41 protein-coding genes and 2 riboswitches (1 of these 43 running past the window's edge) are annotated in these 57,671 nt (G+C 61.8%); of the genes, 23 read left to right on the top strand and 18 right to left on the bottom strand.

Annotated features, from left to right (window positions below):
* The first annotated feature begins 87 nt into the window (after positions 1-87).
* The 6 genes from EI969_RS05015 (at position 88) to EI969_RS05040 (ending at position 9,105) form a co-directional block, all read left to right on the top strand.
* Positions 88-1,503 (top strand): sigma-54-dependent Fis family transcriptional regulator, encoded by a 1,416-nt coding sequence (locus tag EI969_RS05015; RefSeq protein WP_160386200.1) that lies wholly within the window; start codon positions 88-90, stop codon positions 1,501-1,503.
* A gap of 274 nt (positions 1,504-1,777) precedes the next feature.
* Complete coding sequence (locus EI969_RS05020; RefSeq protein WP_160386201.1) at positions 1,778-3,169, top strand: GntP family permease; 1,392 nt, start codon at positions 1,778-1,780, stop codon at positions 3,167-3,169.
* A gap of 7 nt (positions 3,170-3,176) precedes the next feature.
* A complete protein-coding gene (locus tag EI969_RS05025; RefSeq protein WP_095941906.1) occupies positions 3,177-3,950 on the top strand; it encodes a 3-hydroxybutyrate dehydrogenase in 774 nt (257 codons plus the stop codon).
* A 117-nt stretch (positions 3,951-4,067) separates the two neighbouring features.
* Positions 4,068-6,023, top strand: a complete 1,956-nt coding sequence (locus EI969_RS05030) for an acetoacetate--CoA ligase (protein WP_160386202.1) — start codon at positions 4,068-4,070, stop codon at positions 6,021-6,023.
* A 214-nt stretch (positions 6,024-6,237) separates the two neighbouring features.
* Positions 6,238-8,775 (top strand): PAS domain-containing sensor histidine kinase, encoded by a 2,538-nt coding sequence (locus EI969_RS05035; protein ID WP_160386203.1) that lies wholly within the window; start codon positions 6,238-6,240, stop codon positions 8,773-8,775.
* A gap of 54 nt (positions 8,776-8,829) precedes the next feature.
* Positions 8,830-9,105, top strand: coding sequence for a peptidylprolyl isomerase (locus tag EI969_RS05040; protein WP_007898282.1), 276 nt, complete (start codon positions 8,830-8,832; stop codon positions 9,103-9,105).
* 143 nt (positions 9,106-9,248) lie between these two features.
* Here EI969_RS05040 and EI969_RS05045 read toward each other — a convergent pair whose 3' ends face one another.
* From EI969_RS05045 to EI969_RS05080, 8 genes are all read right to left on the bottom strand, one after another.
* A complete protein-coding gene (locus EI969_RS05045; protein ID WP_160386204.1) occupies positions 9,249-10,181 on the bottom strand; it encodes a sugar kinase in 933 nt (310 codons plus the stop codon).
* 136 nt (positions 10,182-10,317) lie between these two features.
* Entirely contained in the window at positions 10,318-11,535 is a 1,218-nt protein-coding gene (locus tag EI969_RS05050) for an amino acid deaminase (protein ID WP_160386205.1), read from the bottom strand.
* 39 nt (positions 11,536-11,574) lie between these two features.
* A complete protein-coding gene (locus EI969_RS05055; protein ID WP_160386206.1) occupies positions 11,575-12,339 on the bottom strand; it encodes an IclR family transcriptional regulator in 765 nt (254 codons plus the stop codon).
* 168 nt (positions 12,340-12,507) lie between these two features.
* Positions 12,508-12,897 (bottom strand): RidA family protein, encoded by a 390-nt coding sequence (locus EI969_RS05060; protein ID WP_034147161.1) that lies wholly within the window; start codon positions 12,895-12,897, stop codon positions 12,508-12,510.
* A 30-nt stretch (positions 12,898-12,927) separates the two neighbouring features.
* Positions 12,928-13,722, bottom strand: a complete 795-nt coding sequence (locus tag EI969_RS05065; RefSeq protein ID WP_160386207.1) for an amino acid ABC transporter ATP-binding protein — start codon at positions 13,720-13,722, stop codon at positions 12,928-12,930.
* On the bottom strand, positions 13,719-14,381 hold the full coding sequence (locus EI969_RS05070; RefSeq protein ID WP_150716876.1) for an amino acid ABC transporter permease: 663 nt from the start codon (positions 14,379-14,381) through the stop codon (positions 13,719-13,721). The genes EI969_RS05065 and EI969_RS05070 overlap by 4 nt, the downstream gene beginning before the upstream one ends.
* 9 nt (positions 14,382-14,390) lie before the next feature.
* Entirely contained in the window at positions 14,391-15,053 is a 663-nt protein-coding gene (locus EI969_RS05075) for an amino acid ABC transporter permease (RefSeq protein ID WP_109636084.1), read from the bottom strand.
* A gap of 47 nt (positions 15,054-15,100) precedes the next feature.
* Positions 15,101-15,949 carry a transporter substrate-binding domain-containing protein gene (locus EI969_RS05080; protein WP_160386208.1) on the bottom strand — a complete coding sequence of 283 codons (849 nt, stop codon included), beginning with the start codon at positions 15,947-15,949 and terminating at the stop codon, positions 15,101-15,103.
* A 370-nt stretch (positions 15,950-16,319) separates the two neighbouring features.
* On the opposite strand from EI969_RS05080, the gene wecB reads away from it, so the two are divergent.
* The 5 genes from wecB to EI969_RS05105 are packed head-to-tail and all read left to right on the top strand — an operon-like array spanning position 16,320 to position 24,750.
* Positions 16,320-17,474, top strand: coding sequence for a non-hydrolyzing UDP-N-acetylglucosamine 2-epimerase (gene wecB, locus EI969_RS05085; protein ID WP_160386209.1), 1,155 nt, complete (start codon positions 16,320-16,322; stop codon positions 17,472-17,474).
* The gene (gene nrfB, locus EI969_RS05090; RefSeq protein ID WP_160386210.1) at positions 17,471-19,645 is read left to right on the top strand and encodes a cyclic di-3',5'-guanylate-activated glycosyltransferase NrfB; all 2,175 of its coding nucleotides are present in this window, start codon (positions 17,471-17,473) and stop codon (positions 19,643-19,645) included. Before wecB ends, nrfB begins: the two co-directional genes overlap by 4 nt.
* Entirely contained in the window at positions 19,642-22,806 is a 3,165-nt protein-coding gene (locus EI969_RS05095; protein ID WP_160386211.1) for a phage receptor, read from the top strand. The genes nrfB and EI969_RS05095 overlap by 4 nt, the downstream gene beginning before the upstream one ends.
* Positions 22,806-23,684: a DUF4434 family protein gene (locus EI969_RS05100; protein ID WP_160386212.1), complete on the top strand. Its 879-nt coding sequence runs from the start codon at positions 22,806-22,808 to the stop codon at positions 23,682-23,684. The genes EI969_RS05095 and EI969_RS05100 overlap by 1 nt, the downstream gene beginning before the upstream one ends.
* On the top strand, positions 23,668-24,750 hold the full coding sequence (locus tag EI969_RS05105; protein WP_160386213.1) for a GGDEF domain-containing protein: 1,083 nt from the start codon (positions 23,668-23,670) through the stop codon (positions 24,748-24,750). The genes EI969_RS05100 and EI969_RS05105 overlap by 17 nt, the downstream gene beginning before the upstream one ends.
* Positions 24,751-24,822: 72 nt before the next feature.
* Here EI969_RS05105 and EI969_RS05110 read toward each other — a convergent pair whose 3' ends face one another.
* On the bottom strand, positions 24,823-25,227 hold the full coding sequence (locus tag EI969_RS05110) for a MerR family transcriptional regulator (protein WP_160386214.1): 405 nt from the start codon (positions 25,225-25,227) through the stop codon (positions 24,823-24,825).
* A 76-nt stretch (positions 25,228-25,303) separates the two neighbouring features.
* Between EI969_RS05110 and EI969_RS05115 the strand changes: the two genes are divergently transcribed.
* Complete coding sequence (locus EI969_RS05115; RefSeq protein ID WP_160386215.1) at positions 25,304-26,527, top strand: NADH:flavin oxidoreductase/NADH oxidase family protein; 1,224 nt, start codon at positions 25,304-25,306, stop codon at positions 26,525-26,527.
* A gap of 145 nt (positions 26,528-26,672) precedes the next feature.
* On the opposite strand, the gene EI969_RS05120 is transcribed toward EI969_RS05115, so the two are convergent.
* The 4 genes from EI969_RS05120 to cobW form a co-directional block, all read right to left on the bottom strand.
* A complete protein-coding gene (locus EI969_RS05120) occupies positions 26,673-27,218 on the bottom strand; it encodes a VWA domain-containing protein (protein WP_178120558.1) in 546 nt (181 codons plus the stop codon).
* A 119-nt stretch (positions 27,219-27,337) separates the two neighbouring features.
* Positions 27,338-28,345 carry an ATP-binding protein gene (locus tag EI969_RS05125; protein ID WP_160386216.1) on the bottom strand — a complete coding sequence of 336 codons (1,008 nt, stop codon included), beginning with the start codon at positions 28,343-28,345 and terminating at the stop codon, positions 27,338-27,340.
* Between the two features lie 151 nt (positions 28,346-28,496).
* Positions 28,497-32,339 (bottom strand): cobaltochelatase subunit CobN, encoded by a 3,843-nt coding sequence (gene cobN / locus EI969_RS05130; RefSeq protein ID WP_160386217.1) that lies wholly within the window; start codon positions 32,337-32,339, stop codon positions 28,497-28,499.
* Between the two features lie 3 nt (positions 32,340-32,342).
* Positions 32,343-33,413 (bottom strand): cobalamin biosynthesis protein CobW, encoded by a 1,071-nt coding sequence (gene cobW, locus EI969_RS05135; protein ID WP_160386218.1) that lies wholly within the window; start codon positions 33,411-33,413, stop codon positions 32,343-32,345.
* A gap of 102 nt (positions 33,414-33,515) precedes the next feature.
* Positions 33,516-33,729, bottom strand: a riboswitch (cobalamin riboswitch).
* Positions 33,730-33,906: 177 nt separating this feature from the next.
* Positions 33,907-34,133: riboswitch (cobalamin riboswitch) on the top strand.
* Between the two features lie 120 nt (positions 34,134-34,253).
* Here cobW and EI969_RS05140 point away from each other — a divergent pair.
* From EI969_RS05140 to cobM, 4 genes are all read left to right on the top strand, one after another.
* Entirely contained in the window at positions 34,254-34,445 is a 192-nt protein-coding gene (locus tag EI969_RS05140) for a CbtB-domain containing protein (protein WP_160386219.1), read from the top strand.
* An 11-nt stretch (positions 34,446-34,456) separates the two neighbouring features.
* Positions 34,457-35,164, top strand: coding sequence for a CbtA family protein (locus EI969_RS05145; RefSeq protein ID WP_160386220.1), 708 nt, complete (start codon positions 34,457-34,459; stop codon positions 35,162-35,164).
* A complete protein-coding gene (locus tag EI969_RS05150) occupies positions 35,161-35,574 on the top strand; it encodes a cobalamin biosynthesis protein (protein WP_160386221.1) in 414 nt (137 codons plus the stop codon). Before EI969_RS05145 ends, EI969_RS05150 begins: the two co-directional genes overlap by 4 nt.
* A gap of 85 nt (positions 35,575-35,659) precedes the next feature.
* Positions 35,660-36,406 (top strand): precorrin-4 C(11)-methyltransferase, encoded by a 747-nt coding sequence (cobM, locus tag EI969_RS05155; RefSeq protein WP_160386222.1) that lies wholly within the window; start codon positions 35,660-35,662, stop codon positions 36,404-36,406.
* A 142-nt stretch (positions 36,407-36,548) separates the two neighbouring features.
* On the opposite strand, the gene nfuA is transcribed toward cobM, so the two are convergent.
* Both nfuA and EI969_RS05165 read right to left on the bottom strand, forming a co-directional pair.
* Entirely contained in the window at positions 36,549-37,133 is a 585-nt protein-coding gene (nfuA, locus tag EI969_RS05160; protein ID WP_007912592.1) for a Fe-S biogenesis protein NfuA, read from the bottom strand.
* 128 nt (positions 37,134-37,261) lie between these two features.
* A complete protein-coding gene (locus EI969_RS05165) occupies positions 37,262-39,559 on the bottom strand; it encodes a fatty acid cis/trans isomerase (RefSeq protein ID WP_160386223.1) in 2,298 nt (765 codons plus the stop codon).
* Positions 39,560-39,715: 156 nt separating this feature from the next.
* Here EI969_RS05165 and metH point away from each other — a divergent pair, with 156 nt between their 5' ends.
* Positions 39,716-43,426 (top strand): methionine synthase, encoded by a 3,711-nt coding sequence (gene metH / locus EI969_RS05170; protein WP_160386224.1) that lies wholly within the window; start codon positions 39,716-39,718, stop codon positions 43,424-43,426.
* 116 nt (positions 43,427-43,542) lie between these two features.
* On the opposite strand, the gene EI969_RS05175 is transcribed toward metH, so the two are convergent.
* Positions 43,543-50,136: an NEL-type E3 ubiquitin ligase domain-containing protein gene (locus EI969_RS05175; protein WP_160386225.1), complete on the bottom strand. Its 6,594-nt coding sequence runs from the start codon at positions 50,134-50,136 to the stop codon at positions 43,543-43,545.
* 167 nt (positions 50,137-50,303) lie between these two features.
* On the opposite strand from EI969_RS05175, the gene EI969_RS05180 reads away from it, so the two are divergent.
* The gene (locus EI969_RS05180) at positions 50,304-50,522 is read left to right on the top strand and encodes a DUF2970 domain-containing protein (protein WP_160386226.1); all 219 of its coding nucleotides are present in this window, start codon (positions 50,304-50,306) and stop codon (positions 50,520-50,522) included.
* Positions 50,523-50,528: 6 nt separating this feature from the next.
* Here EI969_RS05180 and EI969_RS05185 read toward each other — a convergent pair whose 3' ends face one another.
* Complete coding sequence (locus EI969_RS05185; RefSeq protein ID WP_160386227.1) at positions 50,529-51,614, bottom strand: ABC transporter substrate-binding protein; 1,086 nt, start codon at positions 51,612-51,614, stop codon at positions 50,529-50,531.
* 524 nt (positions 51,615-52,138) lie between these two features.
* On the opposite strand from EI969_RS05185, the gene EI969_RS05190 reads away from it, so the two are divergent.
* Together EI969_RS05190 and EI969_RS05195 are read left to right on the top strand one after the other, a co-directional pair.
* Positions 52,139-53,797 carry a nitrite/sulfite reductase gene (locus tag EI969_RS05190; protein WP_160386229.1) on the top strand — a complete coding sequence of 553 codons (1,659 nt, stop codon included), beginning with the start codon at positions 52,139-52,141 and terminating at the stop codon, positions 53,795-53,797.
* A complete protein-coding gene (locus tag EI969_RS05195; protein ID WP_150719222.1) occupies positions 53,781-54,275 on the top strand; it encodes a DUF934 domain-containing protein in 495 nt (164 codons plus the stop codon). Before EI969_RS05190 ends, EI969_RS05195 begins: the two co-directional genes overlap by 17 nt.
* 85 nt (positions 54,276-54,360) lie before the next feature.
* Here the strand turns inward: EI969_RS05195 and sohB are convergent, their stop codons facing one another.
* Positions 54,361-55,383, bottom strand: coding sequence for a protease SohB (gene sohB / locus EI969_RS05200; RefSeq protein ID WP_160386230.1), 1,023 nt, complete (start codon positions 55,381-55,383; stop codon positions 54,361-54,363).
* A 201-nt stretch (positions 55,384-55,584) separates the two neighbouring features.
* On the opposite strand from sohB, the gene EI969_RS05205 reads away from it, so the two are divergent.
* The 3 genes from EI969_RS05205 to EI969_RS05215 form a co-directional block, all read left to right on the top strand.
* The gene (locus tag EI969_RS05205; protein ID WP_160386232.1) at positions 55,585-56,295 is read left to right on the top strand and encodes a histidine phosphatase family protein; all 711 of its coding nucleotides are present in this window, start codon (positions 55,585-55,587) and stop codon (positions 56,293-56,295) included.
* A gap of 60 nt (positions 56,296-56,355) precedes the next feature.
* A complete protein-coding gene (locus tag EI969_RS05210; protein ID WP_007976511.1) occupies positions 56,356-56,670 on the top strand; it encodes an SCP2 sterol-binding domain-containing protein in 315 nt (104 codons plus the stop codon).
* Positions 56,671-56,941: 271 nt separating this feature from the next.
* Positions 56,942-57,671, top strand: the 5' portion of a protein-coding gene (locus EI969_RS05215) for a LysR family transcriptional regulator (protein WP_160386234.1). It continues 134 nt past the right edge of the window; 730 of the gene's 864 nt are visible here — the first part of the coding sequence; its start codon is at positions 56,942-56,944; its stop codon lies beyond the right edge, outside the window.

The following is a 57,671-nucleotide window of genomic DNA, read 5'->3' on the forward strand; positions in this document are numbered from 1 at the left end:
CTCCCACAGGGGATTGCATTTCCCTGTGGGAGCGGGCTTGCCCGCGATGGGGCCGGAACAGTCAAAAAGAAATCAGGATCAATACAGATGAACACCACCGAAAACCTCAAGGACTACCAGCGCGTTCGCTTGCTGGCGATCCGTTCGTTGTTCGAGATCATCGAGCAATCGAGCGAGGGCACGGTGATTGTCGACCGCGATGCCAACATCGTCTGGATGAATGAGCGCTATGCCCGGCGCTTCGGCCTGCAATCGGCGCAGGATGCGATCGGCAGACCCTGCGAAAGCGTGATCCCCGGCAGCCTGTTGCGTGAAGTGGTGCGCACCGGCCGGCCGATCCTGCTGGATATGCAGGACACCTCCAAAGAGCCGCTGGTGGTCATGCGCCTGCCGATTCACGATGATTCCGGCGTGGTGATCGGCGCCATCGGTTTCGCCCTGTTCGACGAATTGCGCAGCCTGTCGCCGATGCTCAAGCGCTACATGAGCATGCAGGAAGAACTGGCCTCCACCCGCTCGCTGCTGCGCGCGCGGCAAACCAAATACAACTTCGCCCATTTCATCGGCACCAGCGCCGCCAGCCTCGAAGTCAAACGCCGTGCCCGGCGCAGTGCGAGCACCGAATCGCCGGTGCTGCTGCTCGGCGAAACCGGCACCGGAAAGGAGTTGCTGGCCCAGGCCATCCACAATGCCTCACCCCGTGCACACAAGGCGTTTGTCAGCATCAACAGCGCGGCGATTCCCGAATCACTGCTGGAAGCCGAATTCTTCGGCACCGCCCCCGGCGCGTTTACCGGCGCCGACCGCAAGGGCCGCGCCGGCAAATTGCAGATCGCCCAGGGCGGCACGTTGTTCCTCGACGAAATCGGCGACATGCCGCTGCCCCTGCAAAGCAAACTGCTGCGGGTGTTGCAGGAAAAGGAATTCGAGCCGGTGGGCTCCAACGAGGTGATCCAGAGCGATGTGCGGGTGATCGCCGCGACCTCGACCGACCTTGAAGCGGCGATCAAGCGCGGCGAATTTCGCGCCGACCTGTACTACCGGCTCAACGTGCTGCCAATCCAGGTGCCGCCCTTGCGCGACCGCCTCGATGACGTGCCGGCGCTCAGTGAAGCGATTCTCGAGGAACTTCGCAGCCAGCATGAACTGCACCACGAAGCTCTGGAACTGCTGGGGCAACACGCCTGGCCGGGGAACATTCGCGAACTGCGTAATGTGCTGGAGCGGGCCGCGCTGCTCAGTGACGACCTGCGCCTGAGCGCGGCGGACATCCGCGCGGCGATTGGTACGTTCACCCAGGTGGAACGCGTGGTGCCCTTGCCCCTGGAACCCTTTGCCCACGAGACCTTCAGTGCGGCACGGGAGCGTTTTGACCGGCAACTGATCGAGTCCACCCTCGCGCAATGCGGGGGCAAGGTGATTGAAGCAGCGGCGCGGCTGGGGCTTGGACGGTCGACGTTGTACAAGAAGATGGTGGCGCTGGGGATCGTAGAGTCTCTATAACGAGACGCAATTCTCATTTATTGGACGCGCTGTGCGCGAATCGCTGGCAAGCCAGCTCCTACAGGTTTACGCAACCCCCTGTAGGAGCTGGCTGGCCAGCGATGAGGCCAACACTGCCAATAAAAGTCTCAAAAAAGAGACAAAACGATCAAGAAAATTCAAATAATATAAATATACCCTTATATTTCAATAACTTAATCATCTGGCACAAAACTCGCTATACGCATCTCCTACCAAGCTTCACCCAACAAAAATAACAACCAGGAGACACACCATGAGTGTGATCATTGCCTTGGCAGCCCTCGCGCTGCTGATGCTGGCTGCCTACCGTGGCTACAGCGTTATCCTTTTTGCCCCGATTGCCGCGCTCGGCGCCGTTCTGCTCACCGACCCTTCCGCCGTCGCCCCGGCTTTCACCGGCGTGTTCATGGAAAAAATGGTCGGCTTCATCAAGCTGTATTTCCCGGTATTCCTGCTCGGCGCGGTGTTCGGCAAGTTGATCGAACTGTCCGGTTTCTCCCGCTCCATCGTCGCTGCGGCGATTGGTCTGCTCGGCACCCGCCAGGCGATGCTGGTGATCGTGCTGGTCTGCGCCCTGCTGACCTACGGCGGCGTGTCGCTGTTCGTGGTGGTGTTCGCGGTCTATCCGTTTGCCGCTGAGATGTTCCGCCAGAGCAACATCCCCAAGCGCCTGATCCCGGCGACCATTGCCCTCGGCGCTTTCTCGTTCACCATGGACGCCCTGCCCGGCACGCCGCAAATCCAGAACATCATCCCCAGCACCTTCTTCAACACCACCGCGTGGGCGGCGCCGTGGCTCGGGGTGATCGGCACGATCTTCGTGTTCTGCGCCGGCATGCTGTTTCTCCAGCGCCAGCGCAACAAGGCACAGCGCGCCGGTGAAGGTTATGGCTCGGACCTGCGCAACGAACCGGAAACCGCCGCCGACCTCAAGCTGCCCAACCCCTGGCTGGCACTGTCGCCACTGCTGGCGGTGGGCATCATGAACCTGCTGTTCACCCACTGGATTCCGCAGGTGTACGGCAAGACCCACAGCCTCGCGCTGCCGGGCATGGCCACGCCGGTGACCACCGAAATCGCCAAGCTCACGGCGATCTGGGCGGTGCAGGCAGCCTTGCTGGTCGGCATCCTCATGGTGCTGGTGTTCGGCTTCCAGGCGATTCGCAGCAAACTCGCCGAAGGCAGCAAAAGCGCGGTCAGCGGTGCGTTGCTGGCGGCGATGAACACCGCCTCGGAATACGGTTTCGGCGCGGTGATCGCGTCCTTGCCGGGTTTCCTGGTGCTGGCCGACTGGCTCAAGAACATCCCCAATCCACTGGTCAACGAAGCGATTACCGTGACCCTGCTGGCCGGCATCACCGGTTCCGCTTCGGGCGGCATGAGCATCGCGCTGGCGGCGATGTCCGAGCAGTTCATCAGCGCCGCCCATGCGGCGAACATTCCGCTGGAAGTGCTGCACCGGGTCGCCGCGATGGCCAGCGGCGGCATGGACACCCTGCCGCACAACGGCGCGGTGATTACCCTGCTGGCGGTGACCGGGCTGACCCATCGCGAGGCTTACAAAGACATTTTCTGTATTACGCTGATCAAGACCCTGGCGGTTTTCGTGGTGATCGGCACTTTCTACGCCACTGGCATTGTGTGAGGTATTCATGACGACTCTTTCGGGCAAGACCGCACTGGTCACCGGCTCCACCAGCGGTATCGGCCTGGGTATCGCCCTCAGCCTGGCCAAGGCGGGAGCCAACCTGATCCTCAATGGCTTTGGCGATGCGTCCAAGGTCATCGCCGAAGTGGAGCAGTTCGGCGGCAAGGTCGGCCATCACCCGGCCGATGTCAGCGATCCGGCGCAGATTGCCGACATGATCGCCTATGCCGAACGCGAATTCGGCGGCGTCGACATCCTGGTCAACAACGCGGGCATTCAGCACGTCGCCGCGGTCGATGAGTTTCCGGTGGAACGCTGGGATTCGATCATCGCGATCAACCTGTCGTCGGTGTTCCACAGCACCCGCTTGAGCCTGCCGGGCATGCGCGCCAAGGGTTGGGGCCGGGTCATCAACATTGCTTCGGTGCATGGCCTGGTCGGCTCGGTGGGCAAGTCCGCCTATGTCGCCGCCAAGCATGGGGTGATCGGCTTGACCAAAGTGGTCGCGCTGGAAACCGCGACCACCCAGGTCACCTGCAACGCGATCTGCCCAGGCTGGGTATTGACGCCGCTGGTGCAGAAGCAGATTGATGATCGTGCCGCCAGTGGCGTTGATCCGCAGCAGGCGCAGCATGATTTGCTCGCTGAAAAACAGCCATCGCTGGAGTTCGTGACCCCGCCGCAACTGGGTGAACTGGTGTTGTTCCTGTGCAGTGAAGCCGGCAGCCAGGTGCGGGGTGCGGCGTGGAATGTTGATGGTGGGTGGTTGGCGCAGTGATCGCCTGCCAGACCGCGTTATCTTCATCGCGAGCAAGCTCGCTCCCACAGGTTCTGTGGTGCCTGTGGGAGCGGGCTTGCCCGCGATTGGATCTGAAGAGATAAGAAGAGGCAAACCATGTCCGACATCCTCTGGCAACCCGACGCCAAACGCATTGGCAAGACGCGCATGGAGGCCTTCCGGCGCTTCGTCAATCAGCGACACCACCTCAAGATCGACGACTACCCTGCCCTGCACCAATGGTCCGTCGAGCAGCGCCCCGACTTCTGGCAGGCCATCGTCGATTTCTTCGACATCCGCTTCCATGAACAACCCGACGCCGTGCTGCTCGAAGGCCCCCGGATGCCCAGCGCCCAATGGTTCCCCGGCGCTACGCTGAACTTTGCCGAACACCTGCTGCAACGCCGCGATGATGCAATCGCCGTGGTCGCCGTGGGCGAAAACGGTCAGCGTGAACATTTGACCTGGGCCGAACTCGCAGAGCATGTCGCCGGCTTTCAAAACGGTTTGATCGCCGCCGATGTCAGAGTCGGTGACCGGGTCGCCGCGTGCATGCCCAACACCTGGCAAACCCTGGTGGCCATGCTCGCCACCACCAGCCTGGGCGCTGTCTGGTCCTGCTCTTCACCGGACTTCGGCACTCAAGGGGTGGTTGACCGTTTCGGCCAGATCGAACCGAAAGTGCTGCTGACCTGCGCTGGCTATCGTTATGCTGGCAAAGAGATCGACCAGACCGCCAAGGTCAACGAGATCCTGCAGCGGCTGCCGTCGTTGCAACAGTTGATCGTGGTGCCTTATGCACGACCCCAGGCGCACATCACAGACTTCCACACCCCGGCCAACGTGACACTGTGGGACGATTTCTATGTACCCGGCGGAGAACCGGACTTCGTCCCGGTGCCGTTCGCCCATCCGCTGTACATCCTCTACTCCAGCGGCACCACCGGCGTGCCCAAATGCATCATCCACAGCACCGGCGGCGTACTCCTGCAACACGTCAAGGAGCACGGCCTGCACTGCGACCTCGGCCCCGGCGAATGCCTGTTCTACTACACCACCTGCGGCTGGATGATGTGGAACTGGCTGGTGTCGGCATTGGCGGTCGGCAGCGCGGTGGTGCTATACGACGGCTCGCCGTTCCACCCCGACCCGCAACGCTTGATCGACCTGATCGACGACGAAGGCATCAGCGTCTTCGGCACCAGCCCGAAATACCTCGCGACCCTGGAAAGCAGCGGCATCAAGCCGCGTGACAGCCATGACCTGGGCAGCCTCAAGACCTTGCTGTGCACCGGCTCGGCACTGTCGCCGCAGAGTTACGACTTCGTCTATCGCGACGTCAAGGCGGACGTGTGCCTGGCCTCGATGTCCGGCGGCACCGACGTCGTCTCGTGCTTCGTCAATGGCAACCCGATGTCGCAAGTCAGGCGCGGTGAAATCATGGGCAAGAGCCTGGGCATGGCCGTCGAAGTGTGGAACGACGCCGGCCAGCCGGTGATCGGCGAAAAAGGCGAACTGGTCTGCACCCGTCACTTCCCGGCAATCCCCGTTGGCCTGTGGAACGACGCCGATGGCGAAAAGCTGCGCCAATCCTATTTCAGCCTGTTCCCCGGCGTCTGGGCCCAGGGTGATTACGCCGAACAACTGCCCCATGGCGGGATGATGATCCACGGCCGCTCGGATGCCGTACTCAATCCCGGCGGCGTGCGCATCGGCACGGCGGAAATCTATCGCCAGGTGGAAAAAATCCCGCAGGTGCTCGACAGCGTGGCCATCGGTCAGCAATGGCAGGATGACGTGCGAGTGGTGCTGTTCGTGCGGCTGCGCGACGGGCTCGAACTGGACGAAGCGCTGCAACAGCAAATCCGCCAGACGATTCGCGCCAACACCACGCCGCGCCATGTGCCGGCGAAGATTGTCGCAGTCACCGACATTCCCCGGACCATCAGCGGCAAGGTCGTCGAGCTGGCGGTGCGCAACGTGGTGCATGGGCAGCCGGTGAAGAACACCGATGCGCTGGCCAATCCCGAGGCGCTGGAGCAGTTTCGTGACCGGCCTGAACTCCTGGATTGAAATAAGGTTACCTGTAGGAGCGAACTTGCTCGCGATAAACCCGAGAGCGCCGCGGGGCACCTGCCAGCCCGCGTTATCGTTGACGACCATCGCGAGCGAGTTCGCTCCTACAGGGGTTGTGTCGCTGAACCGCTCAAGTCTCTGAATCTACCTGCACCTGTCACCTGTGCAAGAATAGAGGCCAGCCAAATCGACTCAGGCCCAGGACTCCCGGATGAACGCTACACCCACCGCCAGCGATGCCCAGGCCTTGATCGCCCGAATCGACTGGGCAAGCAGCCCGCTGGGCGCTGCCAGCACCTGGCCACAGAGCCTGCGAACCGCCGTGGACATCGTCATTCACTCGCCGATGCCGATGCTGCTGCTCTGGGGCCAGCAACTGACGCAAATCTACAACGACGGCTTCGCCCTGCTCGCCGGCAGCAAGCATCCCCACGCCTTCGGACAGCCGACACACCTGATCTGGCCAGAGCTGAAAGACTTTACCGACCCGATCTACCGCGCTGTCCTGCAAGGTCAGGTGCGAACCTACAGCGAGCAGCGTTTCACCCTGCAACGCGAGGGCCGCGAGTCCGACTTCTGGCTCGACCTGACCTACAGCCCGATCCGCGACGAAGCTGCCGAGGTGGCCGGGATATTGGTCACCGCCATCGAAACCAACGAGCGTCGGCGCATCGCCCTCGAACTCGAACAGCGCTCGGCAGCCAGCCTCAAGGCCCAGCGTGAAACCGAGGAGCGCCTGCAACTGGCGCTCTCCGCCACGGATGCGGTCGGGACCTGGGACTGGGACATCAGCGAAGACCGCTTCATCGCCGATGCACATTTTGCCCAGCTCCACGGCGTCGACCCGGCCATGGCCAACCAGTTGCCGATCAGCGAATACCTGCACGGCGTTCACCCGCAAGACCGTGCCCTGATCGCCCGCAGCATCAAGCACTGCATCACCCACGGCAGCGAATACGCCGAGGAATACCGTCTGCTGCAAACCGACGGCCAGATGCGCTGGGTGTTTGCCCGTGGCCGCTGCTACAAGGACCATCATGGCCGTCCGATCCGTTTCCTCGGCGCCGCCCTGGACCTGACCGAGCGCAAACACACTGAACAGGCCCTGCGCCAGAGCCAGACCGAGCTGCAACTGATCATCAACGCCATGCCGATCCTGATCAGCTACGTCGACCGCGAGGAACGCTTTCGCCTGAACAATGCGGCGTACCTCGACTGGTACGGGCTGACGCCGCAAGAGCTGTACGGGCGGACCATTCTTGAAGTGCTCGGCGAAGAAGCCTACGCGCTGCGGGCCCCGCACATCACCGAGGCGCTGTCCGGCCGGCCCTGCTGTTTCAGCATCAGCACGCCACACCGCGACGGCAGCATCCGCCAGGCCCTGATGAATTACCTGCCGCGCCACGGCCCGGACGGCGCGGTGAACGGCTTCTATATCTTCGTGATCGACGAAACCGAACGCAAAAAGACCGAAGAAGCCCTGCGCAACCTCAACGAAACCCTGGAGGAACGGGTCGCCGCCCGCACCCGCCAACTGGCCGATGCCAACGAGCGCCTGCAAAACGAGATGTTCGAGCGTGAACGGGCCGAAGACGCCTTGCGTCATGCCCAGAAAATGGAAGCGGTCGGCCAGCTCACCGGCGGCATCGCCCATGACTTCAACAACATGCTCACCGGCATCATTGGCAGCCTCGACCTGATGCAGCGTTACATCGCCGAAGGCCGCGCCAGCGAGATCGGCCGATTCACCGAAGCAGCCGTATCCTCGGCCAACCGTGCCGCGGCCCTCACCCATCGCTTGCTGGCGTTCTCCCGGCGGCAGTCGCTCAACCGCACGCCGCTGAACGCCAACGAGTTGATTCACTCGCTCGAAGACTTGTTGAGTCGTACCAAGGGCGACCATATCGAACTCAAACTGCACCTGGCCCAGGACATCTGGCGGGTCAACACCGATGTCAGCCAACTGGAAAACGCCCTGCTCAACCTGGTGATCAACGCCCGCGACGCCATGCCCGAGGGCGGCGAGTTGCAGATCGAAACGGCCAACGTGTACCTCGACGGCAGCGACATCACGACCCTGGAACCGGTCAATGCCGGCGACTACGTGATGATTGCCGTCAGCGACAACGGCACGGGCATGACGCCTTCGGTGCTGGCCAAGGCCTTCGATCCGTTCTTCACCACCAAGCCCATCGGCCAGGGCACCGGTTTGGGTTTGTCGATGATTTACGGCTTCGCCCAGCAATCGGGTGGCCACGTCAGCCTGTTCAGCCTGCCCGGACGCGGCACCAGCGTGCGCCTGTACCTGCCGCGCCTGCATTCGACCGAGCCGGACAAGGTCCTGTCACCCGTCGTCGGCGAGGCACCGGCGGCCATTGCCGGCGAAACGGTGATGCTGGTCGAGGACGATGCCGCGGTGCGCATGCTGATCCTCGACCTGCTCAAGGAGCTCGGCTACCGTGCCCACGAAGCCGAGGACGCCAAGGGCGCACTGCCGGTGCTGGAGTCCGACCTACGGGTGGACCTGCTGGTGACCGACGTGGGGTTGCCGGGCATGAACGGCCGACAACTGGCAGAAATCGCCCGTCAGCACCGTCCCGGACTGAAGGTGCTGTTCATGACCGGATACGCGGAAATCGCCGCCGAGCGCCAGGGTTTCCTCGAAGAAGGCATGGACATGGTCAGCAAACCGTTTTCCATCGACCTGCTGGCCAACAAGATTCGCACGATGATCGGTCAACCGAACTGAGTTGAGGCATAATCGCGCGCCCCGTTGTCAGCCTCGTTGCAAGGTAACTGTCCCATGAAAGCTCAAGCCCGCCATATCCTGGTGAAAACCTCGGAAGAAGCCGAGCAGCTCAAACAACGCATCGCCAAGGGCGAAGCGTTCGATGTGCTGGCCAAGAAGTATTCGACCTGCCCCTCGGGCAAGCGCGGCGGCGATCTCGGTGAAGTGCGCCCGGGGCAGATGGTCGGCGTGATCGATGCGGTGATCTTCAAGAAGCCGCTGCGGGTGGTGCATGGGCCGATCAAGAGCAAGTTCGGCTATCACCTGGTGCAGGTGTTTTACCGGGATTGACGCATTTGGCTTGAGGGCCCTATCGCTGGCAAGCCAGCTCCCACAGGGATTTGTGAGTTGCAATAGATTGCAGCCACACCGCTAAACACTGTGGGAGCTGGCTTGCCAGCGATCCAATGGCGCAGCCAGCGGCCATTCACCGCTTACCTCGGGATCAACGCCCCCGGCACCTGAATCACCCGGCTGGCCAGCCGATGTCCGGCCTCGGCGGCTTCTTCAGGGCTGCCACCCTTGAGCCGCGAGGCCAGGTACGCCGCACTGAACGAATCCCCCGCCGCCGTAGTGTCCACCACCCGCTCGACCTTCTGCGCCGGTACCTCGGACGACTCGCCATCACAACGGATCAGGCATGCTTTGGCGCCCCGCTTGAGCACCACTTCCGGCGTACCGATCTGCTCATACGCGGCAAACACCGCCGCACAATCGGCATAACCAAACAACGCCTGCTCGTCATCCACCGTCAGCAACGCCAGGTCGACATGCGGCAGTACGCTGCGATACGCCGCTTGTGCGTCCTCGACCGACGCCCACAGCCGTGGCCGGTAGTTGTTGTCGAACACGATCCGCGCATCGCGCTGGCGGGCTTCGATCAGGGTTTGCAGCAACCTTTCCCGGCCTTGCACCCCGAGTACCGCCAGGGTGATGCCACTGAAGTACAGCACGTCGTAATCCGGCAACGCCGCGAGGATCGGCGCTGCGGCCGGGGTGGTGAAGCAATCGCGTACCGCCGCTTCATTGCGCCAGTACAGAAAGCGCCGCTCGCCGGCGGCGTCAGTCTGGATGCAATACAAACCCGGCAGGCGCCCGGGCAGGCGCTGGACCATGCCGAGCCCGATGTTTTCCGCAGCCCAGCTCAAGCACATCGCATCGCTGAAACTGTCATCGCCCAGCGCGGTGACGTAGTCCACGCAGCCTTTCTCTCCCAGCTCCCGGGACAGATACACCGCCGTGTTCAAGGTATCGCCGCCGAAGCTCTGCTGCAGGCTGCCGTCGGCGCGATGCTGCAACTCGATCATGCACTCGCCGATCAGGGCAATGCGCGGGGTGTTGGGGCCGAGGGTGTTGATGGTGTTCATTGTCGTGGGGTCTCTGGTGTTGCGATGTTGTCTGGTCGGCCGCCATCGCGGGCAAGCCCGCTCCCACAAGTTCTGCAATGTTCATAAAACCTGTGGGAGCGGGCTTGCCCGCGATGGCAACACCTCGGTTTCTGTCTTAGAAACAGGTTTCCATGGTCTCGATGACGTTCAGTTGCTCATCCACCAGACAGCCGACACGCCACTTGTCGAACGTCAGGCACGGGTGCGAAGTACCAAACGAAATGATGTCGCCCACCCGCAGATCAACCCCCGGCGCCACGGTCATGAACGCATGCTGGTCCATCACCGCGGTCACCTTGCAGGCACTCACATCTTCGCCCCTGGCCGGCACCACGCCGGCCTTGTAGCGCAGCAACGGCACCGGCAGACCGGCGTCGTAGGCCACGTCGCGTTTGCCCAGGGCGATCACCGCAAACCCCGGCTCCGGCAACGACTGCACGTGCGCCCACACTTCCAGCGCCGGGCGCAAGCCTTCGTGCAGGTCGCTGCGACGGTCGAGCACGCAGCACTGCGCTTCCTTGTAGATGCCATGGTCGTGGGCCACGTAGCTGCCGGGACGCAGCACGCTGAGGAAACGTCCGGCGGCGTTCTGCGCTTCGAAGGACTCGGCAATCAGGTCATACCAGGCCGAACCCGAGGCGGTGATGATCGGCTTGGCAATGGCAAACGCGCCGCTGTCCTGCAGCTGCACTGCAAGGCGCACCAGTGACGCGGCAAAATCACGGATACCGGTCACGGCGTGATCGCCATGGATCACGCCTTCGTAGCCTTCGATGCCGGTCAGGGCCAGCCCCGGTTGGGCGGCGATGGCCTTGGCCAGGTCGAGCACTTCCTGTTCGCTGCGGCAACCGCAACGGCCACCGACCACGCCGTATTCGATCATCACGTTCAGGCGCACGCCGCGGGAGGCGAAATAGGCGCCGAGGTCGGCGACGTTGTCCGGGTGATCGACCATGCAATAGAAGTCGAACGTCGGGTCGGCCAGCAGGTCGGCGATCAGCGCCATGTTCGGCGTGCCGACCAACTGGTTGGCCATCAGCACCCGGCGCACACCATGGGCGTAGGCCGCGCGGGTTTGCGTGGCGCTGGCCAGGGTGATGCCCCAGGCACCGGCGTCCAGTTGGCGACGGAACAACGCCGGGGTCATGCTGGTCTTGCCGTGGGGCGCCAATTCGGCGCCGCTGTCGCTGACGAAGGCCTGCATCCAGCGGATGTTGTGTTCCAGCGCCTCGCGGTGCAGCACCAGCGCGGGCAGGCTGACGTCACGCACCAGGCTGGCACCGATCGGGGCAGCGCCTTTGTCCACGTTGGCGGTATGGGGGGCAGAAGACATGGTCGAACTCCTCGTTCAAGCGGCCGCAGGCAGCCGCTGTTATTCGTTGATGCGACGGGCCAGGCTGTTGGCGCTTTCGATCAGCACCCGGCGATAGTCGTTGTAGTTTTTCTTCGCATCGGCGCGCGGGGCGACGATGCACAAAGTCGCGATGGCCACGCCGCCGGGGTCTTTGACCGGCGCGGCGAAGCAATGGGTAAAGGTGTCGGCGACGCTATCGAAAGAAAAGAAGCCATCGATGCCGGCCTGACGGATTTCCTTGAGGAACTGCTCCAGAGGCAAGCGTTCGCCATCGGGCAGGATGAAGTCGTCGTGGTCGATCAGGTCGACGATTTCCTGGTCGCTCAGGTGCGCCAGCAACAGGCGCCCGGAGGCGGTCCAGGGAATGGGCGCGTTTTCGCCGATGTCCGAGGAAATGCGGAAATGCCGCTCCCCCTCCTTCATCAACGCGACGGTGTATTTGCGCCCGTTGAGCAGGCACATCTGCGCGGTCTCGTGGGTCTGGCTGACGATCTCCTGCAAGGCGTGATCGGCCTCGCGGGTCAGGTCGAAGTGGCGCAAGTGCGCCTGGCCGAGAAAGTACAACTGACGACCGAGGTAGACGTGACCGTCCTTGCCCACCGGTTCCAGGATCCGTCGTTCCAGCAGCGAGGCCACCAGTTCGTAGACCGTGGACTTGGGGCTGCCGATGCCGTTGGCGATGTCGTTCGGGCGCAGGGGCTGGCCGACCTCCTTGAGGAAGTCGAGGATATCGAACGCCCGGTCCAGACCGCGTGCCCGGCGCTTGATGGTGTCTTCGGTCATTTCAGTGGTTCCCATAAAAGTACCGGGAGTTTACCTATAGGCGCGCCGACCGTCAGGCCGCCATCGCGGGCGAGCCCGCTCCCACAGGGATTGATGATGTGTCTGCAATCTGTGGCAGCACACAGAACCTGTGGGAGCGTGGCTTGCCCGCGATGGGCGCGACTCGGTTCAGGCCTTTTTCTTGTACGCAATGCAGTCGATCTCGACCTTGCAGTCGACCATCATGTTCGCCTGCACACAGGCCCGCGCCGGGGCGTGTTCGGGTTTGAAGTACTCGGAGAAGACCTTGTTGAAACTGGTGAAATCCCGCGGGTCTTCCAGCCACACGCCGGCACGCACCACGTCTTCCAGGCCATAACCGGCCTCTTGCAGAATGGCGATCAGGTTCTTCATGGTCTGGTGGGTCTGTTCGACGATACCGCCCGTAATGATCTCGCCATCCACCGCCGGCACCTGCCCGGAAACGTGCAGCCAGCCATCGGCTTCAACGGCGCGGGCGAAGGGACGAGGCGTGCCGCCTGCAGCGGCGCTGCCGGTGCCGTAACGAGTAATGCTCATGAGTGTTTCTCCTGATTGAAAATTGAAGGATCAAAAACGCGTGTTCTTGAGAAATTCCGCCAGACGCGGCGATTGCGGGCGCTCGAACAGCGCCTTGGGTGGCCCCTGCTCTTCGATGCGCCCCTGATTCATGAAAACGATCTTGTCCGAAACCTCGAAGGCAAAGCGCATTTCGTGGGTCACCAGCAGCATGGTCATGCCGTCTTCGGCCAGGCCCTTGATCACGCTCAACACTTCGCCGACCAGTTCCGGGTCCAGCGCCGAGGTCACTTCGTCGAACAGCATCAGGCTGGGGTTCATCGCGATCGCCCGGGCAATCGCCACGCGCTGCTGCTGGCCGCCGGACAACTGACCGGGAAAGTGGTCACGCCGTTCCAGCAGGCCGACGCGCTCCAGCCATTTCTCGGCCAGGGCCACCGCCTCGTCCTTGTGCAGTTTCTTGACCTTGAGCAGGCCCAGGGTGACGTTCTGCAAGGCGGTCAGGTGCGGAAACAGGTTGAACTGCTGGAACGCCATGCCGGTCATGGCGCGATGGCGGGCGATGACTTTTTCCGGATGGCGTATGCGCTTGCCGTTGACCTCGTCGTAACCGATGGATTCGCCATCGAGCAGGATCTGCCCGCCCTGGAACTCTTCGAGCATGTTCACGCAGCGCAGCAAGGTGGTCTTGCCCGAGCCGCTGGAGCCGATCAACGTCACCACGTTGCCGCGTTGCAGGGTCAGGTCGACGCCCTTGAGCACCTCGAGCTGGTCGTAACGCTTGTGCAGGCCGCGAATATCCAGCAACGGTTGGCCGTCTTGTGCATGGGTTTGAGTCTGAGTCATGGCAAAGCCACCCGCTTTTCAATGTGCCGGCCGAGTAACTCGATGCCGTAGTTGATGACGAAGAACAGGAAACCGGCGAACAGGTAAAACTCCAGGGTCATGAACGTCCGGGCAATGATCTGCTGGGTACTGAGCAGCAATTCCGCCACGCCGATCACCGACAACAGGGTCGAGGCCTTGACGATCTCGGTCGACGAATTGACCCAGGTCGGCAGGATCTGCCGCAACGCCTGGGGCAACAGCACATAACCCAGGGCCTGGTAGAACGTCAGGCCGATGGCCTTGCTCGCTTCCATCTGCCCGCGCGGCAATGCCTGCAGGGCACCGCGCACGATCTCGGCGACGTGGGAACCGCAGAACAGCGTCAAACCCAGCGCACCGGCCTGGAACGCACTGATCTGCCAGCCCAGTGCCGGCGCCATGTAGAAGCACGCCAACACCAGCACGAACACCGGCGTGCCGCGAATCACATCGACATAAAAACGAAACGGCGCGCGCATCCAGAACTTGCCGTAGGTCAGCACCAGACCGGTGACGACGCCAAGCAGCGTGCCGAGCAGAATCGCCAGCACCGACACCTGGACACTGGTCAGGAAGCCTTGCAGCAGCACTTCGCGCGCGACCCATAATTCATGCAACCAACTGGGGGATTCGTACATGGGGAGCTCCTATCGGCGAATCGCCAGACGCTGTTCGAGGTAACGCAGCATCATGGCAATCAGGTAACAGGCCGCCACATAGAGCGCCGTGGTCACCATCCAGGTTTCAATCACCCGGTAGCTTTCGACATTGATCTTGCGCGCGTAATAGGTCAGCTCCGGCACGGCGATCGCGGCCGCCAGCGAGGTGTCCTTGAACAACGAAATGAAGTTGTTCGACAGCGCCGGCAAGACATTGCGCAGCATTACCGGCACGGTGACGTAGGCCTTGACCTGCCACTCGCCCAGACCAATGGCCAGGCCGGCTTCGCGCTGGCCCTTGGGAATGCTCAGCAAACCGCCGCGGAACACTTCGGTCAGGTAGGCCCCGGCGTACAGCGACAGGGTGATGATGAACGAAGGAATCTTGTCCAGACGGATCCCCAGGCTCGGCAACGCAAAGTAGATCAACAGAATCAACACCAGGATCGGCGTGTTACGAATCACCGTGACATACACCGACGCCAGCACCCGCAATGCGCGGTGCTTCGACAACAAAGCAAACGCCATCATCAGGCCGATCACGCAGCCGATGGCGATCGACACCAGGGCCAGTTCAAGGCCCAGGCCGAGCCCCGCCAACAAGGTGTCGAAATCGCGCCACACGGCGGCAAAGTTCAACTGATAGTTCATGGTCAGCAGTACCTTGAGCGGGGCGCGCACGCCCCGCTCTCACGGGGTCATTTGAATTCGACGGGGAAACCGATCGCTGGCGACGGCAGGTCTACGCCGAACCACTGCTTGAACGACGCCGCGTAAGTCGGGAACTCCACGCCGGTCATGGCTTCATGCAGGGTGGTGTTGACGAAGTTCAGCCAGTCCTGATCGCCGCGCTTGACCGCGCAGGCATAGGTCTGTGGGCTCCAGGCGTAGGCCGGGCTGCGATAACGGCCAGGGTTCTGCACCATCAGGTATTTCACCGAAGACTGGTCGGTGGCTGCCGCGTCGGCGCGGCCGGAGTTCACGGCCTGGTACATGAGGTCCACGCTGTCGTACTGATCAACCTTGGCCTTGGGCAGCGCCTGGTGCACCAGCTCTTCGGCATAGACGTTCTGCAGCACCGCCACGGTCAGGCCATCGCCGGCGGCGTTCATGTCATCGACTTCCTTGTACTTGCTGTTCGCCGGCAGCAGCAGGCCGACACCTTCACGGTAGTACGGCAGGGTAAACGCCACTTGCTGGGCGCGGCTGGCCGTCACGGTGATGAACTGGCAACTGATGTCGACCTTGTCGGTCAGCAGGTTGGGAATCCGCGCATCGGACGACTGCACCACGTACTCGACCTTGCTCGGGTCGTTGAACAGCCCCTTGGCAATCATGTGCCCGATATCGATATCGAAACCCTGCAACTTGCCATCCGCACCCTGGAAGTGCCACGGCGCGTTGGTGCTGCCGGTGCCCACAATCAGTTTGCCGCGGGACAGAACGCTGTCGAGCTTGCTGTCCGCCGCCTGGGCCACGCCCATGGCAGCGGCTGAAGCTGCGAAAAGAACAACACACGCTTTGAACAAGGAAGGTCGGCGATGCATGGCAAGCACTCCAGGGTGATGTTTATTCCGCTATACCGGAACGTGGTATGTAACAACGGAATAGACAGCAGAAAGTGTGCCACAGGATGTGAAGGGAATGGGAGGGGGATTGAAATTTGTTTTGAATCAGAGGGATGCGTGCAGACAGAAAAAAGCGTTACCAAACGCACGGACTGTCAGGCGCTACCGTTGGCTACAGGAGGCGGGTATCTGGTTCACAACCGGGCGCCCATTGCCCCATTCCAGGCAAGACCTGCGAGCCAGTGCAGTTCATTGGACAACCCCCCATCCGACTGCTTTATTCATTGTTCAAGTGATAACCGGTCTTAACAGCCGCGTCGCTTCGGCGTGCGCAGCCCCAGGAGGGTTCATGTCATTCAAAGTCATGATGGTTTTCGGCACACGTCCGGAGGCCATCAAGATGGCGCCGCTGGCTCGGGTCCTGCGTAACTGGCCCGGTATCGATCTGAACATCTGCTCCACCGGCCAGCACCGGGAAATGCTCAAGCAAGTGCTCGACTCTTTCGAATTGGTGGTCGACGAAGACTTGCAGGTGATGACCCAGGGCCAGACCCTCAATGGCCTCTCGGAACAACTGCTGGGGCATCTCGACAAAGCCTACGAACGAGTGCAGCCGGATATCGTGTTGGTGCACGGCGACACCACCACCAGCTTCATTGCCGCCCTCGCCGCCTTCAATCGCCAGATACCCATCGGCCATGTCGAGGCCGGCTTGCGTACCGGCAATTTGCGCGCACCCTGGCCGGAGGAAGCCAACCGGCACCTGACCGGCGTTATCGCCGACCTGCATTTTGCACCGACCACCAAGAGCGAAGACAACCTGCTGCGCGAAGGTGTGCCCAAGGCCAATATCGAAGTGACCGGCAATACCGTGATCGACGCCCTGGTATGGATGCGCGACCACCAACAGGCGAGCCAGTGGCACCCGGCCAGTGACTCGCCACTTGCCGTGCTCGACGACAGCCGGCGCATGGTGCTGATCACCGGGCACCGGCGGGAAAATTTCGGCGGTGGCTTCCGCAATATCTGCCTGGCGTTGGCCACCCTCGCCCAGCGCTATCCCGACGTGCAGTTCGTCTACCCGGTGCACCTCAACCCGCAGGTGCAAAACGCGGTGTACAGCGTGCTGTCGGACAAGCCCAACATCTATCTGGTGGCACCGCAGGACTACCAGCATTTCGTCTGGCTGATGGGGCGTGCGTACTTCATCCTCAGCGATTCCGGCGGCATCCAGGAGGAAGCCCCGGCCATCGGCAAACCGCTGCTGGTGCTGCGCGATGTCACGGAGCGGCCATCGGTGCTCGAAGGCGGAACGGTGCTGCTGGTGGGCACCGACACCGACCGGATCGTCAAGGAGTCCTGCCTGTTGCTCGATGACCAGGCCACGTTCCAGCGCATGAGTCGTATCCATAGCCCGTACGGCGACGGCCACGCCAGCGAACGGATCGCCAATCGTCTCGGCGTCTGGCTCAAACATCGCGCGGCCTCGGGAAAAGCCGTATGAGCCTGGAGCTGGTCGATTTTTTTGCCTACGTGCTGTTCGGACTCAAATACCTCGCGATTATCCTCGCCCTGCTGATGTTCATTCTCGGGCTCGATGACCTGTTCATCGACCTGGTGTACTGGACCCGCAAACTGATCCGGCGCTGGCGGATCTATGAAAAATTCGAGCGCGCCGATGAAGAGCGGCTGTACACCATCGGCGAAAAACCCCTGGCGATCATGGTGCCCGCGTGGAACGAAGTCGGCGTGGTCGGTGAAATGGCGCGCCTGGCCGCCTCGACCATCGATTACGAGAACTACCAGATTTTCGTCGGCACCTACCCCAACGACGCCGAGACCCAGGCCGACGTCGATGCCGTTTGCCTGCACTATCCCAACGTGCACAAGGTGGTATGCGCCCGCCCCGGCCCGACCAGCAAGGCCGACTGCCTGAACAACGTGATCGACGCCATCCTGCGTTTTGAAAGCGATGCAAAGATCCAGTTCGCCGGCTTCATCCTGCACGATGCCGAGGACGTGATTTCGCCCATGGAGTTGCGCCTGTTCAACTACCTGCTGCCGGCCAAGGACCTGATCCAGATTCCGGTCTACCCCTACGCGCCGGAATGGAAAGGCTTCACCGCCGGGCACTACGTCGACGAGTTCGCCGAGAACCATGGCAAGGACGTCATCGTGCGCGAAGCGCTGACCGGGCAAGTGCCCAGCGCCGGCGTCGGCACCTGCTTCAGCCGCAAGGCGATCAGTGCCCTGCTCGAGGACGGTGACGGTATCGCCTTCGACGTGCAGAGCCTGACCGAAGACTACGACATCGGTTTTCGCCTCAAGCAAAAAGGCATGAAGTGCATCTTCGCCCGCTATTCGGTGACCGATCCGAAATTGGCGCTGGAGCAGCCCTGGGTGTTCGGCATGAACCGCGCTTTCTCCCAGGTGATCTGCGTGCGCGAGCACTTTCCCCGAGACTTGCAGCACGCGATCCGGCAGAAGTCGCGCTGGATCGTCGGCATCGTGTTCCAGGGCACCAAGAACCTCGGCTGGAGCCCCAAGGGCCTGCTCAATTATTTCCTGTGGCGCGACCGTCGCGGCTTGATTGCGTACCTGCTGAGTTTCCTCGTCAATCTACTGTTCGTGGTGCTGTTGGCAATGTGGCTGGTGACGGTGATTTCACCGAACGCCTGGCGTTATCCGTCGATCCTTGCCGGCAGTTCGCTGCTGACGACCTTGCTCTGGCTCAATGGCCTGATGCTGCTCAATCGGTTGTTCCAGCGCGGCTGGTTCGTCACCCGCTATTACGGTCTGGTCGAAGGGCTGCTGTCCGCCCCGCGAATGATGTGGAGCAACTTCGTCAACTTCTTCGCCAACCTGCGCGCGCTGCGTCAGGTCATGGAGATGGGCGACTCACGTCGCGTGGCCTGGGACAAGACCACCCACGAATTCCCCGCCTTGACCCAGGCCCAGCGCACCCCGCTCGGGCATCGACTGGTGGAAAAAGGTTTGCTGAGTGAAGACCAGCTGGAAGCGGCGGTGACCAACCCTGTGCGTCGGCGCCTGGGTCGTGAACTGCTGCTGCGCGGGCACATCGACACCACGCAGCTTGTGCAAGAGCTGGCAGAACAACTGGACCTGGAGTGGGCACCGCTGAATCCGTTCAAACTCGACAAGCACCTGATCGCTGCAGTACCCCGCAAGATTGCCACGCACTACGGTGTGCTGCCGGTTGCCGAAGAAGGCGACACCCTGGTGCTGGCGTCCGAAGGCCCGGTGAGCCAGGTGTCCCTCGGCGCCATCAGCCGTCAACTGAAGCGCCCGGTGCGTTGCCGCCTTGCGCCACAAGGCCGGGTGACGCTGGGGATCCGCTACTGGTACGCCAGCCCTCGTCAAAGCGAAGAAGTCCATCGGATGCTCGAGGTGCTTGAGCAGCATCAGGACGACGAAGACCTGATCGAGCGCGTCAGCCACCACCAGGTGCTGCTGGGCAATCTGTTGCAAGTACGCGGCATGGTGCCGCCAACCCTGTTCAATCAGGCGTTGATCGATTTCGATGCGGAAAAAATGTCACTGGGCGAACACTTGATAGAACGCGGCATGATCACTCGGGAAATCCTCGAACAAGCCCTGGCCGATCAGGCCAGCGAACAACAGGCGGCTTACCGCATTGCCCGGGAGGTCGCATGACAGCCGGCCACCGCTACACCCTTTTACTGGGCAGCCTGCTGCTGAGCCTGAGTTCGGCCACTGCTGTGCACGCCGAACCGCTGACCGAGTTCGAGCAGTTTCGCAGTTATCCCTACATGGACCGCAGTTACCGTGAGGCGAAAAAAGGCAACTGGGGCGAAGTCGAAAAGTTGATGCGTCACCTGCTGAGCAAGGTGCCGAACAACGATGAAGCGCGGGCGCTGCTGGTGCAATCACTGGCCAGGCAACGGCGCTACAAGGAAGCCGTGCAGGCGCTGCCCGACAATTCGGCCAACAGCGACGCGCTGCTCAACCTGCGCCTGACCTGGATCGAACAGGACCCGCCCGGCAGCGACCAGGTGGAACAGTGGATCGCCACCAGTAACCTCAATCAGCGCATCCGTTTGTGGCAGGCCTACAGCCTGAGCCTGGCCAAATTCGGCGGCGCGGCGCGTGCCCATGACTGGCTGGCGCACCTGGCGCCCAAGGGCGATGAACGCATCCTGCACCTGGCCCGGGCCAACTGGTCCGAGCAGTTGCGCGACTGGAACGGCACCATAGAGCAATTGGCTCCGCTTGCCGCGAAGAACCAGCTCGACGCGCAAGGCTGGGAACGATTGGCCAACGCCTACGTGCAACGCCTCGACGAGCAACCCTTGCAGCAATTGCTACTAACAGCGCCCAGTCCGCAGGCCGCGCGCAAGGCTCGCCTGGCCATGGTCGACCGGGCGATCGCCATGGGTCACACCCAGCAGGCGCAACGCTGGATGCAATCGCTGCCGCCCGCCGACCTTGCCGATCCGACGCAACGCCAGCGTCTGTGGGAACTGGCGCGGCAAACCGGTGACAGCGCCACGGTGCAACGCTTGAGCGCCGAGTTGCAGCGGCCGTGCCTGGAGACCGCCGACTGGCTGTCGCGCCTTGATCCGCAAGCGGCGCTGACCCAGTTGAAAGGTTGTCAGCCCGAAGAAAATCCGCAAACGTGGCTGGTCCTCGCCCAGCGCCTGCAAGCCACCGACCTGCTGCAAGCGACCCGTCTGCCAGAGCCTTGGGACACGCGACGTCGCGAACAGTTGCTCGACGTCTGGCAGGGTGAAGGCCGCAGCGACAAAATCATGGCCTACCTCGCCAGCCAGCCGCAGACCGCCGACGTGGTCAAGCGTCGCGCTGAACTGCTCCAGGCATCGGATCACGATACCGAAGCGGCGGCATTCTGGGAGCGGCATTACCAGCAGACCGGCAACCTCAACTCGCTTGATCAGGCGACCTACCTGGCGCTGAAAGCCGGCCAGCGGGAACATGCGCAACAGTTGCTCGAGAACGCCTACGACCGCCACGGCGGCAAGCTGCCGACGCCCCTGCTGCAACGGTTGGCGGGGTTGTATGCCGCATCGACACCGACCGCGGCACAACAGCAACGCATCGCTTCACTGCTCAACCGCGTCGATCCCGCCACCCGTGGACAACTGCTGGCGCAATTGGCGGAAAACGGCCAGTGCGGCGCGGTTCAACAGGCGATTGGCGATCATCCGCAAGCAGCGGGTGATTACCGCGCCCTCGGTCGCTGTGCAATGCCGGAGCGCCCCGGCGAAGCGGTGGTGTACTACCAGACCGCCGAAAAAATGGGTGACCAGAACACTCGCCTGCCACTCGCCTACGCCCTGGAAGCGTCCGGAGACTCGGCCGGTGCCCTGGCCATCTGGCGCAGCATTCCAGACGCCGAACTCAGCGACAATGCCCGCCTCACTGCCAGCCGTGGCGCCCTGAACATCGGCGACACGCAAACGGCCGAACGCTACTGGCAACAAAGCCGCACCCGTGGTGCCAATGAGTGGACGTTGGGCGCGGCGATTGCCGATGCCCGGGGCGATCACGCGCTCGCACTGCAACGCCAGCGTTCCGCCTTGCAACTGGCGCCGGATGCCGAACATTACTACGCGGCTTCGGTCACGGCGCAAAAGGCCGGCGAGCTGCAACAAAGTACCGAATGGCTGGCCGAGGCCGTGCGTCGCGATCCGGTCAACCCCCGTTATCGCGCCGACTACGGCGTGCGCCTGGCCGGTGCCGAGACCAAGGCGGAACGTGCCCGCGCCATCCCGTACCTGCAACGAGCCACCCAGGACTTCCCGGAAGACTATCGCCTCGGCGAAACCCTGGCCTGGCGGTATGACGAGGTCGAGGACAGCGCCTCGGCGCGCAAGGAACTGGAACGCGTGATCGACCTGGAACAAAACCCGGTCGCGGCCGACGACGAGGACGGCAGCATGGAAGCCCGGCGCTATCGCCAGCGGCGCGCCCATGAATCCCTGTCCCGGCGCGATACCCTGACCTTCGCCAGTACCTGGTCGCCGGCCGGGGTGTCGACCAACGACTTCGTGCGGCCCGACGAAAGCACCGGTACTCGACGGCGCACGACCTCGCAGAACGTGCAACTGGCCATGTGGGACCATGCGCTCGGCGAAGAACCGAGCCGCGCTGGCAGTTCGCTGTCGGCCTACGGACGGGTGCTGCTCGGCGGCCAGAGTCGCTCCAGTTATGCAGAGTCCGTCGCCACCGGCGTAGGCCTGCGCTACAAGCCCTGGGGTACGGCCAACATCAACTTCTACGGCGAGGTCTACAAGCAAAGCCAGTTCAATGATCAGGACAACCACGGCTTGAGCCTCGGCCAGATGCTGATCCCCGACAAGGTCAACGACCAGGCTGAGGATCATCGTGAGGATGGGCACACCACTACTGACTACCTCCTGCGCGCTACGGCGTCGTTCCTCGACCAGGGGCGTTATCGCAACGACTGGCGCGTCGACGAAAGCGATTGGGAAGAACGTTTTCTCTATCTCGACGCGGCGTGGTGGACCAAGGCCGGCGACCATCAATGGTTGTCGCGTTTCCAGCAAGGGCACACCTGGAAACTGCCGTTCAACAGCGCACAAACGCTCATGCCGTACGGCTTTCTCGAGTTTGCCAGCCAGGACCCGAGCAACGACTGGCGCCAGGACCTGCGCACCGGCCTGGGCCTGCGCTGGCAATGGTGGTTCAACGACAATGTCTACAACGCCTATCGCGCGCACCTGACGGTCCGCACCGAGTATCAGCAATCATTGGGCGGCAATCTGTATGAAGGCGCCAATGGCGTGCTGCTGGGCGTGGAGTTGAATTTCTGATGAGACGACTATTACTGGCCTTGTGCGTGCTGCTGGGCGGCGTGACGGCCCATGCCGACGAGCGGATTTTCTATCAGCCACTCAATGCCGATGCCAACCTGAGCCAGGCGCAATGGCAGCGCATCTGGCAGGACACCGCCCGCCAAGGCGCGCACACGGTGATCGTGCAATGGACGGCCTACGGCGACTCCGACTTCGGCGGCGCCAATGGCTGGCTCGCCGGCAGCCTCAAACTGGCCCGGGCCCAAGGCCTGAATCTGGTACTGGGGCTGCGCATGGACCCGGCCTATTACCAGCGCATCAATGAACTGGACAGCGCCGGGCTGGCAACCTACTGGCAGACGCAACTGGGGCAGTCGCTGGCCCGCCAGCAGACACTGCGCAAAGAGTGGAAACTCCCGGTCAGCGGCTGGTACCTGCCCATGGAGCTGGATGACCTGCACTTTCTGCCGCTCGATCGCCGGCAAACGCTGCAACGCCAGCTCAAGGACTTTTCCGCCAGGCTCGACGCGCCGCTGCACATCAGCGTGTTCAACGTCGGCAAACTTGCGCCACAGGTCAATGGCCAGTGGCTGGGCGAATTGGCCAACGCGGGGATTCAGGTGTGGTGGCAGGACGGCGCCGGCACCGGGCGATTGCCACTGCTGGTTCGCAACGGCTATGCCGATGCACTGCCCTGCTCCATCGGTATCGTCAGGGAAGCGTTCCGGCAAACCAGCACGGCCGGGCAACCCTTCCGTGCCGAACCGATGCCCCCGCAAACCGCATCGCCGGGTTGCCACCCGACGTCGGTTTTCTCCCTGCGCTACCGACCCTGGGGTAAGGTGATTCTCGACAACCAGCACAGCAGCAAGGTCGGCGATGTACAAAACCATTGAAGATGAAGTGCTGAAGAAATCGGCGCCGGCCAAGCTCAAGGCCGAATTTCTCCAGCATGAATTTGATCGGCTACGCACCTTTTGCGTACTGATCTACATCGCCAGCATTGCCGTCTGGATTGCCTACGACCTGATCCTCAGTTTCATCGGCGGACAGCCAATCACCTGGCGTTCGCTGGTGTTTGTCGGTGTTGTTTCGATTCTCGTCATCATCCTGCGGTTGATCCGCGATGCCCGGCATTTCCAGAAGCTGAACCTGCTGTTTGTATTCGCCATGGCTCTCGGCACGCGACTGCTGACCGACGGCCTGTCCGGCGATCACCAACCCGCCTGGCTGTTGCTGGCGGCGTCGACCACCCTGTTCACCGCCTCGGTACTGCCGCTGAGTCGCTGGTCATTCTTTGCCGCGCAGATCATCACCTGGTCGTTCCTCAACCCCTTCTACAACACGGGTATCGAAAACATGGAGCTGAGGGGGGTGATGGCCGGCAGTTACTCGACATTCATCTGCGGCCTGACCATCTACAGCTTCCTGACGTTGCGCAAGGCCAAGCTCTACAACTTCATCATGTCCAAGCTGTTGCTGGACCAGGCCTACATCGACGCGCTCACGGAAATCCCCAATCGCCGCTCGTTCATGACCCGCGCCAACCAGCAGTTGAACACTGTGCCGCGGGAAAACGACCACTACCTGGCGATGGTCGATATCGACAACTTCAAGAAGGTCAACGACGTCTACGGCCATGACATTGGCGACGAGGTGCTCAAGCGCATCGCCCAGGACATCAAGTCGGTGATGTCTGACTACGAATATGCGCGGTTGGGTGGCGAGGAGTTCGCGATCTACCTGGCCGGCGTGCGCCACGAAGACGTCGAGGCGCTGGCAGGCGAGTTGTGTCGAGTGGTGCGCGAGCACCCCACCAGGCACCCGGTGACCATCAGCATCGGCCTGGCCCGGGTGCTCGACGGCGACACGTTGAACCAGGCGCTGGTCAAGGCCGATGAAGCCTTGTATGAGTCAAAACATACCGGGAAGGATCGGTATACGTTTTATCGCCAGGCTTGAGTTATCGGGCGTCCATCAGGCCGCCATCGCGAGCAGGCTTGCTCCCACCCAAGTGCCGTGTCCCTGCCCGGCCTAGTGCTTGAATGACGTCATCAGCCTTTGCGCATTTTCATCGCAGCTCATGCCTTCGGGTTTGGTCTCGATAGAGTCGATCCACCCCAGCAACTGCGCCTTGCTATGGGCCAGGTGCCGTTGCATCTCTTCGATCTGCTCGACCTTGCGGTGCAGGCCGGCCATCAACTCATCGTGCTTGAAGGCACCCGTCACATTGTCCGGCAGTAACTGCTTGAGTTCATCCAGGCTGAAACCGGCCTGTTGTGCGCACTGGATGAGCTGCAGGGTTTGCAGCGCCTGTTGCGAGTAACGTCGATAACCGTTGGCAGAACGCTCGACCTGCCGGATCAATCCCTGAGACTCGTAAAAGCGGATGCGCGAGGCGGTCAACCCGCTCAACTGCGCCAATTCACCGATCTTCATAGCGCTCTCATCTTCCCGCTTGACATTAAAGTTAACTTTAAGCTTAGCCTCTGCTCATCACTACGAGGAGTCAAGCATGTCGCCCTTTCAAGCGTTGAATTTGCCCAACGGCCAGACCATCGGCAACCGCATTGCCAAGGCCGCGATGGAGGAGAACCTCGCCAACACCGATCAGGTGCCCGACCAGGCACTGTTGCGCCTGTATCAGGCCTGGGCCGAGGGCGAAGCCGGCTTGTTGCTGACCGGCAATGTGATGATCGACCGCCGCGCCATGACCGGGCCTGGTGGCGTCGCGCTGGAGGACGAGCGACACCTGGAGCGTTTCCGCCAGTGGGCCAGTGTCGGTCGCGCCGGCGGTGCGCAGTTCTGGGTGCAGCTCAACCACCCTGGCCGCCAGACCATGGCCAACCTCGGCCAGCAAGCGTTGGCGCCGTCGGCGGTCGCGCTGGATCTCGGTCAGTTCTCGAAGATGTTCGCCGAGCCCAAACCGATGAGCGAGGACGACATCCAGGAAGTGATCCGACGCTTCGCCACCAGCGCCGCACTGGCGGAAAAAGCCGGTTTCACCGGAGTGCAGATCCACGCCGCCCACGGCTACCTGATCAGCCAGTTCCTGTCGCCGCTGACCAATCGGCGCACCGATCAATGGGGCGGATCCCTGGAAAATCGTGCGCGTTTGCTGTTGTCCGTCGTCGCGGCGGTCCGTCAGGTGGTGTCGCCGCAATTTTGTGTGTCGGTAAAGCTCAACTCGGCGGATTTCCAGCGCGGGGGGTTCGACGCCGACGATGCACGGCAGGTGATCCAGTGGCTCAACGAACAAGCGATCGACCTGCTGGAGCTTTCCGGTGGCAGTTACGAAGCACCGGCCATGCAAGGCGAAGCGCGCGATGGCCGGACCCTGGCGCGCGAAGCGTACTTTCTGGAAATGGCCGGTGAGCTGGCCAGCGTGGCGCGGATGCCGGTGATGGTGACCGGCGGGATCCGGCGCTTGGCAATCGTCCAGCAGGTCCTCGACAGTGGCCTCGCCATGGCCGGCATCGGCACCGCGCTGGCCGTGGAGCCGCACTTGGTCAGGCATTGGCGTGAAGGCCGGGACAGTCACCCGCAACTGCCGCCGATCCGCTGGAAGCGCAAGCCTCTGGCGGCGCTGGCGAGCATGGCGGTGGTCAAGTTCCAGCTGCAGCGCTTGAGCCGTGGGCGCAAGACCCGACCTGATGTCTCGGCGTTGTGGGCGTTGATTCTCGACCGGTTGTACATCGGCAAGCGTACCCGGCAGTACCGGCAGGCGATGGGCAAGTAGCCCGAAAGTGATGTTGACTGTCCCACCGCTATCGCGGGCAAGCCCGCTCCCACAGGTTTCGCGCTGAACACAAATTTTGTGTAAATCACCAACCACTGTGGGAGCGGGCTTGCCCGCGATGAGGCCAGCACAGACAAAACGGATCTCAGCCAGGCAACAGCTCATCAATATGCCGATACTCAGCCTGCAATTGCGCCGCCAACACCTTGCTGCGCCCCAGCCGGATCGGCCCGCGCTCGATGTCGATCAACAACCCCGGACAATCCAGCGTCGGCAACAGCGGCCAGTCCTTGAGCCTTCCATCGGTCACCAGCAACAACCGCTGCTGCTCCGCCGGAAAACGCTTTTGCCGCAGCGCAAGCCACTGCCCCGCTTCGCTCAAGGCCGCCAGCAACGGCGTGCCGCCACCGGCGCCAAGGTCATCGAGCCAATGGCGCAGCCCCGTCGAAGCCTTCAACCCCTGCACCTGCCACCTGGGTGCAGCACCGCTGGCCGTGAGCAAGGCCAGCCGGGCTCGCTGGCGATAGGCATCATCGAACAACTGCGCCAGCAAACCCTTGGCATCGCTCAACGCCTGATGACGACGGGTCGATGCGGAGGCATCTACGATCAGCAGCCACAGTTCATGGGGTGAACGGGTACGCAGGTGAAACAACAGATCGTCGCGCTGACGCGGCCGGCCCTTGAGCAATGTGCCGGGCCAATTGACCGAGCCACTGCGAGCGGCGTGTCGCTTGCCCTGTTTGCCATGGTCCAGCCGCCCGGCCCGGGGTCTGGCATTCGCCCCCGCGTCACAGCGAGAGCGAATGCCTAGGGCTTTTTTGGCCAGCTCGGCACTTCACGTCGTGCGCCGACCGGCAGCGCCTGGGCAGGTAGTTCGCCCCATTGGCCCTGCCCTTCACTCGGGTTGGCGTTTTGCGGCGCAGAGGGTTGCGGCGCGTGGGATTGTTGAGGTGCCGGTGGTGAATGCTCGCGACGACGATGGCGCAAGGCGAACTCGGCGACGGCGTCGATATCCTCCTCGGCGATTGCGTTCACCCCGCGCCAGGCGGCGTGCGCCCGGGCGGCGCGCAGCCAGACCAGGTCGGCGCGCAAACCATCGACACCGGCGGCGAAGCAGCGCTCGGTAATCTGCGCCAGCGCCTGGTCGTCGAGAGGAATGCTTGCCAGTGCATTGCGTGCGTTCTGGCAACGTTCGCGCAGAGCAGCCTGCGCCGATTCCCATGCAGCGCAGAAGCCTTGCGGATCAGTGTCGAAATCCAGGCGACGGCGAATGATCTGGCCACGTTCGGTCGGCACGGTGTGGCCACCCAGGGCGACGTTCAAGCCGAAGCGGTCGAGCAGTTGCGGGCGCAGTTCACCCTCTTCCGGGTTCATGGTGCCGATCAGCACGAACTTCGCCGGGTGCCGATGGGAAATGCCGTCACGCTCGACCAGATTGGTGCCGCTGGCGGCGACGTCGAGCAGCAGGTCTACAAGGTGATCAGGCAACAGGTTGACCTCGTCGACGTAGAGTACGCCGCCGTCAGCCTTGGCCAGCACACCGGGAGAAAACTGTGCACGACCTTCGCCCAGCGCCGCGTCGAGGTCGAGGGTGCCGACCAGGCGCTCCTCGGTGGCGCCCAAAGGCAGGGTGACGAACTGACCGCTGGCCAGCAGGTCCGCCAGGCCTCGGGCCAGGGTCGACTTGGCCATGCCCCGGGGGCCTTCGATCAGCACACCGCCGATCTTCGGGTCGATGGCGGTCAGGTACAGGGCCAGCTTCAACTCGTCGGCGCCGACCACGGCGGAAAGCGGGAAGTGCGGGGTGTCGGTCATGGTTTTATCTCAGTCATGGTCGGTGGTCTCACAGGCGCCCCAATCTCTGTGGGAGCGAGCTTGCTCGCGATGGCGGAATGTCAGGCAACATTTTTGTCGACTGAATGAATGTCATCGCGGGCAAGCCCGCTCCCACAGGGTCTGTGGCGCATCAGCCGTCTTCCTCTATGTCCAGCAACAGATTCTCCAGCGCCTCGCGGTACTCGCCGGGCTCCTTCCACATCCCGCGCTGTTGCGCCTCGAGCATGCGTTCGGTCATGTCGCGCAAGGCATGGGGATTGTGTTCGCGAACAAAATCCCGAGTGTGCGGGTCGAGCAAATAGGCATCGGCCAGCAAGGCGTACTGGTGATCGTCGATCAACTGCGTGGTGGCGTCGAAAGCGAACAGATTATCGACTGTCGCGGCCATTTCGAATGCACCTTTGTAGCCGTGACGCTTGACGCCTTCGAGCCACTTCGGATTGGCGGCGCGGGAGCGGATGACCCGGTTCAGCTCTTCCTTCAAGGTGCGAATCTTCGGCAGGTCCGGCTGACTGTGGTCGCCATGATAGCTGGCCGCCGCCTCGCCCCTGAGGCTTTCCACCGCCGCGAGCATGCCGCCCTGGAACTGGTAGTAATCGTTGGAATCGAGCAAGTCGTGCTCGCGGTTGTCCTGATTTTGCAGCACCGCCTGCACCTGGCTCAGGCGCTGGCTGAACTGTTCACGAGCGGCAGTGCCCTCGTCGGAGCCGCCGTAAGCGTAGCCGCCCCAGTTGAGGTACACCTCGGCCAGATCCTCGCGGGTTTGCCACAGCCGACCGTCGATGGCGCCCTGCACACCCGCGCCGTAGGCACCGGGCTTGGCGCCGAAAATCCGCCAGCCGGCCTGACGTCGCGCCGCGTCTTCATCAAGCCCCGCCTGCAGCAAGGCGGCACGCTCGGCGCGGACCTTGGCTGCCAATGGGTTGAGGTCGTCCGGCTCGTCGAGGTCGGCCACCGCCTGCACTGCCGCGTCGAACAGGCGAATCAGATTGGCAAAGGCATCACGGAAGAAACCGGACACCCGCAAGGTCACGTCCACCCGCGGACGGTCGAGCAGGCTCAACGGCAGAATCTCGAAGTCATCGACCCGCTGGCTGCCGGTGGCCCAGACCGGACGCACGCCCATCAGCGCCATGGCCTGGGCGATGTCATCGCCGCCGGTGCGCATGGTCGCGGTGCCCCACACCGACAGGCCGAGCTGGCGCAAATGATCGCCGTGGTCTTGCAGGTGCCGCTCCAGAATCAGGTTGGCCGACTGGAAACCGATACGCCACGCCGTGGTGGTCGGCAGGTTGCGCACGTCCACCGAGTAGAAGTTGCGCCCGGTGGGCAGCACGTCCAGCCGCCCGCGACTCGGCGCGCCGCTGGGACCGGCCGGGACGAAACGCCCGCCGAGGGCATCGAGCAAGCCGCGCATTTCCGCGGGACCGCAGGCGTCCAGGCGCGGAGCGACCACTTCGCGCAGATTGTCGATGATGGCTTGTACCTCAGACCAACCCGCCCCCTGTAGGAGCGAGCCTGCTCGCGATGGTGTGTCAGTTGACATCAATGTGGCTGACACTCCATCGCGAGCAGGCTCGCTCCCACAGGGGGCGACCCATGCCTGCGAGATCAGTTGGGTGGCAAATAATTCCAGGCGCTCGCGGGTATCACCCGCCGTACGCCAGGTGTCATCGCTGATCAGCAAAAGCGGTTCGGGACGCGGTCCGGTCCAGGGCTCGGCCAGCGCGCAATCGAGCGGGTCGAACCCCAGCCCGAAAGCCTTGGCCAGTGCCCGCAGCAGGCTCGATTGCGCCCCTCGGCCATCGCCCCTTGGAATGCGCAACAACGCCAGCAAGGTGTCGATGCGCAAACGCCCGGTGGGCGATTCGCCGAACACATGCAGGCCATCGCGGATCTGCGACTCTTTCAAGTCGCACAGGTAGGTGTCGAGTCGCGGCAACCAGATCGCCGCGTCTGCATCGCTGTCGAGCTGTTCGTCCAGCTGCAGCTCACGGTCGATGTGGGTATCGCGCACCAGTTGCAGGATGTCGCGCTGCAACTCTCGGGCGCGGCGCGGATCAAGCAGTTGCGCTTCGTAATATTCGTCCGCCAACAGTTCGAGGTTACGCAGCGGGCCGTAGGTTTCGGCGCGGGTCAGCGGCGGCATCAGGTGATCGATGATCACCGCCTGGGTACGCCGCTTGGCCTGGGCGCCCTCGCCCGGGTCGTTGACGATGAACGGATAGATATTCGGCAGCGGCCCGAGCAGTGCATCCGGCCAGCAGTTTTCCGACAGCCCCACGCCCTTGCCCGGCAGCCATTCGAGGTTGCCGTGCTTGCCGACGTGGATCACGCCGTGGGCGCCATAGGTGTTGCGCAACCAGAAATAGAACGCCAGGTAGCCGTGGGGCGGCACCAGGTCCGGGTCGTGATACACCGCGCTCTGATCGACCTGATAACCCCGCGCCGGCTGAATGCCGACGAAAGTCAGGCCAAAGCGCAGGCCGGCGATCATCATTCGTCCGCTGCGGCACATCGGGTCGTTTTCCGGTGCGCCCCAACGCTCCAGCACCGCTGCGCGATTGGCTTCGGGCAACGCCTCGAACATCTTCAAATATTCATCCATTGCCAGACTCTGCTGGCATGGACGCTGGTCGAGGGTCTCGAGATCATTGCTGACGCCGCCGAGCAACTGCTGGATCAACGCAGTGCCGCTGTCCGGCAATCGGGCCGGCAACGGATAACCTTCGGCCTGCAGCGCCCGCAGGATATTCAGCGCGGCGGCCGGAGTGTCGAGGCCCACTCCATTACCGATGCGTCCATCGCGGGTCGGGTAGTTGGCGAGAATCAGGGCGATGCGTTTATCCGCATTGGGCACCCGCGCCAGCTCGACCCAGCGCCGCGCCAGTTCGGCAACGAAATCCATGCGTTCCGGTTGTGGCCGGTAGCAGACCACATCCGACTGACTGCGCTCACTGCGCCACGCCAGGTCCTTGAAGCTGATCGGACGGCTGATGATGCGTCCGTCCAGTTCCGGCAAGGCAATGTGCATCGCCAGGTCGCGAGGGCCAAGCCCCTGTTCACTGGCGCGCCAACCCGGTTCGTTGTCCTGGGCGCAAATCGCCTGGATCACCGGGATATTGCGGCGAAACGGCCGCAGATGAGGGGCTTCCGGACTGGATTGAGCGAAGCCGGTGGTATTCAGAATCACTGAAACTTCGACTTCATCCAGCCAATCCTCGACCACCGAGAGGCAGCCGGGTTCTTTCAAACTGGCCAGCGCAATCGGCAGTGGATTCAACCCCGCCGCCTGCAAACGCTGGCAAAAAACATCAATGAACGCAGTGTTCGCCGCCTGCAAATGCGAGCGGTAAAACAGCACCGCCGCCACCGGCTGATCGGCGTACCAGTCGGCCTGCCAGTCGCTCAGTGCGCCAGAGTGTTTGTGCGGATGGTAGATCGCCGTGCGTGGCAGGGTTTGCGGCTCGCCCCAGGTGTAATCACGGGCCAGCCAGCGGTTGGCCAGACAGCGGAAGAAATCCAGGGCGTTGCCCATGCCGCCCTGGCGCAGAAACTGCCAGAGCCGGTCGCGATCCTCGGCGCCGACGGTGCTCAGGTCACTGAGCTCCGGGTCCGGACGATCATCGCCCGGTACCAGGATGACCTGCACGCCGCGCTGCGACAGCTCGACCAGTCGTTCGATGCCGTAACGCCAATAGGCGATGCCGCCGTGCAGCGAGATCAGGATCACCTTGGCGTGACGCAGCACTTCATCGACGTACAAGTCGACCGAGGCATGGTTCTGCACCTGCATCGGGTTGGCCAGGCGCACGCTCGGGTAATCCTCGGGCAACTGCTGCGCCGCTTCGGCGAGCAGCGCCAGGCTGGAATCGCCGCTGCACAGGACCACCAGCTCGGCGGGGGTTTGTCCAAGGTCGGCAATGTTGTCATCCGACACGAAACCGCCGGGCTGGGTCCTGAGCAGGTGCATGGCTTACACGCTGAGCGCGGCGCGCAGTTGCGCTTCGAGCGCGGCGGCGTCGAGTTCCTGGCCGATCAGCACCAGGCGGGTGACGCGCGCTTCTTCGGCGCCCCACTGACGGTCGAAGTGCTTGTCGAAACGCGTGCCCACGCCCTGGATCAGCAGGCGCATCGGTTTGTTCGGGATCGCGGCGAAGCCTTTGACGCGCAGGATGCCGTGCTGCACCACCAGTTGGGTCAACGCGTCCAGCAGCAGGCTTTCGTCGGCTTGCGGCAGCTCGATGGAGATCGAATCGAAGGCGTCGTGATCGTGGTCGTCATGATCGTCGTCGCCATCGTGATGATAGTCGTGGTGACTGTGGCGGCTGTCGATGTTTTCTTCGGAACCGGCACCCAGGCCGATCAACACGTCCAGCGGCAGGCGACCGCTGCTGGCTTCGACGATTTTCACCGCTGGCGGCAATTCTTCAGCGACTTCCAGGCGCACCCGGGCCAGGTCTGCCGGGTTGATCAGGTCGGTTTTGTTGAGGATCACCAGGTCAGCGCTGGCCAGTTGGTCGGCAAACAGTTCGTGCAGTGGCGATTCGTGGTCCAGGTTGGGGTCGAGTTTGCGCTGGGCGTCGACCTGGTCCGGGAAGGCGGCGAAGGTACCGGCGGCCACGGCCGGGCTGTCGACCACGGTGATTACCGCGTCGACCGTGCAGGCGCTGCGGATTTCCGGCCACTGGAAGGCTTGCACCAGCGGCTTGGGCAGCGCCAGGCCGGACGTTTCGATCAGGATGTGATCGAGATCGCCGCGACGGGCCACCAGTTCACGCATCACCGGGAAGAATTCTTCCTGGACGGTGCAGCACAGGCAGCCGTTGGCCAGCTCATAGACACGGCCGCTGGCTTCTTCTTCGGTGCAACCGATGGAGCACTGCTTGAGGATTTCGCCGTCGATGCCCAACTCGCCGAATTCGTTGACGATCACCGCGATTCGGCGACCCTGGGCGTTGTCGAGCATGTGCCGCAGCAGCGTGGTTTTACCCGAGCCGAGAAAGCCGGTGACGATGGTGACGGGAAGTTTGGCCAGTGTTTTCATCGGATGCCCTATGGCTTAGGTGGCGGGCATACGGGACGACAACCGGCAACGCGGAGGCGCGTGCCTGAAGAGTTCGCCACCGGATCACCCCGCCCGGTTGAAAGTGAGAATCTGTGTCGAGGCAGGTCTCCTGGCTGACGGTGTGCCGGCCTTGAGCCTGGCATTCGCTGCGCCTTCCCGCCGGCCTCATGGATTGAGCCAGCAGTGGCGTGGCAACGAACATCACCGTTCACAGTTGCGGGGGCAGCCGCGGCATTGACCGCGTTCCCTTCTTAGCTTCGACAAACGCCGAAGAACCTCGAAAGCGCAAGGCTACGCATGGTATTGGGGCGGGTCAATGTCCGCTTGAAATCAGTGGTGAGCCCTTCGCGAGCAGGCTCGCTCCCACAGGGGATCGCGTTCCAATGTGGGAGCGAGCCTGCTCGCGATGAAGGCGACTCGGTCTTCAGTTGAGAACTCCTGCCAATTGACGCCCAACCCCCGCCCATGCTCTCCTACGCATCTTGTTACGGGTGCCCTTCACAGGGTGAAACGGGAAACCGGTGAATCATGTGCTTTACTCCAAAGCCATGTCAGTCCGGTGCTGCCCCCGCAACGGTAAGCGAGCGAAGCATCAGATCCACTGTGCCATCACGGCATGGGAAGGTGATGCTTACAGGTTCAGGCCCAGGCCTTTGCCCCTCGTGAGCCCGGAGACCGGCCCGCAACACAAAGTGACCAGTACGATCACTGAAACAACAAACCCGCGGTGGGCGGGCGCTGTTTGAAACCCTGCGCGCCTGGTCGTGCAGGGTTTTGCATGCGCTCTTATTCCCCGCTGACAGACCAGAGGGAAACGCCATGTCGATCATCAGCAGCACCGGCCACACTACAGCCAGCACCACCTCAACCCTGACTCAACGTCTGACCGCCGCCGCCTGCGCGTCGATTTTGGGCGCGTGCCTTGTGTATTTCGCCGGTTTCTCGCACATCGAAGCGGTGCACAATGCCGCCCACGATACCCGTCACAGCTCCGCGTTCCCGTGCCATTGAGACCTGACGACATGATCAAGCGTATTGCGCAAACCGCAGGTTTCACCGGGCTGCTGGCCGCCCTGCTGCTGACCCTGCTGCAAAGTTTCTGGGTCTCCCCCCTGATCCTGCAGGCCGAAACCTACGAAAAAGCCGAACCGGCCGCGGTTGAAATGCATGAACACGCCGACGGTGCGATGGCTGCCCACACTCACGATGCCGAGGCCTGGGAGCCGGAAGACGGCTGGCAGCGTGTGCTGTCGACCACCGGCGGCAACCTGGTGGTGGCCGTCGGTTTCGCCCTGATGCTGGCCGGCCTGTACACCTTGCGTGCGCCGACCAAAACCTCCCAGGGCCTGCTCTGGGGCCTGGCCGGTTATGCGACCTTCGTGCTCGCGCCGACCCTTGGCCTGCCGCCTGAACTGCCCGGCACTGCCGCAGCCGATCTGGCACAACGGCAACTGTGGTGGATCGGCACCGCCGCCTCCACCGCCGTCGGTATCGCACTGATCGTGTTCAGCCGTCACTGGCTGATGAAAGTTCTTGGCGTGGCGATCCTTGCCGTTCCCCATGTGATTGGCGCACCGCAACCGGAAGTGCATTCGATGCTCGCTCCGGAGGCGCTGGAAGCCCAGTTCAAAATCGCTTCGCAACTGACCAACGTGGCGTTCTGGCTGGCCCTGGGCCTGATCAGCGCCTGGTTGTTCCGGCGCAAAAGCGATGGCCAGTACCACGCATGACTGATGTCAGCACAGCGCCGACCCTGGTGGTCGGCCTGGGCTGCCAGCGGGGCTGCCCCGTCAGCACGCTGCTGGCACTGCTCGACCAGGCATTGGCGGCGCACCGGATTGCACGCCATGAAATAAAGGCGCTGGCCAGCATCGATTTGAAGCGCGACGAACCTGCGCTGGTCGAACTGGCCCAGCAGTTGGGTCTGGAATTGATGTATTTCACCAGTGAACAACTGGCCGCCTATGAGCCGCAACTCAGCCATCAATCGCAAATAGCGTTTGAACGCACCGGTTGCTACGGCGTGGCGGAAAGCGCCGCACTGGCCCTGGCCGAACAACTGGCCCAAGGCCCGGCGAAGCTGCTGATTCCACGACAGAAATATGCCCAGGCCACACTGGCATTGGCCGGCGCCGCCTGAAAACCGCGATAATCCCCACCGTTGATCATGAACATTCTTCATCTGAAGCCCTGTTCAGCCCCTTTTTTCCCGACAGGAACCGACGATGACCGTCTACTTCATTGGCGCAGGTCCCGGCGACCCCGAACTGATTACCGTCAAGGGCCAGCGGCTGATTCGCAGCTGCCCGGTGATCATCTATGCCGGCTCTCTGGTGCCTGCCGCGGTGCTGGAAGGCCACAGCGCCGAACAGGTGGTCAACAGCGCCGAGCTGCACCTGGAACAGATCATCGAGCTGATCAAGAGCGCCGACGCCAAAGGTCAGGATGTTGCCCGGGTACACTCCGGCGATCCGAGCCTGTATGGCGCCATCGGCGAGCAGATTCGCCATCTGCGTGAGTTGGGCATTGCGTTCGAAATCGTACCCGGCGTCACGGCCACAGCCGCGTGTGCAGCGCTTTTGGGCGCGGAACTGACGCTGCCGGACATCTCCCAAAGCGTGATCCTGACGCGCTACGCCGACAAGACCGCGATGCCACCCGGCGAGGAATTCGCCAGTCTGGCGCAGCATGGCGCGACCATGGCGATTCATCTGGGGGTCAATCACCTGGCGAAGATCGTTGAGGAACTGCTGCCGCATTACGGCGTCGATTGCCCGATAGCCGTGGTTCACCGCGCAAGCTGGCCGGATCAGGATTGGGTGGTGGGCACGCTCGAGGACATTGCCGGGAAGGTTGTGGCCAAGGGCTTTCGCCGTACGGCGTTGATTCTGGTGGGTCGGGTGCTGGGCAGTGACAACTTCAGCGAGTCATCGCTGTATCGCGCGGGGCATGCGCATCTCTATCGCCCATAAGGCCCCTTCGCGAGCAGGCTCGCTCCCACATTGGAATACTGTCAACTGTGGGAGCGAGCCTGCTCGCGAAGGCGTCAGCGAAGTTCACCCATAAAAAAACGGCGCTCACGGGGCGCCGTTTTTTCAATCCGCAGCGAACACCTTAGTAGTAGGCGTTTTCTTTCTGCGTGTGGTCGGTCACGTCGCGAACGCCTTTCAGCTCAGGGATGCGCTCGAGCAAGGTGCGCTCGATCCCTTCCTTCAGCGTCACGTCGGCCTGGCCGCAGCCCTGGCAACCGCCGCCGAACTGCAGGACGGCGATGCCGTCTTCGACCACGTCGATCAGGCTGACCTGGCCGCCATGGCTGGCCAGCCCCGGGTTGATTTCGGTCTGCAGGTAATAGTTGATGCGCTCGTTGACCGGGCTGTCGGCGTTGACCATCGGTACCTTGGCGTTTGGCGCCTTGATGGTCAGCTGGCCGCCCATGCGGTCGGTCGCGTAGTCGACAACGGCATCGTCCAGGAAAGCTTCGCTGAAATGGTCGATGTACGCGGTGAAGCTTTTGAGCCCCAGCGCGGTGTCTTCGGGTTTTTCTTCGCCCGGCTTGCAGTAGGCAATGCAGGTTTCGGCGTACTGGGTGCCAGGCTGGGTGATGAAGACGCGGATGCCGATGCCCGGGGTGTTCTGCTTGGAGAGCAGATCAGCCAGATAATCGTGGGCGGCGTCAGTAATGGTAATAGCGGTCATGGAAACTCCTCGCAGGCTTGGGCGCAGTTTACGCCAATCGACGCGCCGGACAAAGTCCTAGTATTTTTGTCGGGAAAAGAAACACCGATCCCCCTGTGTCGGCGACTCCACAGGGGGGTGGCGGTGGATCAGAGATTCTCGTAGCGGTTCATGTCCAGCACGCCCTCTTCCACCGGATCGTTTTCCTGGATGTAGCGACTCATGTCATGAAAATAAACCCAGAATTGCGGATGACTGCGGCGGATCCCCCAACGTTCGACGATTTTCTCGAAGCTGGCGCTGTCCCTGGCATTTTCCATCGCATCCACAAACGCCGGCACCTGCCCGGCCGGGATGTTGAACATGAAGTTCGGGTAACTGCTGAGTACGCCCGGGAAAATCGTCAGGGTGTCGAGCCCCGGTTGATAGCGCAACGATTCACCGAGCAGGAACGCCACGTTGCTGTGGGCACGATTGCGCAGCAGGCTATAGACCTCGCGCTTGCCGCTGGCGGTTTCGATGCGCAACAGGGTCGCTTCCGGCAGTTGGTCGATGACTTTAAGCCCCGCCGCCGGGCGTGAGGTCAGGCGACTCAGCGCCTGCTCGGCACTTTGCAGGTCCGGATCGATGTTCGGCCGCGAGCAGTAGGCGCCGTCGCAGCGGTTGATCGGGTCGGGCCTGGCATTGAGGTCGCCATAGCGGGCCAGCAACTGCATGGCAAAGTCGCGCTTGGGGTCTTGCGGGTCCAGCTTCAGTGCAGTTGGCTTGTCATCGTCGATGGACTCGTAGTCCAGCCACATCTTGAATTTGCCACTGTTCTGATACCAGTCGTCGAGGTAGCCGTCCCGGGAGTCGGCGGGCATCAGGCGCAGGAAGTTCTGCTCGGCACCGTTGCGGATCAGGTCGAAATACAGGCGCGTCTGGGCCTGATGGGATACGTTGCCGAACACATCGAAGTTCACCGCCAGTTGATAGTAGGTGCGTTCCAGCAGCGGATAGTCGAACAGCCACATCGTCTGCGGCACGTCGCCGATCAGGCCCTTGGTCACCGAAGCGCTGTCGAAATGGCGGAAGATGCTCAGCAGCGCGTTATCGTTGCCGGCCCACAGGCTCGACCAACTCGGTGCTGGCTCGTCGGCGTAGCTGTCGCGGCGCAGGGCCTCGTATTCGTTGCGTTTGTCGCGGTAGTCGTGCCACAGGCTCAGGACGCTGCCGACATCATCATTCTGCCCCGGCATCGCCAGCAACGGCGTGGCTTGCCCGCGATAGTTCGGGTCGGTGACGTATAGGTCGTGTTCAGGCGCCTGGAACAGCGCCCAGAAGTTGTCGCGAATCACATCCGTGGCGATCTGCCCGCGGCACACCGGGCCGCGGATAAATGTGCGCACAAAGTACTCGGCGTTATCGAGCATGAACTGATAACGCGCCTGCGCCGGAATCGCTTCGAAAGTGGCAAACGGGTTGGCCCGGCTCTGCGGCCCGTAGCCCGGCAAGGCATCGACCTGCCAGTTACCGCTGTAGAACAGCGATTTGACCCGCGCCATCTTCGCCGTACTCAGTGGGTAGCTGATGTGGGTCTTGTGCACGATCACGCCCTGCACCGGCCACAGGCGGTAGTAGAACTGCGTGCCCGGGTCATCGTTGGGGCGACGGCTATTGATCAGGTCGATCGGCTGGCCGGTGGGCGTGCGCGAACGCACCCACTGGAAGAAATGCCCGGGCTCGCCATCCTTGAAGTAGTGATGGGCGAGGAACCAGTGCTCATACAGCCAGCGCCCCACCAGACTTTCACGGGCGCCCGGTGAATTGAGCAGGTTTTCCCACTGCACCACCTCCAGGGCCTCCCTGGCGCTGGGCGCCATCGCTTGCCGATCAATCGGCGCCCCTGCCGCCAGCCAGCGTTGCAGCGTCTGGTACTGCTGGTCGGTCAGGCCGGTCACCGCCAGCGGCATGCCCTCCTTCGGGTGCGCAGCGGCATAGGCGCCGAACTCCGCAGGCATGGCACACATGTTTTCCCGGTTCAGGCCCAGGACGATGTCTTGCGGCAACTTCGCATTGGGTTGCAATGGGGTGTTGTGGCCCAACTCCAGCATCCGCGCCATCAATGCGGCCTGGCTGCCCTGGGCATCGAGCACCGAATAGAAGCCCTTCTGCTGCCAGGCGGCTTTGCCGGAGGCGTCCAGAAACAGCCGCGTCGGCGCCACCGCTTTAGTGCGGTCGCCGTCATACACCGGGACTTTCGTCGCGCCCCGTGCAGCGCCCTCGCCGCTGCCCAGATTGAGCTGACAGGCGGCGTCGTTGCAGGCGTGGCAGGCCACGCACTTTTCAGTGAAGATCGGTTGAATGTCGCGGCTGTAGGAAATGGCAGAAGAAATCGCCGGGCTTTGCGCCGCAGCGCCCCAGCTAAAAAACAGCATCAATGTGCCGATGACGAAGCGATACGACATGTCCCTGGTCCTGAATCCTGAAAAAACGCCGCGATTCTACCGGTCTGTCACCCCTGCCAACATGAACGATATTCATGCAAATTCGAGTCATGCTCTAAAAGCGCACAGGTTTGCTATCATCCCGGCCCTTCGTCATGGTCTTACCGAGTAGTCCAAATGTCCGATCGCAGCGTTCGCCTTCAAGCTCTCAAGCACGCCCTCAAAGAGCGCATCCTGATTCTCGATGGCGGTATGGGCACGATGATCCAGAGCTACAAGCTCGAAGAGCAGGATTACCGTGGCAAACGCTTCGCTGACTGGCCGAGCGATGTCAAAGGCAACAACGACCTGTTGGTACTGACTCGCCCGGACGTGATTGGCGGCATTGAAAAAGCCTACCTGGACGCCGGCGCCGACATTCTGGAAACCAACACCTTCAACGCCACCCAGATCTCCCTGGCCGACTATGGCATGCAGGGCCTGGCGTATGAGTTAAACGTAGAAGGCGCGCGCCTGGCGCGCAAGGTCGCCGACGCCAAGACCCTGGAAACCCCGGACAAGCCGCGCTTCGTTGCCGGCGTGCTCGGTCCTACCAGTCGCACCTGCTCGCTGTCCCCGGACGTGAACAACCCCGGCTACCGCAACGTGACCTTCGATGAGCTGGTGGAAAACTACACCGAATCCACCAAAGGCCTGATCGAAGGCGGCGCCGACCTGATCCTGATCGAAACCATTTTCGACACGCTCAACGCCAAGGCCGCGATCTTCGCCGTGCAAGGCGTGTTCGAAGAGCTGGGCATCGAGTTGCCGATCATGATTTCCGGCACCATCACCGACGCCTCCGGCCGTACCCTGTCCGGCCAGACCACCGAAGCGTTCTGGAACTCCGTGGCCCACGCCAAGCCGATTTCCGTCGGCCTCAACTGCGCCCTCGGCGCCAGCGAGTTGCGCCCGTATCTCGAAGAGCTGTCGAACAAGGCTGGCACCCACGTTTCCGCGCACCCGAACGCCGGCCTGCCGAACGAATTCGGCGAGTACGACGAACTGCCGTCGGAAACTGCCAAGGTCATCGAAGAGTTCGCCCAAAGCGGCTTCCTCAACATCGTCGGCGGCTGCTGCGGCACCACGCCGGGCCACATCGAAGCCATCGCCAAGGCCGTGGCCGGCTATGCGCCGCGCGAGATTCCGGACATCCCCAAGGCTTGCCGCCTCTCGGGCCTGGAACCGTTCACCATCGATCGCAGCTCGCTGTTCGTCAACGTCGGCGAGCGGACCAACATCACCGGCTCGGCCAAGTTCGCCCGTCTGATCCGCGAAGACAACTACACCGAAGCCCTGGAAGTCGCCCTGCAGCAGGTCGAGGCCGGCGCCCAGGTGATCGACATCAACATGGACGAAGGGATGCTCGATTCGAAGAAGGCCATGGTGACCTTCCTCAATCTGATCGCCGGCGAACCGGACATCTCCCGCGTACCGATCATGATCGACTCCTCGAAGTGGGAAGTGATCGAAGCCGGCCTCAAATGCATCCAGGGCAAGGGCATCGTCAACTCGATCAGCATGAAGGAAGGCGTCGAGCAGTTCATTCATCACGCCAAGCTGTGCAAGCGCTACGGCGCCGCCGTGGTGGTGATGGCCTTCGACGAAGCCGGCCAGGCCGACACCGAAGCGCGCAAGAAGGAAATCTGCAAACGCTCCTATGACATCCTGGTCAACGAAGTGGACTTCCCGCCGGAAGACATCATCTTCGACCCGAACATCTTCGCCGTGGCCACCGGTATCGAAGAACACAACAACTACGCCGTGGACTTCATCAACGCCTGTGCCTACATCCGCGACGAACTGCCGTACGCGCTGACCTCGGGCGGCGTGTCCAACGTATCGTTCTCGTTCCGTGGCAACAACCCGGTGCGCGAGGCGATCCACTCGGTGTTCCTGCTGTATGCGATCCGCAGTGGCCTGACCATGGGTATCGTCAACGCCGGCCAACTGGAGATCTACGACCAGATCCCGCTGGAGCTGCGCGACGCCGTGGAGGACGTGATCCTCAACCGCACCCCGGAAGGCACCGACGCCCTCCTCGCCATCGCCGACAAGTACAAGGGCGACGGCAGCGTCAAGGAAGCCGAGACTGAAGAGTGGCGCAACTGGGACGTCAACAAGCGCCTGGAGCACGCGCTGGTCAAGGGCATCACCACCCACATCGTCGAAGACACCGAAGAATCTCGTCAGTCGTTCGCCCGCCCGATCGAAGTGATCGAAGGCCCGCTGATGTCTGGCATGAACATCGTCGGCGACCTGTTCGGCGCCGGCAAAATGTTCCTGCCGCAGGTGGTGAAATCCGCCCGCGTGATGAAACAGGCCGTGGCCCACCTGATCCCATTCATCGAACTGGAGAAAGGCGACAAGCCGGAGGCCAAGGGCAAGATCCTGATGGCCACCGTAAAGGGCGACGTGCACGACATCGGCAAGAACATCGTTGGCGTCGTGCTCGGTTGCAACGGCTACGACATCGTCGACCTCGGCGTGATGGTCCCGGCGGAAAAAATCCTCCAGGTGGCCAAGGAACAGAAGTGCGACATCATCGGCCTGTCCGGCCTGATTACCCCGTCGCTGGATGAGATGGTCCACGTCGCCCGCGAAATGCAGCGCCAGGACTTCCACCTGCCGTTGATGATCGGCGGCGCGACCACCTCCAAGGCGCACACGGCGGTGAAGATCGAGCCCAAGTACAGCAACGACGCGGTGATCTACGTCACCGACGCCTCTCGCGCCGTGGGCGTGGCGACGCAGTTACTGTCCAAGGAACTCAAGCCCGGTTTCGTCGAGAAAACCCGCCAGGACTACATCGAAGTTCGCGAGCGCACCGCCAACCGCAGCGCCCGCACCGAACGCCTGAGCTACGGCGCGGCCATCGCCAAGAAGCCGCAATTCGACTGGGCGAGCTACACGCCGGTCAAGCCGACCTTCACCGGCACGCGGGTGCTGGACAATATCGACCTCGACGTACTGGCCGAATACATCGACTGGACGCCGTTCTTCATCTCCTGGGACCTGGCCGGCAAGTTCCCGCGCATCCTCCAGGACGAAGTGGTCGGTGAAGCCGCCACCTCGCTGTACAACGATGCCAGGGAAATGCTGCGCAAACTGATCGACGAAAAGCTGATCAGCGCTCGCGCAGTGTTCGGCTTCTGGCCGGCCAACCAGGTGCATGACGACGACATCGAGCTGTATGGCGATGACGGCAAGCCAATGGCCAAGCTGCATCACCTGCGCCAGCAGATCATCAAGACCGATGGCAAGCCCAACTTCTCCCTGGCCGACTTCGTCGCGCCCAAGGACAGTGAAGTGACCGACTACGTGGGTGGTTTCATCACCACCGCCGGCATCGGCGCCGAAGAAGTCGCCAAGGCCTACCAGGACGCGGGCGACGACTACAACTCGATCATGGTCAAGGCCCTGGCGGACCGCCTGGCCGAGGCCTGCGCCGAGTGGCTGCACCAGCAGGTGCGTAAAGAGCATTGGGGTTATGCGAAAGACGAAACGCTCGATAACGAGGCGTTGATCAAGGAGCAATACACCGGCATCCGTCCGGCACCGGGTTACCCGGCCTGCCCGGATCACACCGAAAAAGCCCAGCTGTTCGCCCTGCTCGATCCTGAGGCCGAGGAAATGCGCGCAGGCCGCAGCGGTGTGTTCCTCACCGAACACTACGCCATGTTCCCGGCGGCAGCGGTCAGCGGTTGGTACTTCGCCCACCCGCAGGCGCAATACTTTGCCGTGGGCAAGGTCGACAAGGACCAGGTGCAGAGCTACACCTCGCGTAAATCCCAGGAGCTGAGCGTGACCGAACGCTGGCTGGCACCGAACCTGGGTTACGACAACTGAGTGCCCCCTTGTAGGAGCGAGCTCGCGATGGACTCAAGAGCGCTGTGTTTATCCAGTAAACACGCGTTATCGTTAACGACCATCGCGAGCAAGCTCGCTCCTACAGGGAGAATGAATCAGCCGTTTGAGGCGAGCTCCGCGACCTCTTTTCGAGACAACTCGATCATCTTCGCATTGCGTGCCGCCGCCTGATCGAAAAGCACGCTCAGGAACGCAGGGTCGTCAGCGTTGCCAACCTCATCGGTGTCCATCTCCTGGACATCCATCTCATCGAGTGCCCTGAAGTCTTCAGGGTATTTCTCCTTGAGATAGCTCACCCAGTAGTCACGCTGAATCAGGTCTTCAAAAAAACCGTCGGAGCGCTCTGCATTGCCGATCTCGATGCGCGCCTGCGCCAGTTGCCCGGGTGTGACGCCCGAGGCGTAGGTCATGTGCCTGGGTTGCCCTGGCAGGCTCAGGCCATCAGGCCAGCCATCGGTAAGGCCGATTCGATAACCCAGCCGCACTTCGGCTTCATCATGACCGGCACGCGCGGCGGTTTTTGTCGCCAGCTCGTCGACCTTGTCCAGCCGGAACAACTGCCGGGACAACCTCAATAGCGCATCACCCTTTTCACTCAGGCGTCCGACGGGAATGTCGAGCAAGGCATTGTGGGTGAACACTTTGCTTTCCAGCCCGCTGAACGTCAGGATCCGGCCATCGACACAGGTGCCATGGGTAGCGGAACCGGCGAACAGCACCTCGCGAAGTTCGCTGTTGCTCGCGGCGGCGTCCATGACTGTCCACACTCGCCGGGTCAGATCGGCTTTCGCCACCCTGAACTCCTGCGTGTCCTGCAATCGCGCAATCAAATGGAAGAACGCCGCGTTGTCCGGCTCCGCCGCCAGTTGATTCCAGGTCTCTTTTTTACCGGCCAACTCCTCAGCCGGAGCATTGGCCAGCCAGGGCTCCCTTTGAGCGGAATCAGGCTCGGTTTCAGAGAGTTCCTCATCAGTCTCAATGCTGTCGATGCTTGCTTCGTCAAAGCCATGCGCATCATCAATCAGATCATCAAGATCACTGCGCGAGAATCCCAGCACGGTGTCGTGCAGTCCCTCTTCGCGATAGGTCCTCAATCGCTCCAGGCTTTCCAGCGACAGGTTGTAGTTGTCGCTCATGTCCGTACCGCTCAGCAGAACCTCGTGGCTGCCATCCAGAACGTCCTCGGGAACCGACGTGATGTCGTTGCCACTGAGGTTCAGCGATCTCAGGCGATTGGCAGTCGCCACGCCGTCCGGCCATTCGGTCAGATTGTTGTTGCGCAGATCAAGCGTCTCCAAAGCGTCGAAATCACCGACGTCAAAAGCATCCAGCTCGTTGTAACTCAGGTCCAGCGATTGCAGCCGTTGCAGATTGCTCAACTTTGCGTACAAGCCCTCGGTATCGCTGATACGGTTCGATGAGATTTCCAGGCGCTCGAGCTTTTCCATGTGTTGAACCGGGTCGGGTACAACCTCCAGCCCATTGCCATTGAGTTCAAGTGCCTTCAGTTGAGTGAATGCCTTGAGGAACCCGTCGGAGCCTTGAGCGGTCAGTTTTACGCTCGTCAGGTTCAAGCTGCCCACATGCTCGAACATGACCGGCAGCTCCGGCAGATCGCCCAGTTGCAGACCATTGAGATCCAACACGGCGTGCGCATCACCCGGCGCGCCGCCCAGACCTTCACGCCAGCATTCAAGGATTCGCAAGGCACCCAGCCTGCGGGTGCTCGAGGACGTCATCCAACCCGGGCCCTGTGTCCCGCGCGTAAACAGCCAACCATTCAAACGACGGGTGAGCACCTCATAAGCTTGCTCCCATTCGGCTATTCGCTCACCGATTTGCACCTGCGTTGCCCCGCTCTCGCGCATCTGTTCGATCACTTGCAAGGCGTCATCATCGGTGAGATTCGGTTTTAGTCGTTGCAGGCGTTTTCCCAACGCCGCAGGCCCTTCTCCCACCGGAACTTCTGTCAGCGCCAGCAAATGACCTGCGATCGACTCCCCGCTCTCCGACGGCGGGAAAATCGTTGGCACCTCCTCCAGGTCAAACCGTTTCAGGGTCCCGACTGGCAAGCATTTGCCCATTTCCACTCGCTGCCGGGCCAGATCGAGTTCTGCGATGGACTCCGGGGTCAAGGGAGTGCCGGTCAGGTTGGTTTTGAGCAGCATGTCATCCGCAAGCGGCGTCGGCAGCGCGCTGACTTGACTGTCACGCAAATCGAGCCAGTTCAGCTCTGGCAAGTCCTGCAACCCTGCTGGCCACTCCTGCAGGTCCGTGCCGCGCAGATTCAAGGCCTTGAGACGAGTCAACGCACTCACGTCCAGCGAGTGCAGCGGGTTGTTGCTCAGGTCCAGGTATTCGAGACTCTGCAGCCCCTCGAAACGTTGTGGTTCGGTTGAACCGGCACCCATGCGGTTGCCCGATAGATCCAGATAAGTCAGTTTGCCAAGTTCGCCAGGCGCAATCGGCACCTCAGTCAAACCGGTACCGGGCAAGCCGAGCCTCTGCAGTTCGGTAAAACCACCGACAAAGCGGCGAATCTGTTCCGCAGGCGCTTGAGTACCCCTCAAGTTCAATGTCTGCACATGCGAGAACTCACTGGCCGGTAGCACTGGAAGTTCACTCAGTTGCAGATTCGGCACCTCGAGCACCGAGGCATCGGCCGTAGAGCCATAACGTTTGAAGGCACCATGACGCCAGCTGACTCTCAGGGAATGGCCCAACCACTCCCGCGCCATCGTCTCTTCGATGGCTACTGGCGTCGCTTTCGAGTGGTACCAGTCATTGAGTTGCCGGTCGAGTGTTCGGTAGCCATCGCCCAAAGCCTCCAGGGCCTCGAACCTTGCTTCGGCGCCCGGCCATTGCTCGGTAAACTGACTGAATATCACCTCGACCGAGTCGTACATGCCTTCGCCAAGACGCCTTAACTCCCCCTTGCTGTAGTCCTTGACCATTTCCTGCAGATCAACCAGGTGTTCAGGATGGTGCTTGACGTAGTCATACGCTGGCTTGAAGTTTTCCCGCAGGAAGTTCGACCAGTCCAGCGACAGCCCGGACCAAAGTTTTTCATGCCCTTGGAAAACACCGTCGGGCAATGTCCTGATACCGGTCCCCCTGAGGTTCAAACGCTCAAGGCGTGGCAGCTCGAGAACCCCTGCAGGCCATTCAAACATCGAGGGAGCAAGGACTTCCAGGCTGCGCAGTTTGCGCAGTCCGCGGACATCCAGAGCAAGCGATGCGTAACTGGAGGAAGAGACACTGAGATCCTCGAGCGCCACCAAAGCGTTTAACCTCGACGGCATGTCCACGGCGTATGGCGTGGCGCAATAAAGGCTCAGGTCAGTCAGCTCGCGCATACCGCTCAATGTGGCAGGTACGTTGCTGAACTCATCCCCCGTGGCATTTATTCGCAGCCTTTTCAGCCTGGGGAAACTCGCCAAAAGGGCATCGACATTGGCGTCAGTGATGCACCGGCCGCGAACATACAAATCACGCACATGGGAGAAATCCGCCGACAATGGCGGTATCGGGTCGTCACAGACCAGATCCAGCAACCTGTACATGGGGTGACTGTCAGCCAACGGTGAGTTGCGCCAGCTTTGCTTGATGTTGTGCGCAACCGAGGCCTTGCTGCCGAGCATGGATTGCAAAATGGATTCCGGCACAGGCTCGCCAACCCATTGATCGAGCGTCGATTCCAGTACTTCCCACTGACGCATGCGCTCCTGCATGAGGCTATAGACATGTGCTTCAGTCTTGCCCGCGCGCAATTGCGCCAGGATAAATCCATTGGCCTGCTGATCGCTGAGCCCGGGATGCACATCCTGCACGCGGGCCACCAGCGAAGGATTGAACCCTTGGCCGCGACCGCTGGCGTAGTACCCCACCCGGCGCTCGGAGACGCGTACAGGTGGCTTGAACGATTGGCGGCGACCCGCTCGTTTCGCCAGCTGCTGCGACAACTCCAGTCGATGCTCGATGGCAGAGTCGATGACCGCCTGGCGCAGACCGGCACTCTGACTGACATGTGGAACGCCCAGTGCCTGGCGGGATTCATCCGGCAAGGCATGCATGATCGAGGCGAAAAAATTGTCGCCACTGGCGGGCACGCCATTGAGCGTTTCTCCCCGTTCATCAAAGGCCTGAAAAGAAGGCCCCTGTTTCACCACATACTTGCGACGGCCTGCCGATTCATTGCCGATGCCATCGATGAGCGGGCCGTTGATGTGTCCGTCGCGTACCTCCAGGCGTACTTCGCCGGACCAGCCAGGCAGTTTTTCCAGCGCATGCAACGCGAGCCATCGGCTGTGTGCCGAGGCCATGTCCTCCCTGTACAAGCCGGCGAAAGCCCTGGCCTGATGCCCTTGCTGCGTATACCAACGCGCCTCCTCGAGCATCTTCAACGGTATCCGGGCGGATGCTTTCAGGCGGTTGAGCTCTTCGGCATTGGCATCCAGCAGGATCCTGCGGGCGGCGGACTCACTCAGTCCCGGGCTGGCACGCTGCAATTTTTCGATCAGTGGCCCGCTGCTGCCAGGATCGGCTTCGAACAAGCGCAAGGCGTCCGCCAGTTCCGGTGGCGGCGGCAAATGATCCATGTGCATCTTGCGCAAGGCGCTGTCGTCCACATCACAGGCCTGCGCGATGTCGAGCAGTTGCTCATCGGAAAATGCTTCGGCGATAGGGCCCATGCGCCGCAGCAGGGTCAGACGATCCCACGCCAGCGGTCGCTCCAGCGAATGGCGCCAGGCACCCTGCCCGTTGTGTTCGAGTATGGGTTGCCAGGCCTGAGTATCGCTCGGATGCTGGATGCGCCACTTGTTCAGTTCAGAGTCGAAGCGTGTTTCATAGACCTTGCCGCTCTGCCGGATCCAGGTTTTGCCGTTTACCCGGTGCAGTCCCAGCGCATCAGGCACTGAGTTGCGATCGAGCATGACATTGCCTTCATAGGCGCTCAGGTCAGGTTTCCACAATCGGGTTTCGCCGTCGGCACACTTGACCGGGGCCAGGCGCTCGACCACCGGCTCGGGCGTCACCGGCGCCAACCTGGCCACCCCTTTGCCAACCCCCGCCATCACCGCGATCAGCGCCAGGTTCTCGGCCACATCGATCAGGTGCGCCTTGGCTGCATTGCGATCGCCCTCACTCCACTCGATCACGCCCTCGAAAGACTCATACAGGAGTTGACCGGCCATGACCGTCAGCATGATCTCTCCCAGTACCGGCACGAACATCGACACCATGTTCAGCCCCAACATGCCGACTTCCAGCAGATGGTTGAGCTTTTCGGCCCGAGCTTTCGCATCGACATCAGCCGTGGGGACCGCATGGCTGCGGGCATCGGCGATCGCCTTGGCGCGGTTTTGTTCGTAGAGGTAGGTCCACAGGTCAGTGTTGGCGGACCAGATGCCGTCGACGCCTTCGCGAATGATCCCGAAAGGATTGAGGTAGGGATCCTCGACCGGTTCGCGCTTGCCAGCACGCTCTGGCGGCAATTCCTTGATCCGCACAACGCTGGATAATGGCGGAAGGAATTGCGCGACTTTCACCCAGATCGAATGCAAGGGATCGGCAGGCGCATCCGCGGCTATTCGGGTGAACTGACTGAAGTAGTAAGGACGATCGGCGTAAGCAACGAACTGACTGAAAAAACGCTGGTGAGCCGTCGGGCCACCAGCGCCGGGCTGCGTTGTGCCCCGGTCCGTGAACTGGCGTTTGAATTCCTCACTCAACTGCCCGGAGGTATAGCGTTTGAGCGGATGCTCGGGATCATGGGGAATGTAAACGATGAAGTCGCTGGTGTAGCGATACTGCTCGCTGATACTGAACACGACGCAACCGGTCATCCTGCGCTTCATCACACTCAGGTCGCGAAACCACACGGGCGTGTTACCGACTCGGGGATGGATCTCGCCTTCAACGACCGAGAGGATCATTGTGTAATCTTCAGGCTCGATATCCTTCTTCAGCAGGGCCATTTCGGCAGCGGCCCGCAATGCCGCTTTCTGGCTGGTGATGAATTGCTCGCGCAGCGCCGTTTCCTGGTGCGTATCGGCTGGCTGAAAGAAAGCCTCGATACAGGCCTGATATTGGGCACCGATATCCAGCTCGCGACACAGAGACAGGAACTGACTGACGGTCATGGCGAGGGTCGCGACCTCGTAGGTGCCGGGCGTGGACGTCTCGACCAGGAAACCCGACTTGCGATGGAAGGCCCCCTCCTCGCACTCGGCAGCTTCGAAGTTATGCAGCGCCGCCTGTAGCAACGACAGCTTCATGACCTCGAACGATGCCACTTCGATGTCAAGATCGCCGATCTCCAGCGGCCGCCTGAGGCAGAGCAGGGTTTTGTTGACGTCCAATTCAATTGCGAACCGTTCCTTGAGGGCCTTGGCGAGCACCGGCGCGGCGAATGAGTCGATATCCGCGAGCGCGGACATCGTTTTGTCCAGCTTGGCTTGCGCAGTGACACTGGCAATGAAACTGTTCTTCAGTACTTGCTGTTGCTTGACGGAGGCGCGCTGAAACCAGTCCGCTGCAAGCGTGCCGGCGTCCTTTAACGCAGCCCGTCTTGGCGGCAGGGCGTTGATCAGCCAGGCGGGTGTTTTCTGCTCGAGAAGCTCGCCATGAATACTGCTTTGGCGCGCGATCCAATGTTGACGGGGTAAAGACGGAGGATGGGTAGACATGTTGACGTTCCTGAAAAGTGGAACGACAGAACATCATTTCAGGGAGCCCCGACTGAGGTAGATAGTTATTGCACCGGCGGATACTCATTTCCAAATGCGTCAGCCGGCTAAAATGCCAGCTGCGGTTTTGGCTATGCTCTGAAGACCTACTCAAAGGCGAGGGATTTATGGACGATCCAGTCGACAACAAGCCACCGACCTTCTGGCAGATGTTGCACAGTGTCATGGCGGCAGCGTTCGGAGTGCAGAGCGGGAAGAATCGGGCGCGTGATTTCACTCATGGCAAGCCGAGTCATTTCGTGATTCTGGGGATTGTGTTCACCGTGGTGTTTGCATTGGCGCTGTTCGGCATCGTCAAGCTGGTGCTGCTTATGGCCGGGGTTTGAAGCGACTCAATGCATCAGGGTTTGCAGGGTGAACGGATAACGATAGGAGGTCGGCCGACCCTTGGCGGACAGTTTGTGAAAGTCCACACCGAAGTCCTGCGCGGCGCCCATCGCCAGCAGCCGCTTGGCCTGTGTCCGGTTGATGAGCTGTAGCAGCGGAATCTGCCGGTCCCGGCCGCCGTACTGGCTGATGTCCACGCCTTCATCGTAATCATGCAATTGCACCAGCGCCCAGCCGCCCAGGCTGAAATGCCCGCCCAGCAACACGCTGAGGCGGCGGTCGAGCAGTGCCTGCAACGCCGCGGGTGAATTGTTGATCGCGCCGAACAACACGCCTTTGCCTGGCTCACCGCCGGCCTCGACATACGCCTGCATCACACCGAACACCATCTCGTCATTCGCGGCCCAGACCAGAGCCGTCTGCGGGTAGCGCTTGAACAACAGCCTGGCCTGCTCATAGGCGCGTTGCCGGGTCCAGCCGCCGTACACCAACTGCCGCAAACGCACTTCGGGATGCTCGGCCAGAGCACGCCGCATGCCTCTCTCGCGGTACTGCGCGGACGGGGTGATCTTCAAGCCGGAAAAGGCCAGCAGATCAATCGTCTGGCCAGGGGCTACCGGGCCGTGCTGGCGGATCAGGTCCTTGAGCATCAGGTAGCCGCCCTCCTCGTCATTGGGCACCAGGCTGCCGAGCAGGTCGGGGTATTTGTCGGGGCGTGCGCCGATGAGCTTCATCTGATCCGGGGTCAGGGCGTTGTTGACCATGAACAGCTTCACCCCGCTGCCTTTGGCCAGGCGCAGGATTTCGGGGGCGATGTATTGCTCGTTGACGAACACCAGGTAGTCGGGACGATGGTAGCCCTGAAGGGCTTCACGAGCCTGGTGGATGGTGTTTTCCGGGACGCGGTCGGAATACTGGATGCGCAGGTCCATCCCCAGGTCGGTCGCCGCGGCCTGCATGAACTGCGAGTAACTCGCCCAGAAAGCTTCCGTCGGGGTTCCAGGATTCAGGAACAGCACTGACGCCGCCTGGGCACAGGTTCCCACGACCATGCCCAGCGTCAGTGATACGCCATACAGAAACTTCAACATTGGTCGTCCGAGCCCCCGGAAATTCGCCGCGCATTATAGCCAGCGAACGTCCGTGAAACGGCGATTTTTCCGGTTTTTGTCGGACAATCGTCGCAACCGGGCCCGGGCGCGGTCGTTTACTGGTGGCTGACCCAGAAAACCGCCGTCCCCACGACCAGGATGATCAGGAACAAGATTGCCCAGGCATCAACGCTGCTATCGCTTTTCCTTGCTTTGGTTGGGTTGCTCATTGCATCGCCTCTTGTCGGTTTTATCGGTGATTGCATAAAGACACGAGCAGAGTAAAGACGACGATTGCCCTCATCACAAACAGGGTCTTTGCAACAACGATTCTCATTAGGCGATTTGGTTCTTTACATATGCTCAAACATCACTTTTACGCATAAACGCAAACTGGTATCGTGCCCCGGCTCCGTAGGGAGTGCGCGGCCGTGCGCGCAGAATTGCCGAGGTTTTATCGGACGCCAGCAAGCCAAAAAAACGCCGCTGTTTCCGACCGGCCCAAGCCTGAGAACAGGACTTATATGTACGTATACGACGAATACGATCAGCGGATCATCGAGGACCGCGTCAAGCAGTTCCGTGATCAGACCCGACGCTATCTGGCAGGCGAGCTGAGCGAAGAAGAATTCCGCCCCCTGCGCCTGCAAAATGGCCTTTACATCCAGCGTTTCGCGCCGATGTTGCGAGTCGCCGTGCCTTACGGCCAACTGACTTCGCGCCAGATGCGAATGATGGCCAAAATTGCCCGCGACTACGACAAGGGCTACGCCCACATCAGTACCCGGCAGAACGTGCAGTTCAACTGGCCGGCCGTGGAAGACATCCCGGACATTCTCGCTGAACTCGCCACCGTGCAGATGCACGCGATCCAGACCAGCGGCAACTGCCTGCGCAACGTCACCACCGACCAGTTTGCCGGTGTCGCCGCCGACGAACTGATCGACCCGCGCCCTTGGTGCGAAATCGTGCGCCAGTGGACGACTTTCCACCCGGAATTCGCCTACCTGCCGCGCAAGTTCAAGATCGCCGTCAACGGTTCGACCTCCGACCGCGCCGCCATCGAAGTCCACGACATCGGCCTTGAGCCGGTGCACAACGCCGCTGGCGAACTGGGCTTCCGTGTGCTGGTCGGCGGCGGCCTGGGCCGTACGCCGGTGGTGGGTGCGTTCATCAATGAATTCCTGCCGTGGCAAGACCTGTTGAGTTACCTCGACGCCATCCTGCGGGTCTACAACCGCTATGGCCGTCGCGACAACAAGTACAAGGCGCGGATCAAGATCCTCGTAAAAGCGCTGACGCCTGAAGTCTTTGCACAGAAAGTCGATGCGGAAATGGAGCACCTGCGCGGTGGCCAGACCACATTGACCGAAGCCGAAGTGCATCGCGTCGCCAAACACTTCGTCGACCCGGACTACAAGGCTCTGGACAACCAGAGCGCAGCCCTGGCCGAACTCGATCAGCAGCACCCGGGTTTTGCCCGCTGGCGCGTGCGCAACACCCTGGCCCACAAGAAGCCGGGCTACGTGGCCGTGACCCTGTCCCTGAAGCCGACCGGTGTTGCACCGGGCGACATCACCGACAAGCAGCTCGACGCCGTGGCCGATTTGGCCGAGCGTTACAGCTTCGCGCAACTGCGCACCTCCCACGAGCAGAACATCATTCTGGCCGACGTCGAGCAGGACAAGCTGTTCGTCCTGTGGGGCGAGCTGCGCGAGCAAGGCTTCGCCACGCCGAACATCGGCCTGCTGACCGACATCATCTGCTGCCCGGGTGGCGATTTCTGCTCCCTGGCCAACGCCAAGTCGATCCCGATCGCCGAATCGATCCAGCGCCGTTTCGACGACCTGGACTACCTGTTCGACATCGGCGAACTGGACCTGAACATCTCCGGTTGCATGAACGCCTGTGGTCACCACCACGTCGGCCACATCGGCATCCTCGGGGTGGACAAGAAAGGCGAAGAGTTCTATCAGGTTTCCCTCGGCGGCAGCGCCAGCCGTGACGCCAGCCTGGGCAAGATCCTCGGCCCGTCCTTTGCCCAGGAAGTCATGCCTGACGTGATCGAAAAGCTGATCGACGTGTACATCGAACAACGTACCGAAGACGAACGCTTCATCGACACCTATCAGCGTATCGGTATCGACCTCTTCAAGGAGCGTGTCTATGCAGCGAATCATTAAGAACAACGAGGTCGTCGACGAGACCTGGCACCTGCTGCCCAAGGACTTCAACATCGACGAGATCAGCAACTGCGACGACCTCATCGTGCCGTTGCAGCTGTGGCGCGAACACAGCCGCATGCTCCAGGCCCGCGACGGCGGCCTGGGCATCTGGCTGGACGCCGATGAAGAAGCCGAGGAAATCGGTGAGGACGTGGCGCAGTTCCAGGTCATCGCCCTGAACTTCCCGGCCTTCACCGATGGCCGCAACTACTCCAACGCCCGCCTGCTGCGTGACCGTTATGGTTTCAAGGGCGAATTGCGGGCCATCGGCGACGTGCTGCGTGACCAGTTGTTCTACATGCATCGCTGTGGTTTCGACGCGTTCGCCATTCGCGCCGACAAGGATCCGCACGAAGCCCTTGAAGGCCTCAAGGACTTCTCGGTGACCTATCAGGCCGCTACCGACGAACCGCTGCCGCTGTTCCGTCGCCGCTAAGTACACCGCACAACAAAAAGCCCTGAGTCGCAAACCGACTCAGGGCTTTTTTGTATTCGGCGATCAATCCGCAATCAGCGTGTCGTTACCAGAAGCGTTGCTGGGTCAAACGGCTCCACCAGCTCAGCAGCACGCGATCGACCGAGCCGCTGGCAGCCATGCCGATGCGCTCCGGCAGGCTTTTGCGTTCGGCGTAATGCAAGTGATAGAGCTCGGACTTGCTGGCGCGCTCGGCCAGGTATTCGTCGCTGGTCTTGAGTTCGTCCACCAGTTGTTTGTCCAGTGCCGCGACACCGAGCCAGATTTCGCCGGTGGCCACTTCATCGATTGCCAGTTGCGGGCGATAGCGCGACACGAAGTTCTTGAACAGTTGATGGGTGATGTCCAGGTCTTCCTGGAACTTCTCCCGCCCCTTCTCGGTGTTTTCGCCAAACACGGTCAGGGTGCGTTTGTATTCACCGGCGGTCAGCACTTCGAAGTCGATGTCGTGCTTCTTCAGCAGGCGATTGACGTTAGGCAACTGTGCCACCACTCCGATCGAGCCGAGGATGGCGAACGGCGCGCTGATGATCTTCTCGCCGATGCAAGCCATCATGTAGCCGCCACTGGCCGCGACCTTGTCGATGCACACGGTCAGCGGTACGCCGGCGTCACGGATACGCGCCAGTTGCGAGGACGCCAGGCCGTAGCTGTGAACCATGCCACCGCCGCTTTCCAGACGCAGCACCACTTCATCCTTGGGCGTGGCGAGGGTCAGCAGTGCGGTGATTTCATGGCGCAGGCTCTCGGTGGCCGAAGCCTTGATATCGCCGTTGAAATCCAGCACGAACACCCGGGGTTTGGCTTCGGGTTTTTTCTTCTGTTTCTTGTCGGTCTTGGCCTGGGTCTTGCGCAAGGCCTTGAGCTGATCCTTGTCGAGCAAGGTCTGCTCCAGGCGCTCACGCAGCCCCTTGTAGAAATCATTGAGCTTGCTGACCTGCAACTGGCCGGCGGACTTGCGCCGCCCCTTGCTGCGCAATGCGGCAAAACTGGCCAGGACCACCAGAATGGCGATCACCAGGGTCACGGTCTTGGCCAGGAAAATGGCGTACTCGGACAAAAACTCCACAGGGACTCCTTAGACGATGCGCGGCATCAACGCGCGCGGGATACCACCAGCATACTCATGCACCGGCCTTGCGACCAGCCGTGACACCTCTGGTTACAGGCGTGTAACGAGCATTTCAAACAAGCGTATGTTTTTTCATTGACAGCTCAACGCCATCCTCATAACCTCGCCAAACCTTCAACGTACCGGGATGACGCGGACGTGGGCAGCATCTACTTGATTCGACATGGCCAGGCCTCCTTTGGTGCAGACGACTACGACGTCCTGTCGCCAACCGGTATTCGTCAGGCTGAAATCCTTGGCCGGCACCTGGCTGAACTCGGGATCAGCTTCGACCGCTGCCTGGCAGGGGATCTGCGCCGCCAGCAGCACACGGCCAACAGCGCGCTGGAACAATTCGCCGCGGTGGGCCTGCCGGTGCCGTTGCTGGAAACCGACTCCGCCTTCAACGAATTCGATGCCGACGCGGTGATCCGCGCGCTGTTGCCGGCGATGCTGGCGGACGAACCCGAAGCGCTGCACATCTTGCGCAACGCCGCGCAAAACCGTGCCGAGTTCCAGCGAATCTTCGCCCTGATCATCGAGCGCTGGCTCGCCGGCACCTACGACACGCCGGGGCTGGAAAGCTGGCTGGGATTTGTCGAGCGGGTTCAGGCCGGTTTGCAGCGTATCCTCGACCAGGCCGACAACACCCAGAAGATCGCCGTGTTCACCTCCGGCGGCACCATCACCGCCCTGCTCCACCTGATTACACAAATGCCTGCCCGGCAGGCCTTTGAATTGAATTGGCAAATCGTCAACACCTCGCTCAACCAGCTCAAGTTTCGTGGTCGCGAGGTGGCGCTGGCTTCCTTCAACAGTCATGTGCACCTGCAACTGTTGAAGGCCCCGGAACTCATCACGTTTCGCTGAGTCCGGACTATTGTGACCCTGGCTGTAATCAGCTTCTATTACCCAAGAAAGGATCGAACCATGACCTCCGTAGCAGACGCCGTACAAGCAATGAAAGCCAAGTTCAACCCAGCCGCTGCTGCCGGTCTGGACCTGGTCTTCGGTTTCCGCATCGACGACACCAAGAACTTCTCGCTGATCGTCAAGAACAGCACTTGCGAGCTGCAGGAAGGCGAGAACCCGGACGCCCAGGTGACCCTGGTGATGGACGGCGAAACCCTGGAAGGCATCGTCGACGGTTCGACTGACGGCATGCAAGCGTTCATGGGCGGCAAGCTGCGCGCTGAAGGCGACATGATGCTGGCGATGAAACTGTCCGAGCTGTTCCCGTCGTAAGCACCCGGCTCCCGGTCTTCGGGAGCGTGCCTGCTGCAAACGAATCCCGCCCTTAGTGGCGGGATTCGTCGTTTTTGCTGGTCCTGTGGCGAGGGGGCTCGCCCCCGTTCGACTGCGAAGCAGTCGTCAATCCGAAGCCCCGCTATGTTTGAGCGGGCCTAAAGGGCCGCTTCGCGCCCCAACGGGGGCAAGCCCCCTCGCCACAGGGTATGAGTGGTGCCAGTGAGGTATCCGCTCTTACAATGCCTGAACCTCCCACACCGGCCACCCCATGGACATCGACCTCGCCCGCACCTTTCTGGAAATCGTCCGCCACGGCAGCCTGGCCGCGGCTGCCGAGAAGCTCCATGTCACCCAGACCGCCATCACCGCGCGGGTGCAGAAACTCGAGAGCCAGCTGGGTAGCACCCTGTTCGTGCGCAATCGCGCCGGCGCTCGCCTGACGCCCAACGGTGAAGCCTTCGTGGTGTACGCCAATCAACTGGTGCAAACCTGGGAAGCGGCGCGGCGTGACCTGCCCCTGCCCGAGGGTTATCGCGACGTGCTGCACATCGGTGGCGAGGTGAGCCTGTGCAACCCGTTGATGCTCGGCTGGGCCGGCGAAATCCGCGAGCACATTCCCAGCCACGCCTTGCGCATGGAAATCCGTGACGGCGAAAACCTGCTGCGCCAACTCGAGTTGGGCGTTCTGGATGCCGCGCTGGTGTATCAACCCGAGTATTGGCCACGCTTGCAGGTCGAGCAGATTCTTGAAGAGAAGCTGATTCTCGTGCGCCTGGCCGACAAGCCCGATCCCTATGTGTACATCGACTGGGGCGCCGATTTCCGACGCCAGCACGATGCCGCCCTGCCGGAAAAAGCCAAGGCCGCACTGAGTTTCAACCTGGGCCCGCTGGGTTTGCAGTACCTTCTGGAAAACGGCGGCAGCGGTTATTTCCGCACCCGTGTCGTGCAGAGTTATCTCGATAGCGGCGCCCTGGAGCGGGTGCCCAAGGCTCCGG

Origin of the sequence: Pseudomonas sp. PB101 (assembly GCF_009764265.1) — a bacterium.
GTDB lineage: Bacteria > Pseudomonadota > Gammaproteobacteria > Pseudomonadales > Pseudomonadaceae > Aquipseudomonas.

Bases quoted from the DNA above. Each gene is read 5' to 3' on its own strand.
- metH (WP_160386224.1), top strand. From the start codon at position 39,716: ATGTCCGATCGCAGCGTTCGCCTTCAAGCTCTCAAGCACGCCCTCAAA.
- EI969_RS05150 (WP_160386221.1), top strand. From the start codon at position 35,161: ATGACTGATGTCAGCACAGCGCCGACCCTGGTGGTCGGCCTGGGCTGC.
- EI969_RS05070 (WP_150716876.1), bottom strand. From the start codon at position 14,381: ATGTACGAATCCCCCAGTTGGTTGCATGAATTATGGGTCGCGCGCGAA.
- EI969_RS05185 (WP_160386227.1), bottom strand. From the start codon at position 51,614: ATGTTGAAGTTTCTGTATGGCGTATCACTGACGCTGGGCATGGTCGTG.
- EI969_RS05035 (WP_160386203.1), top strand. From the start codon at position 6,238: ATGAACGCTACACCCACCGCCAGCGATGCCCAGGCCTTGATCGCCCGA.
- EI969_RS05100 (WP_160386212.1), top strand. From the start codon at position 22,806: ATGAGACGACTATTACTGGCCTTGTGCGTGCTGCTGGGCGGCGTGACG.
- EI969_RS05115 (WP_160386215.1), top strand. From the start codon at position 25,304: ATGTCGCCCTTTCAAGCGTTGAATTTGCCCAACGGCCAGACCATCGGC.
- nfuA (WP_007912592.1), bottom strand. From the start codon at position 37,133: ATGACCGCTATTACCATTACTGACGCCGCCCACGATTATCTGGCTGAT.
- EI969_RS05165 (WP_160386223.1), bottom strand. From the start codon at position 39,559: ATGTCGTATCGCTTCGTCATCGGCACATTGATGCTGTTTTTTAGCTGG.
- EI969_RS05065 (WP_160386207.1), bottom strand. From the start codon at position 13,722: ATGACTCAGACTCAAACCCATGCACAAGACGGCCAACCGTTGCTGGAT.
- EI969_RS05055 (WP_160386206.1), bottom strand. From the start codon at position 12,339: ATGACCGAAGACACCATCAAGCGCCGGGCACGCGGTCTGGACCGGGCG.
- EI969_RS05190 (WP_160386229.1), top strand. From the start codon at position 52,139: ATGTACGTATACGACGAATACGATCAGCGGATCATCGAGGACCGCGTC.
- EI969_RS05045 (WP_160386204.1), bottom strand. From the start codon at position 10,181: ATGAACACCATCAACACCCTCGGCCCCAACACCCCGCGCATTGCCCTG.
- EI969_RS05020 (WP_160386201.1), top strand. From the start codon at position 1,778: ATGAGTGTGATCATTGCCTTGGCAGCCCTCGCGCTGCTGATGCTGGCT.
- EI969_RS05015 (WP_160386200.1), top strand. From the start codon at position 88: ATGAACACCACCGAAAACCTCAAGGACTACCAGCGCGTTCGCTTGCTG.
- EI969_RS05195 (WP_150719222.1), top strand. From the start codon at position 53,781: ATGCAGCGAATCATTAAGAACAACGAGGTCGTCGACGAGACCTGGCAC.
- EI969_RS05075 (WP_109636084.1), bottom strand. From the start codon at position 15,053: ATGAACTATCAGTTGAACTTTGCCGCCGTGTGGCGCGATTTCGACACC.
- cobW (WP_160386218.1), bottom strand. From the start codon at position 33,413: ATGAAAACACTGGCCAAACTTCCCGTCACCATCGTCACCGGCTTTCTC.
- EI969_RS05175 (WP_160386225.1), bottom strand. From the start codon at position 50,136: ATGTCTACCCATCCTCCGTCTTTACCCCGTCAACATTGGATCGCGCGC.
- wecB (WP_160386209.1), top strand. From the start codon at position 16,320: ATGTCATTCAAAGTCATGATGGTTTTCGGCACACGTCCGGAGGCCATC.
- cobM (WP_160386222.1), top strand. From the start codon at position 35,660: ATGACCGTCTACTTCATTGGCGCAGGTCCCGGCGACCCCGAACTGATT.
- EI969_RS05050 (WP_160386205.1), bottom strand. From the start codon at position 11,535: ATGTCTTCTGCCCCCCATACCGCCAACGTGGACAAAGGCGCTGCCCCG.
- EI969_RS05080 (WP_160386208.1), bottom strand. From the start codon at position 15,949: ATGCATCGCCGACCTTCCTTGTTCAAAGCGTGTGTTGTTCTTTTCGCA.
- EI969_RS05125 (WP_160386216.1), bottom strand. From the start codon at position 28,345: ATGACCGACACCCCGCACTTCCCGCTTTCCGCCGTGGTCGGCGCCGAC.
- EI969_RS05110 (WP_160386214.1), bottom strand. From the start codon at position 25,227: ATGAAGATCGGTGAATTGGCGCAGTTGAGCGGGTTGACCGCCTCGCGC.
- EI969_RS05105 (WP_160386213.1), top strand. From the start codon at position 23,668: ATGTACAAAACCATTGAAGATGAAGTGCTGAAGAAATCGGCGCCGGCC.
- EI969_RS05060 (WP_034147161.1), bottom strand. From the start codon at position 12,897: ATGAGCATTACTCGTTACGGCACCGGCAGCGCCGCTGCAGGCGGCACG.
- EI969_RS05095 (WP_160386211.1), top strand. From the start codon at position 19,642: ATGACAGCCGGCCACCGCTACACCCTTTTACTGGGCAGCCTGCTGCTG.
- nrfB (WP_160386210.1), top strand. From the start codon at position 17,471: ATGAGCCTGGAGCTGGTCGATTTTTTTGCCTACGTGCTGTTCGGACTC.
- EI969_RS05030 (WP_160386202.1), top strand. From the start codon at position 4,068: ATGTCCGACATCCTCTGGCAACCCGACGCCAAACGCATTGGCAAGACG.
- EI969_RS05025 (WP_095941906.1), top strand. From the start codon at position 3,177: ATGACGACTCTTTCGGGCAAGACCGCACTGGTCACCGGCTCCACCAGC.
- EI969_RS05180 (WP_160386226.1), top strand. From the start codon at position 50,304: ATGGACGATCCAGTCGACAACAAGCCACCGACCTTCTGGCAGATGTTG.
- EI969_RS05210 (WP_007976511.1), top strand. From the start codon at position 56,356: ATGACCTCCGTAGCAGACGCCGTACAAGCAATGAAAGCCAAGTTCAAC.
- cobN (WP_160386217.1), bottom strand. From the start codon at position 32,339: ATGCACCTGCTCAGGACCCAGCCCGGCGGTTTCGTGTCGGATGACAAC.
- EI969_RS05140 (WP_160386219.1), top strand. From the start codon at position 34,254: ATGTCGATCATCAGCAGCACCGGCCACACTACAGCCAGCACCACCTCA.
- EI969_RS05040 (WP_007898282.1), top strand. From the start codon at position 8,830: ATGAAAGCTCAAGCCCGCCATATCCTGGTGAAAACCTCGGAAGAAGCC.
- EI969_RS05145 (WP_160386220.1), top strand. From the start codon at position 34,457: ATGATCAAGCGTATTGCGCAAACCGCAGGTTTCACCGGGCTGCTGGCC.